The organism is Pseudoalteromonas sp. JC3 (assembly GCF_030291895.1).
In the GTDB taxonomy this organism is placed as follows: Bacteria; Pseudomonadota; Gammaproteobacteria; order Enterobacterales; family Alteromonadaceae; genus Pseudoalteromonas.
In genome coordinates, this window is record NZ_CP127855.1 from 4,293,356 (window position 1) to 4,348,314 (window position 54,959).

Here is a 54,959-nt window from a genome sequence, read left to right on the forward strand (position 1 = left end):
TTAAAGCAATATCGGCAATGCGGTCAAAATGTAGACCCAGCATTTTAAACTCTATGAGTTTCTCGATTAGGTTAGCGGTTTTATCCATAAATTGACGCTTGTAAGACATAAAAGCAAACAGCATCCCTGTGCTAAATCCACCAGCAATAACGAGATGTGCAGCTAAATAAACGACGATGATATTCTCAACACCAAACAGTGCTCGGTTAATCGCGTCATAACCAATTTTAAAATTGCCCAAGCGGATATTGTGGTTAATCGCACTAGCGTAGCGATTTTGCCACTGCCCTTCTCGCTTAACCTCTGAACCAAACAATTTAATCGTCTGAATTCCGCGTACCGTTTCCATAAAGTTGGAGTTTTCTTCAGCGCGCGCCATAATTTCCTGCTCACTGATATTGCGAAATGGTTTATACATAGCAATTCGGATAATCGCGTAAGCAATAACGGCGATAACTACGACGGCAGATAGCATGGGGCTATAGAAGAAGATCATCGCTAGAGTGATTATCGCCATTAAACCGTCAATGATGGCTTCGATTACTCCTGTTGTAAGTAGCTGCTTTACTTGCTGAAGAGAGCCAAACCGTGAAACAACATCCCCCATATGGCGCTTTTCAAAATAGGTAATGGGTAGACGTACTAAATGGTGAAAGAGATTAGCTCCCAACTGAATATTCATTTGATTGCCAAAATGCAGTAACGTAAAGCCCCGCAGTGCATTGGTAGCTATCTCAAACAATAGTACTAAAAAGAATCCAACCGCAAGCACAGTAAGTAATGAGGTATCCCCGGTTAGTATGACATCGTCTATCACCAATTGGATATAATATGGTGCAGCAAGCGTAAACACTTGCAGCAAAATAGAAAGCATAAAAATAAGCAGTAACGAACGTTTTAAGCCAGTGATACGGCTCCAGAAGTCAGCAAATCTAAGACTCGCTTTTTGCTCTTTCTTTTCGAACTCCTTTGTCGGAGTCAGCTCCAGTGCCACTCCTGTAAAGTGTTTAGAAGCCTCTTCCATCGTATAGGTTTTTTCACCACTGGCTGGATCATGGATCACAATACGTTTTTCGTTGGCCTTTTTCAGTACCACAAAGTGATTCATGTTCCAATGTAAAATAGCCGGAGTTTGCAGTGCATCAAGATCTTCAAGTTCAATCCGAAGTGGTCTTGAGGTTAAATGAAGTTTTTCAGCAAAGTGCATAATATCGAGCAGCGTACAGCCCTCGATTGAAATACTAAAGCGCTGTCTCAGACGCGTTAAGTCAGTATGGTAACCGTGATATCCAGCAACCATAGCAAGGCTCGCAAGACCACACTCAGCAGCCTCCGATTGAATGATCACAGGTAAAGATTTCCGTGACCAAAACTCTAACTTGCTGGCCGCGCCTTCGTGTTCCATTTCCATATCAACCCTTTTTACTTCTTATAACTGACCTTTAATGCTAAATACTGGGTCAAATAACCAGCGCAACAAGGACCTTTCTTCGACCACAATATCGGCATCCAAAGTCATACCAGCCCGCAAAGCGGTGTCTTTACCATATGCTTTGACAGCTTGTTCGTCTAACTCAACCACGACTCGATAAGCGGGCTCTTGAATAATACCAGGCATATTGGTTTCTTCGGGCAAAATAACGCTGTTACTAAGCTCCACAATTTTCCCTTTGTAAATACCAAACTTTTCGTAGGGAAACGCATGATAGCGCAATTTAGTTTCCTGACCTTCTTTGATAAAACCAAAAGCTGAAGTTGGTATATAAACAATAGCTTGCATATCACTATGCTCAGGGATAAGGGTCAGTAAATGCTGTCCCATGGAAACATTTTTACCAAGCTTAGCAAGCAATCCAGTGACTATACCTGATTGGGTAGCACGGACTTCACCAAGTCGTTCCTGCTCAATGGACGAGATTTGGATCAGTAGATCGGCTTGTTGTGATTGCAGCTGAGAAATTCGGTTTTGGTGTTCAATTGGCAATTTAGCTAATTGATTTTTGATGTTTTTAAGCTGCGATTCTAGCGCTATACGCTCTGAGCGAATTGAAGAAGCTTGCTGCTTTAGTGAAAGCAAAGTGTCTTTTTGGCGCTGTAATTCAAGTTCAGAAATATACCCAGTGCCTTTTAAGGTTGCAATTTGTGATACCAAATCTTGATTGAGTAGCAGCCGCTCTTGGAACGTGGCCGCTTGGCTCTCAAGCTCTTTTAGCTTTTCTCTTGCGGTGGTTTCTTGTTGCTGTAGCTCTTCTATATCAAGTTGGTACTGTCCACGCAGTTGCTCTATCTGCTGTAGTAAGTTCTTTTGTTGAAAGCGATATTGATTCAATAATGCTTGATTTAACTCAGTGGCTTCGGTGCTATGTTTTGCGGATGCAATACGCAGTAAAGGTTGTCCTGCAGCGACCTGCTCCCCTTCTTTGACCAACACTTCGGACACCACACCTTGTTGCATTGCAGCAACGCGCAGTAGCCCACCACTGGGTTCAATAACGCCAGATACTCTTTCCTTTCTGGTATAGCTACCACTTGATAGAAACACGATGCTTAAAATCACAACCGTTAAAATGAGTAACCCCAGTGTTTTAAATACAGGTGGTTGGATTAAGCTAATTGTGCCCTCTAAGCGATGCTGCTTATGCTCAAACACCTCACGGCGAAATAAATTTTCCATAGCACTTATTGGGTAATATTATTGTTAATATTTTTTTATTGAAAATACAATGTACCACGGGCGGTAACAGAAAGGAATGAAATAAGGCAAGTCATAACTTGCCCTACTAAAAGTTAGAGAAATTTAAACCTATCTCTATGAAAGTGATAATGAAATAACATTACTACTTTTTAATTGGGCGTTGCCAGCCATCTAAGTTGCGCTGCTTTCCACGCGCTACTGCTAGCTGCTCATCTTTTACAGTTGAGGTAATAACAGAGCCCGCACCAATCGTTGCCGTGCTACCGATCTCAACAGGTGCAACTAGTGATGAATTTGAGCCGATAAAAGCATTGTCTCCAATGATGGTTTTTGACTTATTAACGCCGTCGTAATTACAAGTAATGGTACCAGCACCAATATTCACTTTTTCACCTATTTCGGCATCACCGAGGTAAGTTAAGTGATTAGCTTTTGATCCTTTACCTAGGCGCGACTTCTTCATCTCTACAAAGTTACCAATATGAGAGTCTTCTTCCATGATCGCCCCAGGACGCAGGCGAGCAAATGGACCTAAAGTGCATTTATCAGCGACCAGTGCATCTTCGATAAGGGTATTGGCTTTAATTACAACACCATTACCGATTTTACAGTTTTTAAGTACGCAGTTTGGGCCAATGACGACATCATCGCCAATTTCAACATGACCTTCAAATATCACGTTAACATCAATCTGAACATCTTCGCCGGTCGTTACTTGACCACGGACATCAATACGAGCAGGATCCGCTAGACTTGCACCGTTAACCATCAAAGCTTCAGCTTGCCAAGCCTGATAGGCACGCTCTAAAGCAGCAAGCTGCACACGGTTGTTCGCACCTTCAACTTCCATTTCATCATCAGGCTGTGCAGAAGTAATCTCTATCCCTTCACTGTGCGCCATAGCAACGATGTCAGTGAGATAGTATTCACCTTGTGCATTATTATTAGATAACTGTCCAAGCCATTTCTTTAGTAGCCCACCATTTGCCGCCATTATGCCTGTATTGATTTCGGTAATAGCAAGTTGCTCAGCAGACGCGTCTTTTTGCTCCACAATACCAACTAATTTGCCGTTTTCACGTAACATACGGCCGTAGCCCGTTGGATTTGCTAAATCAACAGTGAGTACAGCAAGGCCATTATCTGGCGTCACATTTAGTAAACGCTGTAACGTGCTCTTTTTTGTCAGTGGAACATCACCATAGAGGATTAAAACTTTATCTTCATCTCCAATATGCTCTTTCGCAACCGCAACCGCGTGACCAGTACCTAATTGCTCAGCTTGATGAACCCAATTTACTTCGTTATGTGCCAAAGCAGTTTTTAATTGCTGCGCACCATGTCCGAATACTAAATTGGTCGATTGCGCCCCAAGAGACACCGCATTATCGATGACATGCTGCACCATTGGCTTTCCTGCAATAGGGTGAAGTACTTTTGGCAGTTTTGAGCGCATGCGGGTACCTTTACCCGCAGCCAGAATAATTGTATTTAATGGCATGAACACAGGATCCTTTTTCTTGTGTCAGTTAAACAGGTGTACTTTTCTATACTTACGCCTTTAACGCCATCACTTCTATGTGCATCGCGATACCTAAAATTAGCAGGCAGATAAGTACTTACTCAGTACAAATTTTGCAATATTGTAGCGGGGATTGTTCAGAAACGTAAGAGAGTATCCGGCTGAAAAAGAAACTATTGATAATGAGAGTGTTTATCCGCACACAGCTTTTTATCCGGTATCGAGAGCGTTCCTTTCAATGGGCAGCGAACAGCTCATCAACCTACACCAGCCACATATAGATGAATCTCAAACACTGTGCGCCAATTATAGTGATCCCATGATATGCATGACAACTAAGCTGACGGAAACACTGAAGATAATGAAAGAGCTCAAAAATAGCTATACAACGGTTTCGTAGGTAGAGTTACCAAAAGCATAGAGCTAATACATTGCCGGATAAGATAAACTTCACAACTCAACGGCAATTTTAGTTTTTGTAAATCTCAGGTTCGTTAAAAACAATTAACTCACTCATCTTCGGATGAAAAAACAAATATCGAGAATAGAATACCAAAACTGCCAAAAATTGAGACATAAAAGTCAAAGTCTCTTTCAAAGAAAAGAGTAAAAAGTAAGTAGAAAACATTAAAAGAGACCACAGAAAATAGAATCTTTAACAAATAACTCGAGTTCAATATCTAACCCCTCGTGTTATAAAGACAGCAAAACTATCGCTGCCCTTGTTGTTATCATTAGCTATTACATACAGGTTACTTGCTCAACTTCACCATCACCAGAGTTTGTATAAGCTGTATAACACTCCTGATCACCGCCATAGCCATCATCATGAGCATCTCCTAGGGATTTGTCGTCAGATGATTGCTGGTCTTGGTCACGGTCTCAATCACCAGAATTTCCACTTGTAGAATGACTTGGGTTTTTATTTTGCTGCGCCATAACAATAATTCATTGATTTATATAAACTTTACCATTTTTAGTCACGCTAACTACGGTTTCATTTAAAAATCCAAAAAATAATAGTTTTAAAGACTGCTTACTTAAAAAGTATAAAAAAGAGCCAAAGCGTACACTCTGGCTCTTTTTTAATTACATATCTTTAAAGAAATCAGGTGGAATGATACCGCCACCTTCAACACAACCAGCAGGCTGCGTCTCTTTCTTCAGATCTTTAATAGGTAAACCACCGTTTACTTTCTTTTGCTGCGCTTTATTTAATGAAAATGGATGCATAGTTTTCTCCTTATTACATCTACAAGTAAGTTTTGATACGAGAGGGCCGCCACCCGATTTATACCAAAACAGTTAAAATTATTTATTTTTACTTTCTGTCATCGCATCTATCAGCCATTTTGTGATTGGCACTTCAGTGCGCTCTTCTACACCGAGAAACATCGGTGAGGGATTAGCTTCAAGGAAATAGTACTCACCAGTCGCCGTTCGTCTCCAGTCAATCGCGGTCCAGTTAAGTTGCAACGCTTTCGTTACGGCGATCGCTTGGCTCTTTATACTTAAAGGCGTATTGACCAATCGCATACTTGCAAGATCATCTTCTCTAAAATCAACACTGTTGCTGTCAATTGCAACTGAAGCAACTCTGCCATCAACCACAAATGTACGTACATTTGTGCCTTCAATATACTCTTGCACAGTGATAGGTGACTTTTGCAGAGCAACGAGAGCATGCTCTGGGTCAATATGCTGAGCAGTTAGCCATTCCGTATATGCACCGCCATAAACTGGTTTGAATATCGCTTTATCAAAAGCCTTATATGCCGCTTGGATCGCTTGAAGCTCATTACCAATATAAGTACTAGGCACCAGGCAGCCGAGCTCTTTTACTCTGGCCAACTGCCTCGGTTTCTCCAAATGATATTGATATGCCGCCCAGCTATTAAACCAGCGAGTACTATTGTTTAACTGCATCCAAGTGCGGATAGTAGCCATGCTGTCCTGTGCTGCTAAGCTATCCAAACTGCCCACATTCTCACGTGTCGATTCATCACTCACCCCAGAAAAATTTCGCCAGTACACAGCCTCAATATCATCAAGAGAAATCTGTGTTCCACAGGCAAGGCTTATCGAATGTTTATTATCTACGAAATCAAAACTCAACTGACACTTTGACGGAAAATCATGTGATTGAAAATGGTATACCTCATCTCGACAGCGCTTTAACTGTTGAAACATATGCTGGGTATGACCATCTTCAACTTGTCCCATAACAATAATTGCCATTTTTACTCTAAGCCTCGCAATACTGACCTGCGTTACCGCAGAATTTATTCTTCAAATTCAAAGTATTCACTATTAGAATTCGGGCCTTTAATTTGAAGCAATTGCACTTCACCCTGATAGTCAATTAATAATTGCTGATAGGCTTGAATAATTTGTGACTTATTCACACGCTTCAGATAATGTATCAGCTCATCTCGAGAACTAAAATCGAGCCTACCACTCAACCAATCTTCGAAGTAACGCTGAGATTCAATAAATACATTTTCAGGCTGCTTTTCTAAACTGACAAGCAATCCATCTTTAACAACCTCAAACTCCTTCTCATCCATTTTTTCAAGTCCTTGATAAAATGACATAATGAAATTATCAAACTCGGACTTAATCTTTGGTAACGAGGTATTTGCACTTTCAATAAATAAACTGAAAGCTGGATAATCATGTACCTTAAACGCTTTACTCCCTACCGCATAAGCCATTTGCTTTTCAGTTCTCAAAGTATTGAATATTGAGCTATTAAAAAACTGGTTCAACACCATAAGCGCAGCATACGTGGGCGCGGATTTTTCGGCGTAAATATAACTCTCTCTATAATAAACGTTATCCAGTGAAGAGCGCTGTTTATCATTCGTCATATAACCTTTTTGAGGAGCATATTTGGTTGTAATCTGTGGCTTTTGGGTCTGGGATGTTGGACCAAAAGTTTCTCTTACTTTATACGCAAGACTTTGCACATCAGCTTGGTCATAACCACCAAATGCAAATATATCGATGTAAGTGTTACTTACTAACTTATTGTGAAAACTAGCTAATTCCTTGGTATTAACTTGCTTAAGTTGTGCGATAACCTGCTCTGTTGTCCACAACATCGCTTCAGTCTTAACTTGTCGACCAAAATGCAGTTCCGACTGGTACGCAAGCGGCAATTTATCTAGATTTTCTAAAGATTCTAAATACAACTTTTTCGCAGCTTCAAGTCTAGATTCCGAAATTTCCATGCCGGTAATTTCTTTAAAAAGCTGCTCAGCATAATAATCTTGCTTTCCTGTTTTCCCTGAGAGAGTGATCGCTAAATTTCCTTGCGCATTCTGCATCGCCATCAGGTTTATCTGATGCCTTTGTTGAGCACGAGTCCCCAACCTTTGCAGCTCTCTTATCATCATCACATTTAACAAGTTCAGCATTGTGTGATTTTTCACATCTTGATTAAGTACTGCACTTTCAATGGATATACCTAAAACGCCCTGACGCTGTGTAAAATGTTCACTATTTTTCAACCAAGCACTAATACCCTTTGATGCAACAACTTGGCTAGGTAGCTCGTTACTTTGCTTAACAAGCTGTGTAGCAACCTCTTCTTCTACAGAAGGCGAATGCAACTTAAAGTTCAACCCTGAATCTGCATAACTTTTTTTCGCCGAATCGGACAAAGGAGCAACATGGTAGCTACCTTGTGCATATTGCAAAGAAGTGCCCGTTTTTTCATCGTTGCTAATGTGCCATATTCTGGCTTTCTCTAAGGTGAGATTAGATAAACTTTCGCGAATGACTGCTGAATTAAAACCTTTAAAATAAGTATCAAAATGAAGGATATCGCGAGCAGGTACAGTTTGCATCATACGACTAAACTGCATTGCCAAATGAAGCGCGGGAGGCTTTTGGTAGCTCTCAAATTGACCACTAAGCATTTGTTTTAGCTCAGCGGCATATCCTTCAGTTATCCCAGTTTCCTTAATGAGTTCAACGTAATCAAAAAATGCTGCGACTATTTTTTCCTGATGCATCTTGCCTTTTTCAGTCAACATAAATTGTACCAGCGCAGTACCCTCAAGGCCGTAGCTATTGGGTATCAACATAGGTAGCATCATTTCAATTAACCCTTGCTCAGTCAGCGTAGCAGCCAAGGACCCCGGTTCTTGAGAAGCCAATAACATTTGAATGTACGCATTTGGCTTAAATTGCCAATTAGCAAAGTTTGAAGACAATGGAAACTGTAATAGTAATAGATCGGTAGCAACTTTGGTTTGGAGCTTGATTTCTTGGCCTAGTGTAGCTTCTGTAAATACCGGTGTTGAAATAATTGGGGGTTCAACCTGTAAGTTTTTTATTTTTGCAAAGTGCTTTTTTGCTAACGATTTTAATTCGCCAGTCGACTCCCCTCCCACTAGCGTCACTGTCATTAAGTTTGCAGAGTAATACTGCTTGTAAAAGTTAGCCATCGCTGCATAGAGGTCATTCTTATTTGATTTACTCTTTAATGAAGCTTTATTGCCTGCACCGAACTTTCTAATTGGATGCTCTGGATTAACGGTTACGGCGGCCGTACGGTTAATCACGAAGCTATCTTGTTGCCTCAATCGTTGCCACTCTTGATCTACTGCATTGATTTCATTATCAATATTTTCTTTATCAAAAAGAGGATTAACGATTGCATCACTAAGCATCGTCAATGCAGTATCAAATTTATCTTGCGGTAAACTAAAGAAGTAACTCGTCATTTGCAATTCAGTGGCGGCATTATATTGTCCGCCATGCTTGCTAATAAAATCCTTCAATGCATTTGGCTTAGGGTAAGCCTTAGATCCCTGAAAGATCATATGTTCCAGAAAGTGCGCCAGCCCTTGATAAGATTCAGGGTCATGATATTGGCCAACACCAACCGTCAGACTTACAGCAGCTTCTGAAATACTGGGGTCTGAGACAACCACAACTCGTAGGCCATTTTCCAATACGAGCTCATCATAACTTCTGTCATCTTGCACACTTTTGATAAATTGAGACTGTGCAATATCAGATGGTACAGCAGAAGTCAGTTGCGTTATCGTAGTATTTTTTTGTGCTGTAGCATTAAGAGAAAGTAATGCCAAAGCGACTAAAGACAATCTGTTGTTAAACATAACTCACATACCTCTAAAATTTATCGGTGTTATAATTACTTAGGCTGGCACAGCGCTAGACATCAGTGCTTCTCGTTGGGTTTTATCGAACCAAGGAGATTCCTCTTTAGGTACAATACCTGAGTCAACGTATTGCTTCATAACAAGGCCCCTTTCAGTAAACAAACGCCTGACCAAATTGGGGTCCGCTTCAAGCCAATTTTCAGGAAATTGCGCCTGTGCTAAGCTGAATACAGAAGTATCCTGTGGATCCAAAGGCTTGAAATCTTCAACAACTAAATCAAATACCCCATGATCAAATGGGTCTCCAGACGCTTTTTCTCGAATGAAAAACCTTTCTTGTTTACCTCTTACTGCCATCTTTACAGCTCGGTGGTGGCAATATGGGTTATTTCCACGCTTGCCAAAGAATACATGAGAGGTCCAGTTACAACCGCCACGACAAACCTTTGCAAATTCGCAGGTTGCACACTCTCCCCAAAGGTGTTTGGTCGCATCTTCAGGTTTATTAATATCGTTGAATCTAAGCTCATCAGTATTTTCATAGATATCGCGTAGTGAACGCTCTCTAATGTTACCGCCAGTGTATGCATTTGTTGGTAATGAAGGACAGCCCTTAATGCTCCCATCAGCTTCTATACCGAGTGTATTCTGGCCGGCTCCACAACCTCTATAAAAAGCCCATTCAGAATGAGTGGATTTATTATCTCGAAGCTGACGTTCATAAGGTCCAAAATAACCAATGTTATTGCCTGCTTGCACAGCTAAGCCATCACGCCTACCTCTAACAGATAGAAAGTTAATTAGAGGGAAAACGTCAAGTAATTCATTCGGCTGTAATAGCATTTCATCATTATCTGCAGCATTACCCATAGGTACTGTTAGCTGCAATTGCCATGCTCTAGCCCCCACATCTACAAGTTTCTGGTAAAGCAAAGGCAGTTGCTTTGCCGAATAACGATTTATCTGAGTATTACAACCAACATTAATTCCTACGTTGGTCAATCGTTCAATTGTCAGGAAGCATTGCTTCCAAGCTCCAACTTTTCCTCGGAGCAAATCATGTTCTTTTTCTAATCCATCAATAGAAACAGAAACTGTTGAAATACCAGCCTGCTTCATACGTTTAGCTGTTCCTTCAGAAATACCAAAGCCGCCAGTTGTCATTGATGCTTTCATACCCAAGCGGGTAATTTCAGCAGCTATCATCAACCAGTCTGGGCGCATAAAGGCTTCACCACCAATCAGTGAAACTTCCTTAATGCCTAGGTCAGCCATTTGATGGACCAAATCTAATGCTTCTGTTGTGGAGAGTTCATTTACTCTGCTGTCTCCTGCTCGCGAGCCACAATGACTACACGCTAAATTACATTTCAACGTAATTTCCCATACTGCATAAGTTTGGCGTGCTTCTTTTTTTATTTTTATTCCTGCACTATCCATATTGACTGACATATTTTTAACCCCTAGTAGCTCAAGTCTTATTGGTGGCGCATAACGCGCCACCAACACAATCACGATCTATTCGAAACGTTCTTAGAACTTTTCAAATGGAGGATCGATGATTACGCCGTATAACGGCTGAGGGCAAACCCACCAGTCACAAGGTGGTAATTTGTCATCACCAGGGAATTTGATAGGTGATAGACCACCTTCTACTTTTACAAGTAGTTCTTTTGCTTCGGTAACATCTTGCATATTTTGATGTAAGTCTTTCATTTTATTATCCTAATTTATTTTTAAAAAATAACATGTAGTTTGATTACCAAGTTTGAAGCTTCAAATGGAAGGCATCTCTAGATCTTCCAACCAACACAGAACCACTGTCCTTTTGTGGCGCTGAGATTGATACTATCTCGCTTTTTTTGGTAATCGATTTTCAGACAAAGTGGAGAAGTAGAGTTGAGTACAGCCACCTGCCAGACCGACTTAAAGTTGCAAAGTGTGAAAGGTAAATAACACATCTCTTCAATTCGGTATGGCTCAATATTGTTGCTAAAAAAGTTTTAAATCAAACAAAGGAAAAAAACAACTTAACTATAATTATCATAATCTTAAGCACCAACATTATGGCCAAATAAGAGTATATTATTGGTTTGATATTGATATTCAGCTAATGTAAAAATCAAACTAAACACTTTGACAGATGAGAGACAGTTGATGAGCCCCCATTAATCATTCAGTGTCTATAACATGAGCGTACGGCCTAGAGAGATAAAATGATGATGGCCATTCAAAAGTATGACCTACTAAGATCAACAGTCGTGTGATGCGAAAGGAGTTTGGAAAAGTTTATGAATAATCTCGTAAGAGTGATGCTTACTATGTTTGGTACACTTCAATCCCAAGGCGAAACTCCGAGATCTAATCGGTGTTTTTTAATCACTTGAAGAAATGCTGCCAATTGCGATTCTGCTAGTCTCCAACATATACCCTTACTTAGATATTTATCCCTGCGTTGGTCTTTGTCCTGGCAATGTAAGCCAAATAAAGATGGCTCATGTTCATCTTGAAACACCAATAAGCTATCAAGGCTTTCAAAATCGATCGTTTTGTCTCGCAAAAACAGATAAGAAATCACAATCGTGCAATTCTTGACATCTAAAACCAACTTATTTTGAATCGTAACCAACAAGTAAAATCCAGCCGAGACCATAAAAGTGACACAGTATAAGCTAAACCAAAAAAGTATTTTAGGGTTACTGAGAAGTTCAGACTTAAACGCCGACGCTGCGCTCTGCGGTGAGTATATCCCCTCCGACATCCAAGCAGATATGCCGAAAAAAACGGCTAATGCAAATAATAGACGAGATACTTTAATTGAAAAGTAAAATTGCGTAGTGTTTACTTCATCTACCAGTGTAGACTCCCCTCGGGGAGAGGTTTGTATGTGATCGTCCACGATTGATGTTCCCTTTACTGCTATTTTTAAGTTGATATTACTGCAAACTATGGAAAATATGCAGCCACAAAATAACTAGCATTCCATGGCTGCTTGCCGATTACTGCTTACTCTTAATTAGTCCTATCGGACCGCTATGAGTTGTCGCTGTAAATTGTAAGCTTGGAGTTTCTAAATGGATTACCAACCCTAAACTAGCGGCAGAGATAGATTCATCCGAATTGACTCGACCATCCGCGTTAAGATCTTGCCAAACCATTAGACGGTCAAAATTGCTATCTAATGCGTCTATCTTCAAGTCGCGATTGCTATCTAATAGCAATAAAGTATCCAACTGAGTATCTGCATGACCAAAATGCACTTCATTAACACTGTCGAGCTCGCCGCTTCCGTTAAAGTCTATGAATAACATTCCGTCACTTTGACCTAAGGAAATCTCTCTGTCTGCTTGCGCGGACTGCCAGCGAACACCATTGTTATCTAGATCAAGCATAACAATGTACGTGTTATCAAGCAGATCGATGCTTCTCAGATGCTCTCGACATAACATATCGGGTCTAGTTACCCGCTGATAACCGCAGCGCATGTCATTGAGTATTTCATTTCCTTTATTCACGACTTTTTGATAATAGCTAGCAGCAGTCATCGCATCCTTGACATACGTATCGTAAACAAAATTTTCAACAGCTGTTTCAACACTATTACCAGCCGCGTAGCTGAACCCAACAGAGACTGCAGCCTTGCCAACAGCAACTACAGGGTTTTTACCTAACATTCGACCAACAGCATCGATCGTTTTACCAGTTTTAACGGCAACCACAAATGCAAGTGCCTCAGCTAATGCTTCTTGACCCTCACCATTCCAAGCGTGACTAAAGCCTTGTACGCCACTGTTGAGCCTATCGGCGAGTTTACCTAAGTTTTGAAGCATTCCATTGACTTGTTTATAGGCTGAACTATTTGGGTCTAGGCCATTTAATATTTGCTTTAGCTTCAACTGGAATTGCGCGACAACGTTAGTAATATCGCCTGCATCTTCTTTAAATTGTTTAGCTTCTTTCTCTTTTTGACTATTTTGATTACTTGATGATGAGCCGCCTCCTCCGCCTCCGCCGTCAGAAAAACCTGAACCACCACCATAACCCCAGCTAATGAAGCCACCAAATCCGCCACCAGAATTACCTCCACCACAAGCTAGTGTGTAGCTTTCACATGAATAAACCACTGTGATTCGTTCTATTTCTGATAACTGGTAATCAGAACCGGCATAGTCACTATCGAAGTCTGCGGTATAACTAGGTTGAGTTTTATCGCACTCACCGATATAGCTCCACGCTTCATAATCACCATCGGAGAATAAAGGGTTTTGATTTTTTGACCAATAGCTCGCTTCATAAACAAAGCGGCCAAAAGCAACACGCTCCCCTTGTGTATACGCGCGATTACTATACCAAGAAGCAGGACAGTGATTTACACCTTGCTCCGGTAACTCAATCTCGCCATTTAATACTTGGTTTGCTTTATAAAAGTCGACTAATCCAAAACCAAATTTACCATCTCTGCCCTGTTGTCCCAGGTCTTCGGCACTGCCAAATAACGCTTGAATTAGCGTTTCTCTATCCACATTAGGGTTAGCTGATTTGAGCTTGGCTATACCAGCACTTACAATGGCTGCTGCTTGTGATGTGCCGGATAAAACAGCATGCTCAGACTGATTTACATCAACCTGTAAATCGAATGTCTCTGAACTTCCGTGTGTTAACGTCAAGTTTGGAATAAGTAGAGTCGGGAAGCTTGTACTAAAATCGATCTTGCTAATGGTAGTATCTGCAATACCAACATCATAAGTAAATACTATCCCACTACCGTTAGCATCAGCGCATGTGTCTGTAGCATCTTTTAACCACTGCTTGCTTTCAGGGGATAGAGCATATTGTGTATCATGCTCATCCAATAGCGTTTTAGGCAGCGCTACCAAGCAATTTTCCACTAAGCTCAATTCATTTGGAAAGTCCTGAGTACCATTATCAATCTGAACAAAGTGCAGTTTATTTCCTACATTATTGCTCACCGCAGTCACTCGATTACGATTCGTCATTGTCGAACGAATATTCACACCGGGCGCAACTAGATCAATACTGGCATTCTCAGCGGAAAAATATGCAAGATCCGTATTTTCATCGATCGCGCCAACGGCGATCACATTTCGATAAGCCGCTGGAAACGCTAGGTAGTCACCTTTATCTGATTGAGGTATCCCGTGATTTCCCGCAGCAGCAACAAAAATAATGTCTCTGTCATAGGCAAGTCTATCGATCACATCTCGAGTAGCAGATGAAAAGTATGGACTACTAAGCGACATATTAATCACTTGAGCACCTGAATTTGCACATTGCTCTATGGCACTAATTAGGTCTGAATCGCGGATAATAGAATTCTCACCATTAGCCGACCGTAGTAATTTTCGTACTTCAACGGATATTTCACCGTTCGCAAAAACAGGATCGGTAAGTAGTCCAGCGAGGTGAGTTCCGTGCCCAATCGCATCTTGATACCAGAAGCCTGCATACTCACTACTCAGCCCTGAAAATAACTGTGAGCTCAATTGGGAATGATTAAGTTGAACACCTGAATCGATCAGACACACTTTCGTTGTACCAACGGTCTGAACCTCCAGTTTAGAAAGCTTTGTTAACTGTTGCCAGTTAAGCTGATTTTGCGATTTATCACCCGCATTATGAGAAAGTAATTGAGGGAAATGATACCTATGATTTCCCTCAATCCGCAGTAAACCACCTTGATTAAGTGATTCTACAAGTAGAGAGTCAAGTTCATTCTGGGTAACGGTGAGAGAAGCATAAGTACGGATACCATCTGAAGATAACAGCGTTGACCGCGCAACAAATGCTGAGGGTAAATTTCCCTGAGTGTAGCTCACAACAATAGGTGTTGTATTCTCATCGGCTCCAGATGCATATATGTGCCCTACGGGCAAAAGTGCCAATAATAAACTTTGTGCAAGTTTACTAAATTTCATCTTCTATTCCTTTTTTTATTATCTTTTTCAAAGTATTGAAGGGTTTATTCTATTTCCTATTCCACCATATGAAGTATTCAGCTAATAATTGAGAGACGCTTATTGAACAGTCGCTTGTTAAGTAGTCGCTGTGATTAAGAGTGCACGATTTGTCCAGAGCACTATCAACTAGTTAAGAAAGCCTAATGCTATTGCTGATGAAAATTTGTGACCCTAGTAAACAGTTGGGGTATGAGGTAACAAAGAGGCAAAAGAAATCTCTTCCGCCCCTTAAGCATTGCTTATTTCAAAGAGTACTTAGCTAAATCATATGGTGGGATCCAGATACCGTAAGACATTTGAAACGGAGGCTTTACTGGGTCAATAGGGTCTGGAATAACACGAGGAAAATCCCAAGGAACAGGTGTTAAGCCATTATCATGCAGTGTGCCACCTTCGACTAACTCAAGTAACTCGGCTGCATTATTCAGCTCTTGCATATCGTAGTTTTTATTTCTCATTTTATTTTCCTTATTACATTTATTGATAGAGCTTGTACTCTCGAGAGTATACTTTGCGGTAAACCGCTAAGTTTTGGTGCCTCTATCATTTACACCTAGAAGTCTGCCGCCACAGACTTTTATTCACTCACACAGCTTTAGCTAAACCTAACGCTCTGTATTGATGAATTGCATTTAATTTCTCGCTATTTAATCGCTCTCTCAGATTAGAGTCTGTCGCCAACCAAGAAGGAGGAAAATTTATACCCTGAATAGTGAAGCGATTTACGTTGTCATTAGATGTCGCGGAGATTGATTCTTCATAGATTTCAAATACACCGTGATCAAACGGGATACCTGAAGCCGCAACGCGCTGCTGAAAGCGCTCACGTAAACCGCTGGCGGCTAAAGTTAATGCTCGATGATGGCAATAAGGATTATTTCCTCGCTTTCCAAAAAATACATGAGCAGTCCAATTGCAACCAGCTCGGCACAGTTTCGCGTATTTACATCCCTTACAATTACCCCACAAATGTGCAATCGACGCATCGTCCATTTCTTGACTATTAAAATTCAGTTCTGGTGCATTTTCATAAATATCCTTCAATGTACGTTCCCTGATGTTACCCCCTGTATATTCTTCGCTCGGCAATGATGGACATCCCTTGATCTTACCATCAGCTTCAATGCCGATAGCTCCTTGTCCCGCAACGCAACCGGTATAAAACGAGTACTTACTCTCTTGCATAAAAGTCCCTCTAAGCAAACGTTCATAAGGACCAAAATAACCAACATTATTACCAGGTTGAATTATGAGATCGTCTTTTCTGCCACGAACTGACAGCAACCCCAATAATGGATACAGATCGAGTAATTCATAAGGCTGCATCAACATCTCATTATTATCAGCCGCATTCCCCATTGGCACGGCCAATTGGATTCGCCAGTTTTTGACGCCGACATCAATTAATTTTTCGTACAATAAAGGAAGGTCCTTTGCGCTTTTTCTTGTTACTGTAGTATTTACTCCAGTATGTACTCCCAAATCTTTAAATTGAGATAATGTGGTGAAGCATTGGCTCCACGAATCAGACTTGCCACGAATACTGTTATGCTCATCTTCAAGACCATCAATAGAAACTGAGACTGCTTCAATGCCCGCTTGAGCCATGCGCTTTGCGGTTCCTCTGGAAATGCCGTAACCTCCAGTCGTCATGGTGACTCTCATACCTTTATTTTTTATTTCTGACGCAATCATCAACCAATCAGGACGTAGATAAGCTTCGCCACCTATTAAGGTCACTTCCTTTACGCCTAGATCAGCCATCTGTTTGATTAAATCAAACGCTTCCGTAGTCGACAGCTCATCAGCTCGTTTATCACCCGCACGAGAACCACAATGACTACAGGCTAAGTTACACTTTAAGGTAATTTCCCACACAGCATAGGTGCTCCGATCATACTCTCGAACCTTCACACCAGCGTTTTCTAATGTATTTGTCATGCCTTATGCCCCATTTCAAACACGCCAAATGTCATAGCGTCTCAAACTTAGGTCCAATCATGTCAGTCAAAAATTTGTAAGGCAAATTACAATAAATAAATTTATTGTTTAAAAACAAAAAGATAAAAATAGCTTCTCAAAAAATAAGAGTTTGATAAAAATTAGCGGGATTTTTAGCTCTGTTTTCATTAAGTAATAATGAAGCAGGTTAACGCTTGAGAGATTAAGCACTCGAATTCAGATGATGGTATACGACCTCTGATGAAGCGGTTAAAAAGCAAACTGCTTACAGGTAATCCCACGGTGGGATCACATCATCTTTCAACAATGCATTGAGTAAAAGCGATTTGTCAGAAAGCAAGCAACAAAATAATGGGTGCAGCCGTGAATAAGTGCATATTACTTATGCATTAAGCGCTGATAAATTACTAAAGAAACCAAACAGAAATGGCCAGAGCTTGCTGACTTAGTTGCAATTGATGGGCAAACAACAAGAATTGATACACACTTTTATCTATCCCCGTCCCTGAAGATGCGCAAATAATGCAACAAGAAGAAATTCTCCACCATTGGTACATAGAAAGTCAGCAACATTAGGTGCTAGGCTTGACGACGAATTCAGAGAGAAACTCTTCTAGAGTTAGTTTTGTTAAAAAATATGCTCTCACCTCAAGTAATCAATGCTAGAGAAGCGTTCTAACAATGTATCAACTTGCATAAATAGTCTGTCTACCTCAAGAACATCCTAAAAATCAAAACCTTACATGAAGACAGGTTCTTAATCTTGTCCAGTGTCTAAATAAAACTCTTTGCTTATGCGCCATTCCTCTTTTTTGTTTATTCTAATGAAACGACACAGATTGCTAAACAACATCTTACTAGATGCTTATAGAATATTACTTTTTGATATTTTTTCCTCTAAACCAATGAATTTATTACTTTCATTTAATTTCTTAAAATTTGATTTTTTATTGTTTTTATAATTTTCAGAGGCGAGCTGAACTCCCTCTAGAACAAGTCATCTTCTTTGGCGGAAGTGATGACTAATTATAATATCAATAAAAGGTAATGAAATGGAAAACATGATTGAGCTAAATGCAGCAGAAATGGCAGAGGTAAATGGTGGGGTAGCGTTTATAATTCCTCCAATGGTTGGTTTTGCTTTTAAAGTAACTGGAATTAGTCTGGGTACTATCGGCGGCTCTCTTGCGGTTTACTCTGCATATCGTACAATTTTCTATTAATTAAGGAATTAAAAATGCAAGAATTAAGCATTCAAAGTATTCAAAGCATTCAAAGTATTCAAAGTATTCAAAGTATTCAAAGTATTCAAAGTATTCAAAGTATTCAAAGTATTCAAAGTATTCAAAGTATTCAAAGTATTCAAAGTATTCAAAGTATTCAAAGTATTCAAAGTATTCAAAGTATTCAAAGTATTCAAAGTATTCAAAGTATTCAAAGTATTCAAAGTATTCAAAGTATTCAAGAAGTGAATGGTGGCTCGAGCTACCGTTATGCAAGAGCGTTCGGAAGAATCGCAGGTAGAAATCTAGCCAGAGGTATACTGATTGGTGGTCATGTTGGTCTTGTTTTGGGCCTTGGTATGATTGCATATGATCTGTATCATATGGAATAACCTTTGATGAGGCTGAATTCAGCCTCATTTTTCTAGATAACGTAGTAGAGAGAATAGAATGAATAACATCCTAGAAAAGCCATATAAGTTTTCATTATCTATATTATTACTTATATTAATCCCTTTTTTATTTCATCTTAAATTAGATGCTGCCAGCATCCTAGCATTACTTAGCTTCATATCAAGCTTTCTCATTATAAATTCAATATTTATGAACCGCATTGTGCATTTTAAGATCGCAGAATGGATAATTTACATCATGATCTCGTTATTTTATTTGCCTATGATGGATAAGTTTCCTGCATTTTTTATTTTTTGCATGGTTGTTTCTATCTATATCCTAAAAGTAGCTATATCAAAAATAAATGACGAAGAAGGGTGAACCTCTAACTTTATAATGATCAATTCCAACTACGCACTTTCCATTTATAATTTTCAAACTTGTTGGACTGATAATGTACCCATACGACCTCACAGCGAGATTATGAAAGTTTTATTATGTTCATCCTTAAACCAATTGAATTACTTGAAGATCTAAACGATCTTACTACCCTCAAATTGCAGATTTTTTGAATCACACAACCAAAACATCGCAATTTAAGTGTAAAAATGACACCAGAATCAACTAGGCACACACCACAAAAACACCCGTTTTAATTCAAGCTTCTTGATATCGTTTCATCGCATCATGAGCTGGCAAAACTCATTGATTAGCAGCGCTTAGAGAGCGGATTTAAACAGCGCTATGGCGATAAAGGCGCTGACGCCAAGCCTGTCCCCCTTCTAGCGGGCCTCGAATACCTGAAACAAATTCACAAATTGTCTGACGAAAACACGGTGGTCATGTGGTGCGAAAACCCGTATTGGCAATATTTTTGTGGCATGCAATTTTTCACTCATGAGCGCCTTGCTGCCCAAGTTCAATGACACACTTTCGCAAGCGAATTGGCGAAGATGGGGTTGAATTGAGCTTTCGTTAACTGTTGATACTGGTCTTAAAAGTAATACCATCAAGCCTGTAAGCTTACGAAAGGTGGTTGTAGACAGCACCGTCATGGAGAAAAATATAGCCCACCCAACGGACAGTAAACTACTAGAAAAATGCCGTGATAAACTGGTTGGTTTCGCTAAGCAAGCCGGTATTCGGCTTAGGCAAAGTTATGAACGAATTGGCCCTAGGACCGCGCAAAAAGTAGCGGGCTATGCCCATGCTAAGCAATTTAAACGCATGATGAAAAAACAGAAAAACTATCTCATACGGGTGATGAAAGACATCTTGAGGAAAATCACCGGGCAGCCAAGTCAGGAGTTTATCCATACTCTACAACAGGCCGATCGGCTGTTAAAGCAAGAAAAACGAGTAAAAACAAACTCTATAGCCTACATGGGCCGGGTGTTGAATGTGTCGCCAAGAAAAATTAATGAGGAGTTGAAGCGATCTAAGTAGATGTATGAAAATATTATGCCTGCTAAGATAAATAGCCAGCTAGAGCGATATCATAGTTCCAAAGAGGTAATCGTTATTTTTTACAATTATTGAATAAAAAAACCTCCACCCACAACCAATATAAAAAGTTCAACTAAAACTAATAGTCACAAAAAACCCTTTTTCAACTAAGGTATTATCCAACTCACTATTTTTAACTTCACTTTTAATACCAAAAAAGTAATCAACATAAATATCTGCAACCGCACCTTTAAATTCTATATTAACTTTTCTATCAGAAACATCTAAAGATTTTATTTCTCTACACTTAAACTTCCTAACAAAAGGAAATGTATAACAATATAGCTCCTTATTTTTTACTTTCATAGGGACTCTCCCCCTATAAAATACAAACAAGAATATAAAAATGAAAAGAAACAATTGAACAGAGTAATTGATGATACTACTATCCGAAACTGAAAGCCTCAAAATTGGTATTAAGAAAATTGTTAATGTTATTAATAAATTACACAAGAAAAAGCTCAAATTTCTACCCCTACATAAATTTATAAACGTTGGGGCTTATTAAGCCCCAACACTCAGCTTTTTAGTAGCAAGCATAAGCACCGACGATCATGCCAAATGAACCGCCTAGCGTGCTACCACCAACAACACCTGGACCAGCTCCAAAACCAAAACCGCCAAAGAATCCAGCAGCACCACCAACAGCACCACCAAGAAGCGCGCCACCAGTAGCAAATCTACCCATGCAGTCGCCGCCTGAAACTTCTTTACACTCGTTAAGTTTAATTTCTAACATTATCATTTTCCCTATTATTTAAGACAAACAGCAGTGCCAAAAGTTACACCGATATTGAATCCCCACATAGCTCCGCCGGCCATACCAACTGGGCCTGAGATACCACCGCCAATAAAGCCACCAAGAGTACCTAAGGCACCAAAGCCAGTAACACATGCAGCCTCAGCAAACCCAGCACCTTTAACTTCAATGATCTGATTTTTATTAATTTCTTTCATCTTTCTTCTCGCATTAATTAAAACTTAAATTTCCAGCTACCAATTCCGCCAAAGCAGGTAGCCCTTAAAAAGGAGAGAATTAAATATTCAACTCAAATCGAACTTTAGACATAAAAAATAAACAAGTCAAATTATAAAAATATAATTTAACCTTTAAAAACATAAACATAGGTTAAAACTGTAAATTGGTAACATTTAAATAATAAAAAATCAGTAATAAGATACCAGCCGTACCTATAAAGGGTTAGAAAAATCTCCTAAGAACTCTTTGAAACTCTAGATATTCAACTTTTGGAATTTTTCACGATGACCTTTATTACAGTGACACACTGTCGGAATATTAAAAATTCATAGACAAAGTGTCTGATATAGAAATTTGAGGTAAACGAAAATAAGGTGACATAAATATGGTGAGTTGTATCTTATATCTATTAAAATTTAAGATAGAGTCATACATCGGGCAGCCAATGAGGTTTAAGTCATTTTAAAGTAAAACCTGAGTTGCAAACAGGATCGAGGAACCTCCGAAACAGCTAAGGAATTGTAGGAATAATAAGATATTTAATATCAGTTACTGAAAACTCGTGGGGAAATATTAAGGTAAAAGTAAATAGGTGAGCGCTTAGTTATGACTGGGAGTTCTAAAATTTCCCAACGATCTACGATGGCATTCAATGTATAGAACGCTTGCTCAGGTGCTATTTATTTTTTCATTGTATGAGTGAAAATTTACGGTCCAACAGAAAAGCCAATTATTAACCAATACAACTTCAACACTGAATAAGAAAGCTAAGAACATAAATAGCTAAATAATCAATAAATTTTTTAAAGCCACGGCTAGAAAAATTAAAAAATTGTCACGTCCATAAAACATGGACATGACAAATAAAAAGATATTTTTATAGCAATGGATCTGAACCATCGTTTTCACGAACTAGAACAGGAGTCGGATTTTTTGAATAGTCGATGAAAGCATCGATCGCTTTCCCACCTAAGTATCCAACTACAAAATTCCAGTAACCACCATTAACTTCCTGAATTTGTTTTTTATTAATTTCTTTCATTTTCATCTCACTTTTAAATTTTAAATTATTTCGCCACCATGAAACCTAAGTAGCATTTCGATATAAGAGCAAATCAAAAAATTACCCTGCAACAAAATTTAATTTAAAATAAAACGACAGTCAAACATAGGGTTGAAAAATAAAACCTTATAAAACAACAAGAAGTAGAAATATAATAAATACATAACCTTTAACACCTCTACTTAACAAATAAAACCATTAAAAAACACAAAAAAGCATAAGAACCGTAATTTTATTATTGTAAACATTAAGAAAAAATAAAAAGACAACAAAGACATTGGAAATCTAATAGCAAAATAAAATCACAACCATTAAAAGATTAACAACTTATAAAACAGTCAACCCAATTTTTTTTCATTAAACAAAAACTTCAAAACAAAAAAAGAAACAGCATAACAAAACGAATAAAGAGAAACATCTAAAAACAACAACCAGAAATTAAAATCATCACTAAAAAAAGAAACCTCCCAATTAAAATATGACACAACTAAAACATACATAATCGCTGATACCACTATCAACATTTCAAACTCCAAAAGTTCATCAATAGTAAATAAAACCCCATAAAAGGGGTTTTTAGTTTCATCTTAAAAATAAGTCGTGATATCGATAGGCCCTAAGCATGGGTCTGAAGGATAAAACGGCCCTTGATACCTTGGCGCTGTTGTAGGCAGGGAAGTACTGCCGCCATAAATTTTTTCTAATTGATATGTTAATTCAATCATTTCTCGTACCTTTTGATTAGTTTTGTTCATTTTATTTTCCTTATTACCTCAAGCTCCCGAGTGAGAGTGATTACTCGAAATCGTTTACTAGCTCAGAACAAATTCTCCACCAGCAGAAGTATCTGTATAAGGCTCATTTTCAATATTTAACTTACACACAGGTGCTTGTGTTGATTCACCCATAGGCATTTTCCTAGCCTCATAAATATCCTTATCCACCTCAACAGCTTCACCATATCGAAGCTCGATCACACGATCAGCACTGGCTATGGTTTCAGGGCGGTGAGCGATAATGATACGAGTTATATCTAAAGACTTAACTGCAGTATTAACTGCATATTCAAGCTTGGTATCAAGATTACTCGTAGCCTCATCCATAAATAAAATTTTAGGTTTGCGATATAACGCACGAGCTAATAGTAGGCGCTGAATTTGACCACCAGATAGTGCAGCTCCCATGTCACCAACCAGCGTGTTATAACCCATAGTCATATTAGCAATATCTTTATCTATAGCTGCAACCTGAGCAGCCCACTCTACTTGCTTCATATCTAACTGCGGATCAAAAAATGAGATGTTATCGGCTATTGATCCAGATAGTAGCTGATCATCTTGCATAACTCCGGCTATTTGAGAGCGATAGCTACCTAAACCTAATTGACGAATATCTTGATTATCAACCAATACCTTTCCATCATCAGGCTCAAAAAGTCCAAGCATAATTTTTGCGAGCGTTGTTTTACCACAACCAGAAGGGCCTATTATTGCAACAGATTCACCAGCTTCAATTTGCAAATTAAGTGATTTAAAAATAGGTGCGTCTTTTTGATTATATTTATAGGCAATATTTTGTAGCTCAATCTTTCCCGTTAATGGAGAGCCTGATATTTTTCGCTCAATATCTTGTTCTTTATCTGTGAGTGTAATATCACCTAAGCGATTGAAGTGCAGGTTCAGCATTTTAAATTCAATGGCTTTCTCAACAAGACCTGCCATTTTTTCTACGAACTGTCTTTTATATGCCATAAAGGCAAATAACATCCCTACCGTTAGGTCGCCATCCATCACTAATAAAGCAGCAAAATAGATAACCAGTACGTTTTCAACGCCAAAAATAACTTTATTTACTGCTTCATACCCGATATTTAAATGTCCAACGCGTATACCTGCGTTCAGACTATCCGCATATTTATTATGCCAAACACTTTGTCTTTGTACTTCACGACCAAATAGCTTTATCGTTTGTATTCCGCGAATGGTTTCCATGAAGTTAGATTGCTCTTTTGCAGAATTCACAATGACTTCTTCCGACATTTGCCTCAATGGTCGGTACATTGCAATTCTGAAAATGGCATATAACACAATGGCAACTAGCACTACGAAGCTCAATTTGGGGCTGTAAATAAAAATCATCACTAGTGTGGCAATTGCCATAATACCATCGATGATAACTTCAATTACTCCCTGAGTTAGTAGGTCTTTCACTTGTTGTAATGAGCCAAAACGCGAAACCACATCACCAATATGGCGCTTTTCAAAGTACTTTAAAGGTAAGCGTATTAAATGATAAAACAGGTTGGAGCCAAGCTGTATACTCATCAAGTTTCCAAAGTGTAATAGCAAAACACTCCGAACGGCACCAGTTATCATTTCAATTAGCATAAGAAGGCCAAAGCCTATCGCCAATATCGCGAGTAAGTTCTTGTCGTAGCTGAGCACAACTTCGTCGACAACTAACTGCATATAGTAAGGACTTGCAATCGCGAACGCCTGGAGTAATACCGATAAAATAAACACTTTACCAAGTGTTGATTTCATCCCAGTCACCTTGCTCCAAAAGTCAGATAACTTCAAGTTTACTCTCGTATCCTCAGAGCGAAACTCCTCTGTTGGATTTAGCTCTAAAGCAACACCAGTAAAATGCTTAGAAAACTCGCTTAATGTATATTTTCGTAAACCAACTCCAGGGTCATGTATTTCGACTCCGCGACTTGAAACTTTTTTTAATACCACAAAGTGGTTCATATCCCAATGTAAAATGCAGGGGGTCTTGAGCTTAGGTAGATGCTCTAAGTCTAGCCGTAGTGCTCTTGTGCTAAACTTTAACTTATCAGCAATCTGCATCAACTCTTCTAAATTTGCTCCTTTGAGCGATATTTCGTGTTCACGTCTAAGCGAAGTAAGATCGGTTTTATGACCATGGTATGCCGCTACCATAGCTAAGCTAGCTAAACCACATTCAGCGGCTTCAGTTTGCAAGATCACAGGTAGACGCTTATTGCCACTAAATCTCAATAAATGCATAGGATTTTCCATTACAACGCTCCTTTGATGCTGTAAATTGGTTCAAATAACCACTCAAATAATGAGCGACTATCAACCATAATGTCGGCTTCTAGTAACATTCCAGCTTGGAGCGGAACTGTCGCGCCATAGGCATTAGCAGACTGAGATTTAAGACTTACAACTACTTGATATACCGGTTCTCGCAAAGATACAGGGGCATTTGCTTCATTAGGTAATAAAATTGATTTAGAAACTGTATTAATATGCCCTTCATATATGCCAAAGCGCTGATATGGAAATGCTTGGTAACGGATCCGAGTAAGCTGCTCGGGTTTTACAAAGCCATAAGCTCTCGTTGGCACAAACAAAATAGCCTCCAACTCCGCATTATGCGGCAAGACAGTCATTATGGGAGTTTGTCCATTTGCAACCATCCCCGGTTTAACAAGTAGATTGCTAACTTTGCCATCCATTTGGCTCAGTATATTGTAGCTCTGCTGGCCTTGTGCTTGTCTGATTTGTTGGTTGATACTTGCGAGTTGTGACTGAAGGCTTACTTGTTTTTCTCGATGATCTATAGGTAACTGCGCTAGCTCATATTGAAGTTGACTCATCTGTTCTCTTTGACTGGATAGCCGCGACAACAGCTCTTCTTGCTGCTGAGTAATTGCTAATAAGTTGTCTTTTTGAGTCTTTAAGTCATTACCTGAGGCAAACCCCTTTGTGATAAGTGCTTCTGTATTTTTGACTCGTTCATCGCTAAGCGCTACTCGCTCGGATAGTAGTCGTAACTGGTTTTTAGCCTTTTCTAGCTGAATTGATAAACTTGCGATCTGAGACTCAAGTTTATCCTGATTCATATCTCTCAATTTTATTTGATTCGCAAGATTTTCTTGCAATAGCTGCTTTTGCTTTTCCAACTCAGTGACAATCGCGGCATTCATGTCTGCACCAGAAGTCAGTACCCGCTCCATACGAATCGTTGCGAGCACTTCACCTTTCTTAACAGACTGACCTTCTTCTACCAGAACCCTATCAACTACCCCTGTGCCGAGCGGATAAATTTTGCTAACCCCCTGAGTTGGTCTCAGGTAACCAGAAACCACTTCTTTTCTGTGGTACTCTCCTAGGAATAAATAAGCGCAACCTATAACTACGATAAGTACAATTACACCTAGTATCCAGTTGAATGACATATGAGTCGCGAGGGTAACTTCACCATCTAGTTTATGCCCTTGATGTAATAACGCTTCTTTTCTGAATAAGTCAGACATTATGCCACCTTATTGTCAGGCAACGCTGCAGAGTTAAAAATTCTCCATTCGTCGTTATCACGCGTCATCATGTGAACGTTGCTTGATACCTGAACAACTTCATTACCTTCAATTGTCGCTTCAAACCTTAAGCTATCTCGCACAATTAATAGGTCAGGTTGCTTTGAGATAAGCTCTACACCTTGTAATGAAAGTTTGAACTTAAATTGCTGTCTCATACCAGAAAACTGCTGATAATTTGCTTCAATAAGTGGAGAGTTACTACAATAAAATTGCGCTAAGTTATCTAACTCACCATTACATATTAGTTCGTAGTAATTATTAAAGTATTCTTCTAACGTCATTTTTAGTGCCTATTCAAACTAATAAAGTGGTTTGATAATGCCTATAGTTCACTTACATTTCAAACAAGCAAAAAAATAAAAATAACCATAACTAACAACAAGTTGAATCAAAGCATTATGAAAGGATATGGATATTATTTGATAATATTAGGGTTGTTTTGAAGGCTAGTCGGCAGACGTATTACATGGTGTAAGCGCTAAATAAACCGGTTTTCCACTTAAGCTTGAGTGCATGTTTATTTCATCTTCACTTGATTTCCAAAAAAATATATTCGATCGAGTGTGATAAAACTGAACCGCAAAACCAGTACTTTCATCATCTGTACAAATAAAATAATCTACAGAGATGTCAGGGTACGTATTGGACTGTTCAAATATCATGTACCCGTAACTTGCATTGGGTGTGATCTTGAGTATTCTCTTGCCAGTAGTGAGTTGAGGCGTATCTTTAAGCGCGTACTGTATGATTCCGCTGGAGTGTGAAAAGAAAGGCTTAAAATGGCTATCAGTCGAGAGGTACTCAAATAGTACCTCTTCCTTATGAACGGGTCCTTGTTCAATTTGATTGCGTATTGACTTCACTCCCCCTCCGGCCAAAATGTATTCCACTGGCTGAGGGATAAAAGTTAACTCTTTAATAAGTATAACATTGGTTAAAAGCCAAACAGCACGCATCAATCGAGCGACCCTTTTAGCTTACATAAAATGCTTTGTGGTTTTATCGTCCATACCACAGGCCATGCTATCCTGATTACACATCACGCTGTAGGTCAATAGCTCCTTTACTATTTCATTAGTACCAGCACCATTAACGCTAGATGCTTGTGATTTAGTTAGTTGCTTTAGTTGCTTTTTTTTAATTGAAAGTTTCATTTTTTTATTCCGTTTTATTGTAGAGCAAGGTCTAGCATAGCGATAAATCAAAAACTTGCTATTAGCAAAACCTTAGGAAAGCTAATTTGAATATTAGGATAAGTATCTCAATAAGTTTGACTGGATAAATTAGATCCCCTAGACTAAGTTTTCCTTATTACATCTGCATTTCTCGCATATGTACCAGCCCGAGGCACCGCCATGCTCTCGGGCTTTTTTATTTGTTCTCAAAGACCGTGATTGCATTTTGCTTACGTGTGATAGCAAAAGTTAGATAACTGCCATCATTATCGATTAGCCTCATATTTAACAGATTTCCTTGTTCACTAGGATCGTAGGACTTTAGTTCATTTTGCGATAAAGCTTCGGGGTCAAACTCCATTAGCTTTTTACCGTCAAAGTAAATTAACTCTGCTCCAAATAATGTAAAGTTGGGGAAAAATGGTTCAACGTAGGTGCTTTGCCCAGTAAATGCTCCCTCTTCGAGATCGTATAGCCGTACCTCTCTGAAAAAATTCTGCGTAATACACTTTGACTCTGTAAAGCAGGTAAACCAAAGAACATCTCTTATCGGCAGTAGGCGTTGCTTTCCAGTCATACTGTCTATAAGAAGCGCTCTATTTATCTTGCCCTTTTGTACCACTACAGCTATCTGAGAATCATTAGACGCTTCAATCTCAACCACTTTCTCATCAAATGAGAATTCATTGACTAACTTACCAGTGAGGTCAAACACCTTGATATCTTTATCTAATCTTATATAAATCAATGAATTACTTTTATTCACCTTAACCCGATAAGCAAACTCATCTAACTGTACTTGGCGAATAACACGGCCTTGCTTGTCTAAAAAACTAAGTAAATGCTCATTAATATGATCAACATTGGAAATAACAACAAATTGATCCATATTTTCCAATGCAGCGGCATCTCTGGCCCCTGTAATATCCAGCTGCTTGACAAGATCTTTTGAATACAGTGTAGTTACCACTTCAAAGTCTTTTTGTTGCGCCAAATATTTATCTTTTGCTACACGCCAAATATTCCTATACTCGACTGATGAGTTATTTTTGATGTTCTCAACTTCAACTCCCTGATCGATGTCAAATGCTTTGACACTTTGGGACAGTAAATCAAACCAATATAACTGGTTATCAACAATCGTAAAGTTGTTTACGACTCCTGTAATGGTTGCTACCTGGACTAGGTTACTGCCTTCAACATCGGTATAAAAAACTTCTGTAAACTCACTTTGCATCCGTTTGAAATACACTCGTCCGTTACTGGAGTCATAATGCAGTAATTGATCGCCAAATGAACTTGCGTTTGGAGAAGATATTCTAAACTCAAGCTCTCTTTTTCTATCGAAAATATAAAGTGCAGCAGTATGGCTCTTTTCACGAAAGCCTAGCTTGTCGTAGAGTAGATAACGATTATCAACTTCTAATAGGTTGCGAATTTGCTTATCACATCCCATTACTTTTTGCGCATCAGTTTCCTTCAAATAATCAATACGCCATATGGCACAAGCACCATCTGCAGTGTTCTCTCTGTAGAATAGGTGCGAAAGAGAAGTAGAAAAACCTAAAGGCTCTACACTGCTGTCAGGAAAAGTAAATTTCTTTGCATCATCGTGTTTCATCGAACGAACAACAATAGATTTACTCGTGTCAGATTCCGACAAATAAGCATAATAATTGCTGTCAGGGTGCAATATTAAATAACTGTAATATGCCTCTTGCCAAGTGATAGCTCGCTCCTCAAAACTATCAAATGAATGCTCTTTAAAAGCGCTGAGCGCTTGATTCTCATTTTTTTTAGCGGGGAGGAAATAAAGCATTGATAGCGTGATTGCTACAACAAGAAGCATTAAGCCAATTAGTATTGTGGAGTAATTTTTTTTAGATTTTTTAGTGGGTGGTGGGGTTACTTCTGGATTACTAGATTGGCCGCCATCTTCAAAAAGAACAATTTCTCTATCTACCGCTAAGCTATAACCTTTACGGTAGTGAGTCTTAATAATAACGCCTTTGAACTTTTCTGACTTTAGCAGTTTTCTGAGTTCAGAGATCGCTCTATTTATTGCGTTATCATCAACATAATGCTGACACCAAACGTCATCAATTAAGTCTTGTCTAGTTATAATTTGATCGATGTTAAGTAACAAATAGCAAAGAATCTTATAAAGCAGTGGCTCTAATTCTCTACTTTCGTCACCATCAGTGATTGTTTGCTTTTTGGGATCTAAAGTCCATTGAGCAAACTTAACAAATTGGACTGTTCTAGTGAAATTTACTTCTTTCATCACTTTTCCGTGCTTTACCTCATCCATGAAGCCTGCGAGTTTCCATTATCGAGAAGACAATACCTATTCTAAGATAACAAAGTTATTTTTCAATAAATACGAACAATTAAAGTAGCATAAAATATAACTTTACCAACCACATTTAACCTAAAACTTAACGTTAAAAACAATAAGTTCAAGGAAATACGCTCACTTATACCCATTACAAATACAAAAGACAATATCGAACCATTATTTCTTTTTTATCATGTAAAAAATGTTATTTTTCCTGGATATTTCAAAGTTCAGAGTACCAATAAAAAATAGAATATAAAAACAGAAAGTTACAGCCCATTCTATATAAAAAGAAGCAAGTGATGCTGTTCAATGCTTGAACAACTCTCGATACCTATTTGCATCGATGCATGCATAACAAATCTTCCTAGTATGGGAATGTCTATAAAGCTTTACACGTTGTCAGCTAGAAATAGTGTGAAGAAATAACTTAGCAGATCCGCTCTCACACCCGACTACTACCTCAGTATCTACGTACCGCAAGGCAAAATTAAGCCATTTAATTGATTTAAATGGCATGGTATATCCGCCCTAAAATTTAATGCAATGGCTCTAATAGCTAGATAGCAAGCCCTTAGCTCTTTACCTGTACGCATAAAAAAACCCACGCGATGCGTGGGTTTCCAATAACCAGATAGGTGGTTGCTTATTTGCGCAGCTGGCGAATAACGCGTAGTTGAGCAAGGGCTTCTTCTAGTTGTACTGCAGCTTGTTGGTAATCCAACTCACCGCTAGTACCAGAAGCCATTTGCGCTTGCGCTTCACGTTTAGCTTCTTCAGCAGCTTGCTCGTCAAGCTCTTCCGCACGAATAGCAACGTCCGCTAGAACAGTTACTGTTTGTGGTTGAACTTCAAGCGTACCGCCTGCAACGTAGATAACTTCTTCTGAGCTATCCGCTTTAACCAAACGTACCATACCAGGTTTTAGGCCAGTCAGTAGTGGCGCGTGGCCTGGATGAATACCAAGCTCGCCTTCACTACCTGTCACTTGGATAGTAGTCACAGCGCCAGAGAACAAGCTCTGCTCTGCACTTACTACATCAAGGTGTACTGTCATTGCCATAACAACCTCCTAATTACATGTTTTTAGCTTTATCAACTGCTTCGTCGATTGAGCCAACCATGTAGAATGCCTGCTCAGGCATATCATCGAAATCACCGTTTAGGATGCCCTTAAAGCCAGAGATTGTGTCTTTAAGAGATACGTATTTACCAGGTGCACCTGTAAATACCTCAGCAACGAAGAACGGCTGAGATAGGAAACGCTGGATCTTACGTGCACGAGATACAACTTGCTTATCTTCGTCAGATAGCTCGTCCATACCTAGAATTGCGATGATGTCTTTCAGCTCTTTATAACGCTGTAAAACTGTTTGAACGCCACGTGCAGTGTCGTAGTGCTCTTGACCGATAACTTGTGGGTCAAGCTGACGTGAAGTTGAATCTAGAGGGTCTACCGCAGGGTAGATACCTAGAGACGCGATATCACGAGAAAGTACTACTGTCGCATCTAAGTGAGCAAACGTTGTTGCTGGAGATGGGTCAGTCAAGTCATCCGCAGGTACGTATACCGCTTGGATTGAAGTGATTGAACCTGTCTTAGTTGATGCGATACGCTCCTGTAGAACACCCATTTCTTCAGCTAGTGTAGGCTGGTAACCTACTGCTGAAGGCATACGACCTAGAAGTGCTGATACTTCAGTACCTGCTAGTGTATAACGGTAGATGTTATCTACGAAGAATAGTACGTCACGACCTTCGTCACGGAACTTCTCAGCCATTGTTAGACCAGTTAGTGCAACACGTAGACGGTTACCCGGTGGCTCGTTCATCTGACCATATACTAGTGATACTTTGTCTAGTACGTTTGAGTCATTCATCTCATGGTAGAAGTCATTACCCTCACGAGTACGCTCACCAACACCTGCGAATACTGAGTAACCGCTGTGCTCGATTGCGATGTTACGGATAAGTTCCATCATGTTTACGGTTTTACCTACACCCGCACCACCGAATAGACCAACTTTACCACCTTTAGCGAATGGACATACAAGGTCGATAACCTTGATACCAGTCTCTAGAAGTTCAACTGAGTTGCTCTGCTCTTCGTATGATGGTGCTGCACGGTGAATAGACCAACGCTCTTCTTCACCGATAGGACCCGCTTCGTCAATCGCGTCACCAAGTACGTTCATGATACGACCAAGTGTTGCTGTACCAACTGGAACCTTAATTGGCTCAGCTGTACCTTGTACTGGAGTACCACGACGTAGACCGTCAGTACTACCTAGTGCGATACCACGTACCACACCGCCACCTAGCTGCTGTTGCACTTCTAGTGTCAAACCAGCTAAGTCGCCTTCTGTAACTTTTAGTGCGTCATATACGGCTGGCACGTTGTCTTGTGGAAACTCGATGTCCACAACGGCGCCGATAATTTGGACGACCTTACCTAAACTCATGTCTATTCCTCTTATTAAACTTTGCCGAAGCGTTACACGGCAGCCGAACCGCTCACAATCTCACTGATTTCTTGTGTGATTGCGGCTTGACGTGCCTTGTTGTATACCAGCTGTAGCTCATCAATCAGGCCACCTGCGTTATCAGTTGCGGCTTTCATCGCAACCATACGGGCAGCTTGCTCAGAGGCAGCATTCTCAACTACGCCTTGGTAAACCTGAGACTCAATAAAGCGCACAATTAGTGTCTCTAAAATCGCCTCTGGGCTTGGCTCATATAAGTAATCCCAAGCGTGAGCTGATACTTCTTCTTCAGCTTTTGGCAAAGGTAATAACTGATCGATAACAGGCTCTTGTTTCATTGTGTTGACAAACTTGTTGTACACAACGAATAAGCGGTCAATTTTGCCTTCTTCGTATGCATCTAGCATTACTTTTACAGGACCAATTACGTCCTGTATTGAAGGTGTATCTCCCAGCCCTGCCTTTTTGGCTTCAAGCGAACCACCAAAACGTTTAAAGAAACCAGCAGCTTTGCTACCTAGTGTTGCGAACGACGCCTCAACACCCTTTTCTTTCCACGTTTTCACGTCTTTCGCTACACGCTTAAACTCGTTTGAGTTTAAGCCACCACAAAGACCACGGTCTGTAGAGATAACGATATAACCAACTCGTTTCACATCACGTTCTTCTAGGAACGGGTGATGGAAATCAAGATTAGCCTGAGCAACACGACCGATCACTTTGCGTAAGTTTTCAGCGTATGGACGACTAGACGCTACGCGTTCTTGTGCCTTCTTCATTTTAGAAGCGGCAACCATCTCCATTGCGCTGGTGATCTTTTGAGTATTCTTGATACTCCCGATCTTGCTTTTTATCTCTTTTCCGCTGGCCATGACTCTCTCTCCGAATCTCGGTGAGTAGTTACCTACTCACCTTAATAACACATTACCAAGTTTGCGTAGACTTGAACTTCTCAAGAAGCTCTTTAAGCTGCGCTTCGATCTCGGCGTTGTAGTTACCAGTTTCATTGATTTGAGCCATTAGCTCTGCGTACTCGCTCTTAGCAAACGCGATTAGGCTTGCTTCGAAATCAAGGATCTTGTTGATTTCGATATCTTTTAGGAAGCCTTTCTCTACTGCAAATAGCGATAATGACATATCAGCAACAGACATCGGTGCGTACTGTTTCTGCTTCATTAGCTCTGTTACACGCTCACCGTGTTCAAGCTGTGCACGTGTTGCATCATCAAGGTCAGAAGCGAACTGAGAGAACGCCGCTAGTTCACGGTACTGAGCTAGCGCTAGACGGATACCACCACCTAGTTTCTTAACAATCTTAGTTTGAGCTGCACCACCTACACGAGATACCGAGATACCAGCGTTAACCGCTGGACGGATACCTGCGTTGAACAAGTCAGTTTCTAAGAAGATCTGACCGTCAGTGATTGAGATAACGTTGGTAGGTACGAATGCAGAAACGTCACCACCTTGAGTTTCAATGATTGGCAATGCCGTCAATGAACCTGTTTTACCTTTCACTTCACCATTTGTGAACTTCTCAACGTAGTCAGCGTTTACACGAGACGCACGCTCTAGAAGACGTGAGTGAAGATAGAAAACGTCACCAGGGTATGCTTCACGGCCTGGTGGACGCTTAAGTAGTAGTGAGATTTGACGGTAAGCAACAGCTTGCTTAGACAAATCATCATATACGATTAGTGCATCTTCACCGCGGTCACGGAAGTATTCACCCATAGTACAACCAGAGAACGGCGCTAGGAATTGTAGCGCTGCAGATTCTGATGCAGAAGCAACTACTACGATAGTGTTTGCAAGCGCACCGTGCTCTTCTAGTTTACGTACTACGTTAGCAATTGTTGACGCTTTTTGACCAACCGCTACGTACACACACTTAACGCCTGTGTCTTTTTGGTTGATGATAGCATCGATTGCTAGTGCTGTTTTACCAGTCTGACGGTCACCGATCACAAGCTCACGCTGACCACGACCAACTGGGATCATCGCATCGATAGACTTATAACCAGTTTGTACTGGCTCATCTACTGATTGACGCTCGATTACGCCAGGTGCGATTTTTTCAACTGGTTCAAAACCATCGTTATCAACAGCGCCTTTACCGTCGATTGGCTCACCTAGCGTGTTAACAACACGACCTAGTAGACCACGGCCTACTGGTACTTCAAGGATACGACCAGTTGATTTAACTTTTACGCCTTCTTTAAGGTCAGCGTATGGACCCATTACTACAGCACCTACTGAGTCACGCTCAAGGTTTAGTGCGATAGCATAACGGTTGCCAGGAAGCTCGATCATCTCACCCTGCATACAGTCAGCAAGACCGTGGATACGGATGATACCGTCGGTAACAGATACGATAGTACCTTCGTTACGCGCTTCACTTACAACTTCAAACTGCTCAATGCGTTGCTTGATCAGTGCAGAAATTTCTGTGGAATTAAGTTGCATGCTCTTTTTCCCAATTACGATTGTAGCGACGTCGCAAGACGATCTAACTTGCCGCGAACAGAACCGTCGATTACGGTGTCACCGGCTTTAATCACTAGGCCACTTACAATGGCTTCGTCGATGCTACAATTCAGCTTAACTTTGCGTGCGAAACGTTTCTCAAGTGCCGCGACCAATTTTGCTTGCGTATCATCTGCAAGCACTGTTGCTGAAACCACATCTACTTCGATTTCTTTGTCATAGTCTGCTTTTAATTCTGCAAACAATTCTGCAACAGCTGGGATGGCGGCTAAACGCTCATTTTCGGCCATCAGCTTGATAAGATTTTGACCTTGTTCGTTGAGTTGCTCAGCACATAACTTGATAATGATTTCAGACTGCTGTGATTCAGTAGCGATGCTACCAAGTAGCGCCTGAACCTGTTCGTCGCTGGTAACTTGACCAGCGAAGAACAGCATTTCATTCCAAGCTTCAACTGTGCCTTTTTCAACGGCAAGTTCAAAAGCTGCTTTAGCGTATGGGCGAGCGATAGTAGTCAATTCAGACATGCTCATACCCTCCTACTTAAAGCTCAGCGACAAGTTTTTCAACGATGTCACTGTGTGTGGCTTGATTGATTTCACGCTCTAAAATCTTCTCAGCACCTGCGATAGAAAGTGCAGCGACTTGTGAACGCAGCTCTTCTTTCACACGGTTGCGCTCAGACTCAATTTCAGAGTGTCCCTGAGCAATGATTTTTTCACGCTCTTGCTGACCACGAGTAGTCTCTTCGTCAACAATTAGCGCAGCACGCTTCTTAGCTTGTTCGATGATTTCAGCCGCTTGTGCTTTCGCTTCTTTCAACTGTTCAGCACCTTGTGCACGTACGCGCCCAAGTTCTTTCTCAGCTTCATCAGATGCCGCTAAACCATCTTCAATTTTCTTCTGGCGAGCTTCAATTGCATCATTTAGCGGTGGCCATACATATTTCATACAGAAAAGTACGAATACCGTAAACGCAATTAATTCACCGATTAGAGTGAGGTTAATATCCACAACCACTCCTCCTTAAAATAGTAAACTGTTCAAAAATTAGAATTAAAGTACGAACAGGATTACCATTGCGATACCAACACCGATCATTGCTACAGCATCGATTAGACCAGCAAGGATGAACATTTTAACCTGTAGTGAAGGCGCAAGCTCAGGTTGACGAGCACAAGCTTCAAGGAATTTACCACCCATGTTACCGAAACCGATAGCTGTACCGATTGCACCAAAGCCGATTAGTAGAGCAACAGCGATAAACTTAAGGCCTAATACTAGTTCCATTTTTTTCTCCAAAGTTTCAATTGTAAATTAAAGTTAAAGTTAATTTTTTAAAAAATCTGTTAGTGGTTGTCTGAGCTTGCCATGCTTAGGTATACGATTGTCAGCATCATAAATACGAACGCTTGCAATACGATGACCAAAATATGGAATACCGCCCAAATAAAGTGCAGTGGTAACTGCATTAAACCAATCGTACCGATCAAGATGAAAATCAATTCACCCGCGTATAAGTTACCGAACAAACGCAGTGCCAATGAGAATGGCTTTGCAACAAGAGCAATGGTTTCAAGTAACAAGTTACACGGAATCAAGAACAACATACCAATCTTGTTCTTAGTACTAAACGGATGAAGTGTTAGCTCAGCAATAAAGCCACCGATACCTTTGATTTTGATTGAATAACCGATCATCAAAATAAACACACCGATAGCTAGTGCTGCGGTCATGTTCACGTCAGTGGTTGGTACAATTTTCATGTACACATCGTGTGAATCCATACCAAACGCTTGCTCACCAACAAAGCCGGCAAAAGCAGGTAAGAAATCAACAGGAATTAAGTCCATTAAGTTCATTAAGAACACCCAAACAAAGATAGTTAGGGCTAAAGGAGCGATCAGTGCGCTTTTGCCATGATACGTATCACGTACGTTGTTACCAACGAATTCAACGATCATCTCGATAAAGCACTGGAACTTACCAGGAACGCCTATAGTGGATTTTTTAGCGGCACTTCGGAAGATCCATAAGAAAATAAGACCTAAACCGATTGACCATGCGAGGGTATCTATATTCCATGCCCAGAAACCACTGTCCGCACATGCTTTATTGAAGGCAAGACCGGCATCGGTCGAGCACATCTTGGCATTGGTCAAGTGGTGCTGAATATGGCTCGATATAGTAACTTCTTCTGCAGCCATGTTTTATCCCAAAAGTTAATGATTAAAAAAAATCAGGACCAACCATTGTGTCAGCATCACGAGCATATACGCGCCAAAGAAAGGCAGCATCATTACTGAAAAATGCTTAAAAATCAGTGCAAAGAGCACAACAGTTAGCAAAAATTTTAATCCATTTCCTCGTTTTATCGAGGAATATACTTGATTTGCTTTGCTTGCACCCATAAATCGAAAGGCGTAAGCAGCAAATACAAAATTAGGGAGTACCAACACAGCGCCGCCAGCTAATGCTGAAACTCCGGCTTGTACTCCCCAACCTATAAAAACGATTACTGCAGCGACTAATGCTACGATACCCTGAATCAAAACACCTTGTAATGCGGCTCGCCTGTATGGACGGGCTAACGAATGAGTCACTTTATATTAACCTTAATGACGTTAAATTTTATCAGGGTATGAAAACTGGCGAAATTATACTTGTTTCTGCTTAATTTGCAACTTGACGAGGCGAAATGTGACGTTTTTTGGACGCCAAATAGGTCAAAATTTGTTAGGGAGGAAGGCTTAAATTAAAGCCTGTACAAGAGTGGCTATTTTTCCATCAAAGTTCTTAGTATTCTCGCTATTTCGCAGCATATCGGTGAGGAAATAGCGGCGCAAAATAAAGCACCGCATTCACGTATTAGTCAATTAGTTAAGTTTACCGTTATTCAGCTTCACTCATTTCAGAGTTAATACGCCCCAAAATACCATCAAGCTCATCCAAACTAGCATAGGAAATAACCAGTTTACCTTTGCCTTTTTGGTTATAGTTGATCTCAACTTTTGCGCCTAAGTTTTCCTGCAATTGCTGTTCAAGCAGCTTCACATCAGGATCTTTTTGCTTCGCTTCTTTTTTCTCAACAGGCTCTAAAATGGTGCGAACCAGTTTTTCGGTTTCTCTTACGGTTAATCCTTTGGCCACAGCAGTTCTTGCTGCTTCAGATTGCGCTTCACCAGTTAGGGCAAGTAAACAACGAGCATGACCCATTTCTATGTCGCCATGTTCCAACAAGATTTTTACATCATCGTTGAGATTGTTGAGACGAAGTAAATTGGTGACCGTTGTACGCGATTTACCCACCGCATCAGCAACCTGCTGATGCGTGAGTTCAAATTCATTAAGCAATCGATCTAGAGCAATTGCTTCTTCCATCGCATTGAGGTCTTCACGCTGAATGTTTTCAATAAGGGCAATAGCAACAGCCGCTTCATCCGGCACATCTTTGATTAAACAAGGAACGGTATCTTGCTTTGCCAGTTGTGCCGCACGCCAACGTCTCTCACCGGCAATAATTTCAAAGCTTTGCGTGGTAACTTTACGCACCACAATAGGCTGTAAAATCCCCTGTGAACGGATCGAACTCGCCAGTTCCTCAAGTGCCTGTTCAGACATATCTTTACGCGGCTGATATTTACCCGGCTTTAGCCACTCAATAGGTAATTGTTGTAACTCTTGTTCAACCACCGATTCGGCAGGTGCTTCACTGACTGTTGCAACCGCTTCTTGTTGATTAGGCACAGGTGCCGCAGCACTTGGATTAGGTTTAGCTGAGCTGAGTAGGGCATCCAACCCTCGGCCTAAACCACGTTTTTTAACCGACATGTTCTTTTTATCCTCTTAGGCAACCGCAGCTGCTTGCTTTTCTTTGCGTCTTAGCATTTCACCCGCTAGCGCTAGATAAGCTTTCGCACCGCTTGATGCTCTATCATAATACATCGCAGGCGCTCCAAAACTTGGCGCCTCCGCTAATCGCACATTACGAGGGATCACAGTCCGGTACACTTTATCGCCAAAGTGTTGTTTTAACTGCTCAGATACGTCGTTAGCTAGACGATTACGCGGGTCGTACATAGTGCGCAAAATGCCTTCAATTTGCAATCCTGGATTCACCAACTTACCGAGTTGGGTAATGGTGTCCATTAAAGCTGTTAATCCCTCCAGTGCATAATATTCACACTGCATCGGAACTAAAACCGCATCGGCGGCAGCCATGGCATTTACCGTTAGCATATTTAATGAAGGTGGACAGTCGATGAATATATACTCATATTTATCTTTTATCGTCTCAAGGGCGTTGCGTAGTCTCACTTCGCGCGCAAACAACTCCATCAGTTTGACTTCTGCCGCGGTTACATCCCCATTGGCTGCGATCAAATGATACTCACCACTGGTTTCTGTGGTGATCACTTGATCCATTGGCGCTTCTTCGATCAACAGATCATAAACCGTTGCGACATCGGCGTATTTATCGACGCCACTGCCCATGGTTGCATTACCTTGGGGATCGAGATCGATCAACAATACTTTACGTTTAGTCGCCGCCATGGACGCGGCTAAATTCACCGCAGTGGTTGTTTTACCAACACCACCTTTTTGGTTTGCTATTGCAATGACTCTTGCCACATTGTCCTCGACAATTAATCTTTAGAAAGAATGATTAAATGGCGCTCACCTTCAAGCTTGGGCACCACTAAACTAATATCTTGCGATAAACTCACGCCGTTTGGTAGTTGTTCTAGCTCATCCGCAGGGTATTGACCCTTTAGTGCTAAGAATACACCTTGGTTATCGATTAAATGTGAACACCACTGGATCATATCTTGTAGTGATGCAAAAGCACGGCTGAGTACACCGTCTAATTTAACACTTGGCTGATATTCTTCAACTCGAGACTGCACTGGGGTAACATTCTCAATGCCAAGCCCATGTTTTACCTGCATTAAAAATCGAACTCTTTTACCAAGGCTATCAAGAAGAACAAAATTGATGTCCGGTCTAGCTATCGCTAAAACCATACCCGGTAAACCCGGTCCGGTGCCAACATCAATATAGTTACTGCCCGTTAAGTGTGGCGCAACAACCAAAGAATCCATGATGTGTTTTACCATCATTTCTTTTGGGTCACGAACGGAAGTGAGGTTGTAGGCTTTGTTCCATTTATCCAGCAGCTGGACATATTCGACCAACTGCTGCTTTTGTTGTTCGCTGAGCTCGATAGAGGTATCAGCGAGTAATTCATTCAATTGTTCTAGTAACACAGTGTTCCACTGCTATTACGCCGACTTACGTAATAGCCCTTGCTTTTTCAGATACACTAATAATAGCGAAATAGCAGCAGGGGTGATACCAGAAATACGTGAAGCTTGGCCAATCGTTTGTGGACGAGCATCACTCAGCTTTGCCACAACCTCATTTGACAGGCCGCTTACCAGGCTATAATCAAACTCAGCAGGCAGTAATGCCTCTTCATGACGAAGCTGTTTATTAATCTCATCTTGTTGACGCGCAATGTAACCGGCGTACTTAGTTTGGATCTCAACCTGTTCAAGGGCTGGAATATTATCAAACTCAGATCCTAATCCTTCGATTGCCATCAGGTCGTGATAATTAACCTCTGGACGGCGGATCAGATCTTCAAGACTGGCTTCGCGTACCAGTGGTTTTTTCAATAATCCATTTACCGCTTCAAGTGCAGGGTGATCTTTATGGATCCAAGTATTGCGCAGACGCTGTGCTTCTTGTTCCATAACTTCAAGCTTGTCGTTGTATGCAGCCCAGCGTTCATCGTCAACTAAACCTAATTCGCGACCTTTTTCCGTTAGACGTAAATCCGCATTGTCTTCACGTAGTAACAAACGGTATTCAGCACGAGAGGTAAACATACGATAAGGTTCTTTTGTACCAAGCGTTGCTAAGTCGTCAATCAACACACCGGCATAAGCTTCATCACGGCGCGGTGTCCATGCTTCACGGCCTTGAACTTGAAGAGCTGCGTTCATACCCGCAATCAAACCTTGGGCCCCAGCTTCTTCATAACCGGTTGTACCGTTTATTTGACCTGCAAAGAATAAGCCATTGATAAACTTAGTTTCTAATGATTGCTTTAGGTCTCTAGGATCGAAGAAGTCGTACTCAATTGCATAACCAGGACGACAAATATGCGCATTCTCAAAGCCTTTAATAGAACGCACGATCTCCAGTTGGATATCAAATGGTAAGCTGGTGGAAATACCATTTGGATACAGCTCGTATGACGTTAAGCCTTCAGGTTCTACGAAGATCTGATGCTTTTCTTTATCAGCAAAACGCACAATTTTATCTTCGATGGAAGGACAGTAACGCGGACCAATCCCCTCAATCACGCCAGCATACATCGGCGAGCGATGTAAGTTATTACGGATCACATCATGGGTTTTTTCATTGGTATAGGTGATATAACAAGGGATCTGTTTTGGATGATCAGACACTTTGCCCATAAACGAGAAAACCGGAGTAGGGGTATCGCCTGGTTGCTCTTGCATCACTGAAAAATCAACCGTTCTTGCATCGATACGTGGTGGTGTACCCGTTTTTAGTCGATCAACTCTAAAAGGCATTTCACGTAAACGCTCAGCCAAAGCGATAGAAGGAGGATCGCCAGCACGGCCGCCTTTGAAGTTTTCTAAACCAATATGGATCTGGCCACCCAAGAAAGTACCAACCGTTAGCACCACTGAAGAAGCGCTAAAGCGTAAACCCATTTGAGTTACGACACCTTTGACCTGATCACTTTCAACAATCAGATCATCACAAGATTGTTGGAAGATCTTTAAGTTTTCTTGATGTTGCAAAATGTCTTGGATCGCCGCTTTATACAATGCGCGATCTGCCTGAGCACGAGTCGCTCGTACCGCAGGGCCTTTCGATGAATTAAGCGTTCGAAATTGGATCCCACCTTTATCGATTGCTTTGGCCATTGCACCACCAAGCGCATCGATCTCTTTAACCAAATGACCTTTACCAATCCCACCAATAGCTGGGTTACACGACATTTGGCCTAAGGTATCCATATTGTGTGTTAACAATAAGGTATTCATACCCATACGTGCAGCTGCAAGTGCAGCTTCAGTGCCTGCGTGTCCACCACCAACAACGATGACATCAAAATGTTCATGATAAATCATTTACGGGATCCTACTTAAAACAACCGAGCAAATTTAGAAAGGATGCGTATTCTACCTAGAATTAACCAGAAGTGAAATGGTTAAACTTTGCACAACGCAAAAAAAGAGATCACTTAAAATATATAAGGATCTTTTTAAAGATCTTTATTGATCTTACTACTACTGATCCTTTGATCTGTGAATAGTTTTGTATTCCTGTTTAGATCCAACTGCTTAACTAAGATCAATTGGTGTGAATTAGATCGGATCAATGGGCTTAAAACCTTTGATCAACTTGCCACTTTATTCACAGGGCTAGATCTGAATTATTTTATCCAATGGATAAGTAAGCGTAGATCAGCAGTTAGATCATAGGTTATCCACAATACGATCTAAAATAGACTGAATTTGTGAATAACTTCTGTGTATTTCAGTGTCGCGCCGTTAAGCGACACATTCAACAAACTTAGGTAACCAAGCAATAGCGGTATCTTCTGGTAGATCTGGGTGTAAAACATCGATCTTTTCTATGTCTAACAGCTGTGTTGCACCTTTTTCTTTAAGTAGATCAGCAAGATTAATAGCTGCATGATTAAAGGTGTCATAACTTGAATCACCAATTCCTACTACCGCAAAGCGTAACTGGCTTAGATCCGAGCTCGCTTTTAATGCTGATATAAAAGGTAATAAGTTTTCTGGATAATCACCGGCCCCATAAGTTGATGTCACCACCAGCCAAAGTGCTTGCTGACAAGCTTCAAGCTCGGGTTTTTCATGCAAATTCACGGTATAACCTTGAGATTCAAGCGATTCCATTAGCTGTTCAGCAACGTATTCTGCTGATCCCATTTGGCTGCCTACAATAAGATCTAAAGTTTGCATTGTTACCCTTACCTAAGTCGTATTGCGCGCCATCTTAGCGTTTAACGTGAATATGTAAAGAGGGCTTTGAGGTTATTGGATAAAAATATTTGCACAAATAGTGTGTAATTTTTAGTGTTTTTACTTATCTATATGAAATAAAAACAGAAAATAAAATATTCCCAAGCTTAACTCGGTGATTTATTTGTGGATAATCTATGGGATAGCTGAGCCTAAAAATACTTTTTTAAGCCAAAGCGCATGCTTGAAACGGTAAGATCTCCGCTGTTTTTGAACAAATTTTGAGGTTGTGGATGAGGTGTTGTGGATAACGATCTAAAAGCTGGAAGTCGATCCAGTCTTTTAGATCTATATAGTTAGATCCATATAATAAAAGAATCTAAAAAAGCGGTCAGATCTTGTGATTTATTTAGTTTGACAGCCAAGTTGTGCGGACTGATTGCTCAAATAAGAAGTCTACAGCATGTTCTTCGAGCAGCCTTCTGGTGACTGATTCTTGTAGTGCTATCACATGATCGCTGAGTGCATTACCCGATGAGATACGTTTGACTCCTAACCCTACTAACGCCTGTTTATCACTAAACCCGGGCAACAGCATCACATTGACTGGAATTAAAAGCAGGGCTGTTAGGCGTTTTATCATCGTGGTGTTGGTTAAACCGGGAATAATTTACGAGAAGTAGTCATAGACAGATTGTCATGGAGAAAAATATTGCCCATCCAACGGACAGTAAACTACTAGAAAAATGCCGTGGCAAACTGGTTGGTTTCGCTAAGCAAGCCAGTATTCGGCTTAGGCAAAGTTATGAACGAATTGGCCTAAGACCGCGCAAAAAGTAGCGCTGTGCCCATGCTAAACAATTTAAACGCATGATGAAAACACTGGGAAACTATCTCAGACGGGTGATGAAAGGTATCTTGAGGAAAAGCACCGAGCAGCCAAGTTGGGAGTTTATCCATGCCCTACAACAACACAAGCGGCTGTTAAAGCAAGAAAAACGAGTAAAAACAAACTCTATAACCTGCATGAGCCGGGTGTTCAATGTATCGCCAAGGGAAAAAGCGCAAAGCCATATGAGTTGAGTATCGCGACAATATTGAAAGAGCAGTTTGTAGTTTGCTTGGATGCATGCATGCAATGCATGGCAGCCCCTATGACGGCGACACGTTATGAGAAACGTTGAGAATAGTAGAAAACGTCACAGATAAAAGGCGATACAGCTGTTTTGTAGATAGGGGTTATCGAGGAATGCGTTATGATGTGTATATTGCAGGGCAAAAGCGTAGGTAGGCCAAAGCTGCCGTAAAATTCTAGCCCAACTGCGGCTTTTTTATGCCTAGATTTAATATTAGTTATTAGCAGCGAAAAGCGCTGCGTAATAACAGAATTGTCGATAAAATTAATGCCCAGTCTGGATTGATTGAATTCGGCTAGTCTAAGCATTAAAACGTCAATATTCAGGAGCGACGAAGTAACTCATGCTAATAGCTTGATTTCACAGTCACTCTAGCTGAAGTTATAACAGTTGATAAGGGGTATGACAGTAATGATTTTAGAAACCAACTTGAAAAGTTAAGCTGCCAAGAAAAGGAAGCAGCAAGGTGGGCAATGAGGGTATAGATTGATGTATATCCAAATATCACCATTTTCTTGGGTGATTTATGGTCAAAGGTTAATAGGCTCTAGGATTAAAGAAATGAAAATCATAGAAGTTCGTTTTTATCTATGGCCTTTAAATCAGAAAAAGGTTCGAGTAATCGATTAAAAATATATACTAACATAAGGATAATTAAGATTGCGGCTGTTGAACCAAATTTGTCAGCGATAACAGAGTGAAATGTGGTTTTAAACAAGAAAGAAAGCAAAAAACAGATGACTACAGTCCATAATATACTTGGTTGAAGTGTAAAACCGCAGCTGGGACAATAAATGAACTTCTCAGAAATTAACTTCATCCTTATTACCATTGAAATTTCAGTTTTGCAGTTTGAACAACTTCGGACAAATATTTTCATGATATTCACATTTTATATAATTTAAATTATATGATTGAAGCGAAATGCTTCAATCATATAGTACGAAATGGCCCTGAATTCAGATAATAAGTGCACCAATCAAGGTTTAATAGTGGTAAGAGATCAACTACTTGTTGGTTATAGCTTGTTTGACTTATTACTTCCCAATACAAAATGAGCTAAAGATCTTGCCAAGCAAGTCGTCGGAGGTGAATTCACCGGTGATCTCATTGAGGTATTGCTGGGTAAGGCGCAGCTCTTCTGCCAAAATTTCACCGGCAATATGCATTTCTAGCTGAGTCTGACCTATTTCTAGATGCTCAGCAGCGTGCTCTAGGGCGTCTAAGTGACGACGGCGAGCCATAAAGCCACCTTCAGTTGCACCAGTAAATCCAATACAGGCTTTTAGGTGTTCCCTCAATAAATCAATGCCTTGAATATCTTTGGCACTTAGGCGAATAAGAGTATGGCCATCACTCGTTGTTGCGCCAACCGCTTCACCGCTTAAATCGACTTTATTGCGGATCACGGTAATTTCCATGCCTTGTGGTAATTGCTCGATAAAATCAGGCCAGATCTTCGCAGGATCGGTTTCGTGGGTTTCGGTGCCATCCACCATAAATAGTACGTGATCGGCACCGCGGATCTCTTCCCAAGCACGCTCAATACCTATTTGTTCTACTTTGTCTGGACTATCACGAAGTCCTGCCGTGTCGATAATATGAAGCGGCATGCCATCAATATGAATATGTTCACGTAGTACGTCTCTTGTGGTACCTGCGATGTCTGTAACAATCGCGGCTTCACGGCCTGCTAAGGCATTGAGTAGTGAAGATTTTCCGGCGTTAGGGCGGCCTGCAATCACCACGCGCATGCCTTCACGCATGATGCTGCCTTGCTTGGCTTGCTTACGCACTTCCGCGAGTTGCTGAATAATGGCTTCTAGGTCACCCGAGACTTTACCATCGGAAAGAAAATCGATTTCTTCGTCAGGGAAGTCTATTGCGGCTTCTACGTACATGCGCAGATGAATTACTTTCTCAACCAACGTATTGATATGTTTAGAAAAGTCACCTTGTAGTGAATGTAGCGCACTCTTTGCAGCTTGCTCGCTGGTGGCGTTGATCAAGTCTGCGATAGCTTCTGCTTGCGTTAAGTCTAGCTTGTCGTTCATAAAAGCACGTTCTGAGAACTCACCAGGCTTTGCCAAGCGCACTTGCTCAATTTGGCTGATTTCCTTTAACAGCATATCAAGTACCACGGGGCCACCGTGGCCTTGTAACTCAAGGACATCTTCACCGGTGAATGAGTTCGGCCCTTGGAAGAACAATGCAATACCTTGGTCTAGTTGTTCACCTGCTAGGGTATTGAATGGCAGGTATTCGGCATAGCGAGTTTTTGGGCATTTACCTAAGATTTGCTCGGCAACTGCTCGGGCTTTACACCCTGAAACTCGAATAATACCAACGCCACCGCGACCCGGTGCGGTAGCCTGTGCTGCTATGGTGTCTTGTGCGATCATGATGACTCTTTAGACTGTCTGGTTAATAGACATAATTGTACAGCAATTGATATATCTCAGGTATAGCTGGTGGGTAATATCTGAGTATGCTCATTGTGTTTTGGGTGGTTGATGACCTTAATGATACGGTTATGCGCTTTTGTCAGGTATAATTATGGTCACAGTTTTTACTGTTCTTACTAGCAAAGGTTGTATAAGGGAAACTAACGCTGTGCTGCATTTTCTTCAATTCCGCTTCGATCCAAATGTCTCGTGTTTATATCGTGATGCTGAGCAAGTGCCACTGAGGCCGAGAGTCGCGCAGTTGTTGGCTTATTTTTTAGCCCATCCAAATCAGATTGTTACACGTGAAACATTGCTCAGCACGTTGTGGCAACACGGTGAGTTTAGAGAAGCTGCACTAACACAAAGTATCACTGAGCTAAGACAAGCCCTCAAAGATAACGCCCAGCACCCCACTTTTATTAAAACCATACCACAGCAAGGTTATCAGTGGATTTGTCCTGTTGAGAGCCGCACATTTACCACATTCAAACTCACTACAACAATGAAAGCAATGCTTGTCGTTGGCGCTATTGCGTTAAGTGGAGTCGCAGCGAGTGTTTACCTCGTTTCTAGCTCAGTTCCCGTTGTCACTCGTGTACAAGCTGAGCAAGACTCGTTAATCATTGTGCCTATGGTGAATGAGACGGGTGTGCAAGCCAATGCGTGGTGGGGTTATGCGCTTGAAGCAGCATTGAGACAACATTTACAGTTTCATTATCAATTAGTACCACGAAGCCAATATCCTGAGCTTGCAGAGGATAGTGCGATTAATCAGCTCACGCTTTCACTAAAGCCGATACAACAGCGTTTTTTACTCAGTGTTACTTATGGAGATAAGCAAAGCGAGATAATTGTTGAACAGTTAGATGAGAGCTTTGAAGCGATTGCAACAGAGGTTATTGCGCAGTTAGCGCTAGATATTGACACTAAAACCGCCAAAAAATCATCCTTAAATCTAGCAATGAATGACTATTACCGCGGCGTGCAAGCATTGAATGAACAGGGACCTCAACTAGCAAAGGCATATTTTGAGGCGGCTGTGGCACAAATGCCGGAACATCTAGAAAGTCAGATGGAGCTTGCGCAAATTTGTTGGCAGCTCGGTGATATTGATTCTGCCACCCGTCGATTCGAACAGATTTCACTAAGTACAGCTTCAATCGCGACTCGTGCTCGCTACCACCTCTATTACGGAGAGTTTTTCAAGGCACAAGGCTTACATCAGCAAGCGTTGCAGCAAGCTCAGCTTGCCCTCGATGCTGCTGAGCAAAGCCAGCAAGTTGAGTTGATTGCGATGGCATATCAACTCAAAGCAGATGCTTTTTGGGTGTTACAACGTTGGGATGAATACCAGCAAGCGATGAGTTCAGCGCATGTTTTGATAGGCAGTCGATCGTTTGCCTATAGCGAAGCACAGCGGAGTTTCTATCTTGCCAATCCACCAGCGGCTGGTCCCGCTGAAAAAACGTTACTGAACTTAGAGAAGAGTAAACCTGTACTCGCGCAAGCCATTGCCTATTATGAGCAAACAGAGCAGACCATGAATCTAATAAAAGCTTTGTTTGCTTATGGTCAAAATTACTTAGTGCCAGTGGTTGAAAGTGAGCCTAGTTTATTAAAAGCCCTCGCTTTAGCTCAGAAAAATGGATATCACTATTTAGAAAAGCAAATACTCACTTACCTAGGATTCTACTATATTCAGCTACATCAGGGAGAGAAGGCGCTACGGTATTTAAAAGACATTAACGGCGAGCCGCGTTTTATTCCAAGCTATGAGCAACAGCAATTACTGATTGGCATGGCGCATATGGATATCGCATTGCAAACGGGTGATACGGATGCAATGCAAAGTGCAATTACGCAATATCAAATGCTGTTAGAAAGCGATTATATTTCTTCGGTGACGCGTGCCAACGTTAAATTGTTACTGGGTTGGACCTGGATCAAAGCGGGCAAGCTCGAATTAGCAGAGCCGTTGACGATTGAAGCAATGCAAGACTATCAAACGTTACAGCTACAAGAAGTTGAGACCTATGCGCTCTATACGCAAATGTATATCCACCTTTTGAGAAACGAGCCTCAACAAGCGCTTGAGATCATTACTGCACATCAACATACCAATTCACATCTTTTGTTGCTTTACGGTGTTGTTGCGGCTGATATGTTAAATGAAGAAGCGCTGCAAAAGCGCTTTTCAGATAAATTGGCCGGACTCGAAAACAGCCAATTATTACAGCAACAGTTGCTGCAAATACGCCAGCAAAGCAGCATCGATAAGCGCTTTATTGCTGAGCTTATCGATGCCCCTTACAGCGTCTATTGTCAGAGTAAATGGACGATAAATTAGGCTCTAATCTATGTTGGGTGGCTGATTACCGCGATAAACGACTTCACCGTGTTTGTCTTGTACCACCCAGTAAGGTAGCTCTCTAATCTCAAACTGGCTAAATACTTCGTTGTGGTGATCGAACACAATATCGTGTTTGACCTCAAAGCGTTGTTGGTAGTCTCGAGCACTTTGTTCTTCCACATAAAAGGGCTTAATCACAGTAACGACCGGATACGCACTCGAGTCAGCGAGTTGATTGTTTTGCTTTATTCTCATTTCACAGGCAGGAATATGCTGAAACGGACACAAGCTATCGCTGAAAAATAACACTCTGTATTGGCTGTTTATCGTCGCTATCGAAAATGGCGCACCGGTGAGTGTTTGCAATGGGATCTGTGTTTCTTTCTCTGTGCTTGGTGCACTGTTAGTCGTCAACAACTCTCGTTTGATAACTTTGTCGTCTTTAACGACAACACGAGCAGGTGTTTGCCTTACTGCAAACCGTTGCATCAACTGGTTTTGCTTATCAATAGCTAACTCAGCATAGCTTGGATAGGCCGTTTTAAATTGCGCTAAGCTTGCCTCATCAATATTGATATCGGGCTGTAGCAATCTCCTTGGTGCTAGTGGCGTTGGTAGAGTCGTGGGTTGTACATACTCATCCCAAATATTAATAAACACATACTCTTGCGTGTTGGCGTGCGCAAACACGCTGAAACACACAGCGGCGAACATAAGTAAGGCTTTAATTGATGACATTAGTTTGCTCCTTGGAGTGTGCTCAGATGTTGTTGCAGCTCATCTGTAAACAATGCGCTGCGATAGATTTCTTTGCCGTTTTCATCAATGAGGATGTGTTGTGGCGTGCCTAACACTTGAAACTGCTGAGTTATCTTGCCACTACCATCAAATACCGTTGGAAACTGGTAATCATGTTTATCAAGGTAAGTTTGCACGCGTTTTTTCGACTGATTGAAGCCAATATTGACGGCGATAACCTGATAGTGGTTATTGGCTTGCTGAAAGCTTTGCTCAAGCAGTGGCATTTCTTCCACACAGTAGGAGCACCACGTTGCCCAAAACTTCAAGTAAGTGACTTTGCCTTGACTGGTTACGGTATTGTTTGCAAGCGTATTGGCGGTCAGTACGGGATAGTCCTTTGCTGCAGACATTGTGCTGAGTAACATAAAGAGTGAAGAAAAAATGATTTTTTTCATGGTGGTTCCTTTGCGTTTTATAGCCAACTTTTGCCAGCTTGAATAAGAAAATATTGCGCCATCGCGACTAAGATAAGTGCGGTTGCTGTAGTGATGTGATTTAGCCAAGCTCCAGATCTTGGTAATGTATGCAAAAAGCGCGTGCTTAGCCCTGCTAGCAGTAATAGGGTGCTCATACCGAGCGCAAAACTAAACAGCAGCGCGCCTCCTAATAGAGGTTGCTGGGCATTAGCAACGAAGAGCAATAAGCCGCCTAGAATTGGAGACGTACAAGGAGCCGCAACAAGAGCGCTGGCCATGCCCATTAGAAGAGGTGCTGGTGAGCCTGTTGCAATCGTATTTGGCAAGCGTGGCAGCGAGATTAAGCCTTTTGATACCGCAGCAAAGTAGAGTAATAGATTAGCAAAAATAAGCAGCACCCAAGGGTTTGTTGCTACTTGGCCAAAAAAGCTACCCGTTAGTGCTGCAATAAATCCAAGCGCGGCGTACACAGCTGCAAAGCCTAGCGCATACAAAATAGGGGCAAGGCGAATATGGCGTTGTTGGCTAAGAGTCGCAACAGTTATGGGAAGTATGGGATATACGCAGGGCGTGAAGCTGGTGAGTACACCTACTAAGAGTGCAATAGGCACTAACCACCAATCAGTTTCGGCACTGGAGAGTGCCTGTAGTAACGTAGATTCAAGCATCGTCTTCTCTTTGCATTTTTTAACTGCAAAAGAGCATGACGGATAGCCCAGATTTGACCTATCAAATCGTCATAAAATCGCTATCAAATTTTATCAAGCGTTTGCTTTTATTTGATATTTTAATTGTTATGAGTTTAAAAGAAAAAGTGCTTGTTGCTCGTTGTGTTTATAAGATAAGGTAAGTTACCTAGTTTAGGTAACTTAAAATTATGCGTAAAGGGAGATATTATGAATAGACTAACACTAGCGGTTGTATCTGCAGCATTTGCAGTATCTGGTTCTGCACTAAGTGGTGAGAATGTAAAACCAGACTACGACCCTACAAAATATTGTTATTTTGCCGATCAGGCATATTCTAAGGGATCGGTAGAAAAGCAAAATAACAAATGGAAAGTCTGTGTTGACGGCGGTCCAAATGGTGAGCTCCAGTGGATTGATCAATAACGACAACTTCATATGATACGCAAATAAAAAACGCCAGCTGTGAAGCTGGCGTTTTTTATTCAAGGTGTACGAGCGTTAACTGCGTACTTTCATGCCTTTTTTCTCCATGCCACGGTAGATGATAAGCATCTGAGCGATAGAGATAAGGTTTGAAACCAACCAGTAAAGTACCAGACCTGATGGGAACCAAATAAAGAAGATTGAGAACACGACTGGCATGTAAGTCATCATCTTTTGTTGCATTGGATCTGTAACTGTCATTGGCTGTAGTTTTTGGGTTAGGAACATACTTGCGCCAAATAGCACTGGTAGTACGTAGTACGGGTCCATTGATGATAGATCCGTTAGCCACAACATAAACTCAGCATGACGTAGTTCCGTTGATTCAAGGAATACGTAGAACAAGGCTAGGAAGATTGGCATTTGTAGTAGTAGTGGGAAACAGCCACCCATTGGGTTCACTTTTTCCTTACGGTACATTTCCATCATCGCTTGGCCGAACTTCTGGCGGTCATCGCCATAACGCTCTTTTAGTGCCTGCATCTTAGGCTGTAGCATGCGCATTTTAGCCATTGAGGTGTATTGCGCTTTAGTTAGTGGGTATAACGCTGTTTTCACAATCAAAGTGATAGCAATAATCGCCAGACCCCAGTTACCTAAAATACCGTAAAGGAACTTAAGCAGTATCAGTAGCGGTTGTGAAATAAACCATAACCAGCCGTAGTCTACAGTGAGATCTAGATCTTCTTGAATTGCTTCAAGCGCTTCTGTGTCTTTAGGACCCATGTAGTACACCGCATGGATAGTTGCCGTGCTGTTTGCTTGCACATTGGTTGGCTCGCTCTTCATACCAACAATACCATTACCATTTCTAAGCGCGGTATAAATCGTATTATTGGTTTGCTGATCTGGCACCCATGCACTAACAAAATACTTTTGTAGGAAAGCAACGTAGCCGCCTTGGGTATTTTTATTCAGGTTTGCATCCGCCATATCAGAGAAGCTGTATTTCTCGTAAGGTTCTTCAGCGGTACCATAGGCTGGGCCTAAGTAGGTCTGATCAACCATGCTGCTTTTATCTTGGCGTGTACGTTTGATTTGCGTGTACAGTTGTACTTGAACAGGTGATGAGGTGGTGTTGTTAACTTGATATTCTAAGTCAACGTCATATTTACCTGCTTTAAATACATAAGTTTTTGTGTACTGTACGCCTTTCTCATCAGTGAAAGTCAGTGGTACACGTAACGTATCGCCATTGAGCTCATATTGCTGTTGTGCCGACTCATAGACTGGGCGACCAGCTTTGTTCGCGTCAGGGCCGTTTAAACCAATTAAACCACTCTGTGAAACATACTGTTTGCCTTCAAATTCACCAAGTAACATGAAAGGCGTGTCGCTGCCATGGGTTTCTGCGTGTTGTAGTAAGCTGGCTTCAACGATGTCACCGCCTTTAGTATCAATTTTTACCGAAAGTACATCGGTAGTGATACTAATGACAGAACGTGTTGCCTGAGTTGCTACAACTGGGACATCGGATTGGCTTGATGCTGGTACATCAGCTTGCTCTTCTGTTGGGGTTGAGTTCGCCACTTGTTGTGTGACGGCACTGGTATCAGCTTGTGGCGGGTTTTGTTCTTGTGTCCACTCTTGGAACAGTAGGAACGAAACCAGCAACAAACCGATAAATAAAAACGTGCGTTGCGATTCCATAACAGCTCTTATTTCTCGTGTTGTTTAACTTTAGTCGACTTCACAGGTACAGGATCATCTCCACCTGCGCTCAAAGGGTGACATTTTAATATGCGTTTAACCGCTAACCAACTCCCTTTTGCAATTCCATGTAAATTAATTGCTTGAATTGCATAACTAGAACAGGTCGGGTTAAAACGACAATGAGGCCCGAGTAGGGGGCTAATCCATTGTTGATAACCGCGGATCAGCAATATAAGCAGGTGCTTGGGAAGCGAACAAACTGCTTTGAACTGATTTCTGATCTTGCTACGCCCTGAAGTTGAATTCATGGCTTTGTAGATATCAATTTCCTCAATTTACTGCTTCAACCTAAGTAGGCAAAAACAGACTATTTTTCCATTGATATAGCTGATTAAAAGGTGAGCTAACCTTACCTTAATTGGCGTAAAATTACTATGCTAGCAAGGGTAAATGCGCCGTAAAAAGGAAAGGCTAAAGCAGATTATTGCTTTTTCGCGTTAGCTTGAGGATTTTTTGAACGCTTGTGTTGAGGTTTTGGCTTAAAAGGTGGTTTGGGTGCACCTGGCTTACAACGTTCATTTATTTTGCGCCACATCTTAGTGAGCTGTTTAGTTAGCTCTTCATTAGATTGCTCGTCAACACCGGTTTTGACCATCAACACAATATCGATGTTATCAAGTTTATGACGATTTAATCGAAAGCTTTCTCTAGCAAGTCGTTTGATACGGTTTCGTTGACATGCTTTTTTGCAGCGCTTTTTAGCTACAGTTAAGCCGAGTCTTGGATGACCAACATCATTTGGTTTTGCAAGTAGAGTAAAATAAGGCGTAGCTGCGCGAGCTGGCTCTTGAAATATGCGGGAGTAATGCGAGGGAGTTAACAGACGTAACTCCCTGCTAAAGCTAAAGTCTTCCACTAAATATTAAGCAGAAAGTACTTTACGGCCTTTAGCACGACGACGTGCTAATACTTTACGACCGTTCTTAGTCGCCATGCGAGCACGGAAACCGTGAGAGCGCTTGCGCTTAAGTACGCTAGGTTGAAAAGTTCTTTTCATAACAATTCCATCCGATCGGTTAAAAGTTAAAACATCCTATGCAGGTCGCGATCCTGGCACAGGTGCCATTGCGAGCGCGAGATATTAAAGCTGGGCGCGTCTAAAGTCAATCAAAATCTGTTCTCTGTGGCTAAATAATCCACAGTAGAATTTCTTTATCCTTATATATAGACAAAACTTGGCAAAGCTATCGAGCAAACATAGACGATCTACATAAAGTAGGATCAATACGAAATCGATCTGCATAGATCTGATCCGATGGGCGGCATTATAGCATTTAGTAAGAATAGGAAAAGCTCTGGAAAACTAAATTTGATCTTAATTTTGGGGTGAGATCGGGTGAGTTTTTTGCTATGATCTTACTTGTGGGTAAAAAATAAAAACCTTTAAATTTCATGTGTTTATTTTTTTGCTAGGGTGAGATCTTGCTTTTTCTAAATGTCAATATTGAACTTGTGGATAAGATCACTTCATAATACCCCGCTTCCACCAGTGATTTTGTAATAAAAACTAAGTATTTCCGGCGATCCTTTCATTTAGATCTGATTTTTTAGATCTGAATGCTCTATTTCTTATTCCCGGGAATCAAAACCTATTGGAGTTCAGA

General features: G+C 40.9%; 53 protein-coding genes and 1 pseudogene (1 of these 54 cut by a window edge). 8 read left to right on the plus strand and 46 right to left on the minus strand.

Translation table 11 applies throughout. The features are described 5' to 3' along the window. The 12 genes from QSH61_RS18655 to QSH61_RS18710 form a co-directional block, all read right to left on the minus strand. Positions 1-1,411, minus strand: partial view of a peptidase domain-containing ABC transporter gene (locus QSH61_RS18655; RefSeq protein ID WP_206473566.1) — the 5' portion only. Its footprint begins 728 nt before the window's first position; the window shows 1,411 of its 2,139 coding nt (coding positions 1-1,411); its start codon is at positions 1,409-1,411; its stop codon lies beyond the left edge, outside the window. Between the two features lie 18 nt (positions 1,412-1,429). After that, positions 1,430-2,674: an HlyD family secretion protein gene (locus QSH61_RS18660; protein WP_010607022.1), complete on the minus strand. Its 1,245-nt coding sequence runs from the start codon at positions 2,672-2,674 to the stop codon at positions 1,430-1,432. Positions 2,675-2,837: 163 nt separating this feature from the next. Next, positions 2,838-4,196, minus strand: coding sequence for a bifunctional UDP-N-acetylglucosamine diphosphorylase/glucosamine-1-phosphate N-acetyltransferase GlmU (gene glmU / locus QSH61_RS18665; protein ID WP_010607024.1), 1,359 nt, complete (start codon positions 4,194-4,196; stop codon positions 2,838-2,840). Positions 4,197-5,306: 1,110 nt separating this feature from the next. Then, entirely contained in the window at positions 5,307-5,450 is a 144-nt protein-coding gene (locus QSH61_RS18670) for a hypothetical protein (protein WP_157757260.1), read from the minus strand. A 78-nt stretch (positions 5,451-5,528) separates the two neighbouring features. Further along, a complete protein-coding gene (locus QSH61_RS18675; protein WP_206473567.1) occupies positions 5,529-6,455 on the minus strand; it encodes an ATP-grasp domain-containing protein in 927 nt (308 codons plus the stop codon). Between the two features lie 44 nt (positions 6,456-6,499). Further along, entirely contained in the window at positions 6,500-9,349 is a 2,850-nt protein-coding gene (locus QSH61_RS18680; protein WP_206473568.1) for an insulinase family protein, read from the minus strand. A 39-nt stretch (positions 9,350-9,388) separates the two neighbouring features. Further along, positions 9,389-10,804, minus strand: a complete 1,416-nt coding sequence (locus QSH61_RS18685; protein WP_100215558.1) for a radical SAM/SPASM domain-containing protein — start codon at positions 10,802-10,804, stop codon at positions 9,389-9,391. Positions 10,805-10,885: 81 nt separating this feature from the next. Next, on the minus strand, positions 10,886-11,068 hold the full coding sequence (locus QSH61_RS18690) for a hypothetical protein (RefSeq protein ID WP_010607028.1): 183 nt from the start codon (positions 11,066-11,068) through the stop codon (positions 10,886-10,888). Positions 11,069-11,687: 619 nt separating this feature from the next. Next, complete coding sequence (locus tag QSH61_RS18695) at positions 11,688-12,251, minus strand: hypothetical protein (RefSeq protein WP_010607029.1); 564 nt, start codon at positions 12,249-12,251, stop codon at positions 11,688-11,690. Between the two features lie 100 nt (positions 12,252-12,351). Beyond that, complete coding sequence (locus tag QSH61_RS18700; protein ID WP_206473569.1) at positions 12,352-15,288, minus strand: S8 family peptidase; 2,937 nt, start codon at positions 15,286-15,288, stop codon at positions 12,352-12,354. 281 nt (positions 15,289-15,569) lie between these two features. Next, positions 15,570-15,788, minus strand: a complete 219-nt coding sequence (locus QSH61_RS18705; RefSeq protein WP_010607031.1) for a hypothetical protein — start codon at positions 15,786-15,788, stop codon at positions 15,570-15,572. 127 nt (positions 15,789-15,915) lie between these two features. Beyond that, the gene (locus QSH61_RS18710) at positions 15,916-17,271 is read right to left on the minus strand and encodes a radical SAM/SPASM domain-containing protein (protein ID WP_010607032.1); all 1,356 of its coding nucleotides are present in this window, start codon (positions 17,269-17,271) and stop codon (positions 15,916-15,918) included. 1,073 nt (positions 17,272-18,344) lie between these two features. Here QSH61_RS18710 and QSH61_RS18715 point away from each other — a divergent pair. From QSH61_RS18715 to QSH61_RS18725, 4 genes and pseudogenes are all read left to right on the plus strand, one after another. Continuing rightward, positions 18,345-18,515, plus strand: coding sequence for a hypothetical protein (locus QSH61_RS18715; RefSeq protein WP_206473570.1), 171 nt, complete (start codon positions 18,345-18,347; stop codon positions 18,513-18,515). A gap of 14 nt (positions 18,516-18,529) precedes the next feature. Then, positions 18,530-18,907: a hypothetical protein gene (locus QSH61_RS18720; protein ID WP_206473572.1), complete on the plus strand. Its 378-nt coding sequence runs from the start codon at positions 18,530-18,532 to the stop codon at positions 18,905-18,907. A 777-nt stretch (positions 18,908-19,684) separates the two neighbouring features. Continuing rightward, positions 19,685-19,834: pseudogene (locus QSH61_RS24355) on the plus strand (transposase); the annotation flags it as partial. Between the two features lie 127 nt (positions 19,835-19,961). Continuing rightward, positions 19,962-20,354, plus strand: a complete 393-nt coding sequence (locus QSH61_RS18725) for a hypothetical protein (protein WP_206473574.1) — start codon at positions 19,962-19,964, stop codon at positions 20,352-20,354. A gap of 129 nt (positions 20,355-20,483) precedes the next feature. Here QSH61_RS18725 and QSH61_RS18730 read toward each other — a convergent pair whose 3' ends face one another. From QSH61_RS18730 to QSH61_RS18855, 26 genes are all read right to left on the minus strand, one after another. Next, positions 20,484-20,720: a hypothetical protein gene (locus tag QSH61_RS18730; RefSeq protein ID WP_206473576.1), complete on the minus strand. Its 237-nt coding sequence runs from the start codon at positions 20,718-20,720 to the stop codon at positions 20,484-20,486. A gap of 220 nt (positions 20,721-20,940) precedes the next feature. Then, positions 20,941-21,153 carry a hypothetical protein gene (locus tag QSH61_RS18735; protein ID WP_088532201.1) on the minus strand — a complete coding sequence of 71 codons (213 nt, stop codon included), beginning with the start codon at positions 21,151-21,153 and terminating at the stop codon, positions 20,941-20,943. Positions 21,154-21,167: 14 nt separating this feature from the next. Continuing rightward, positions 21,168-21,371, minus strand: a complete 204-nt coding sequence (locus tag QSH61_RS18740) for a bacteriocin-like peptide (protein ID WP_088532202.1) — start codon at positions 21,369-21,371, stop codon at positions 21,168-21,170. 899 nt (positions 21,372-22,270) lie between these two features. After that, positions 22,271-22,435: a hypothetical protein gene (locus QSH61_RS18745; RefSeq protein WP_206473578.1), complete on the minus strand. Its 165-nt coding sequence runs from the start codon at positions 22,433-22,435 to the stop codon at positions 22,271-22,273. Between the two features lie 608 nt (positions 22,436-23,043). Continuing rightward, positions 23,044-23,211, minus strand: a complete 168-nt coding sequence (locus QSH61_RS18750; protein ID WP_167310196.1) for a hypothetical protein — start codon at positions 23,209-23,211, stop codon at positions 23,044-23,046. Between the two features lie 57 nt (positions 23,212-23,268). Next, positions 23,269-25,497, minus strand: a complete 2,229-nt coding sequence (locus tag QSH61_RS18755; RefSeq protein ID WP_010604133.1) for a peptidase domain-containing ABC transporter — start codon at positions 25,495-25,497, stop codon at positions 23,269-23,271. Continuing rightward, positions 25,497-26,741, minus strand: a complete 1,245-nt coding sequence (locus QSH61_RS18760) for an HlyD family secretion protein (protein WP_010604134.1) — start codon at positions 26,739-26,741, stop codon at positions 25,497-25,499. The genes QSH61_RS18755 and QSH61_RS18760 overlap by 1 nt, the downstream gene beginning before the upstream one ends. Next, positions 26,741-27,085 (minus strand): hypothetical protein, encoded by a 345-nt coding sequence (locus QSH61_RS18765; RefSeq protein WP_010604135.1) that lies wholly within the window; start codon positions 27,083-27,085, stop codon positions 26,741-26,743. The genes QSH61_RS18760 and QSH61_RS18765 overlap by 1 nt, the downstream gene beginning before the upstream one ends. Before the next feature lie 165 nt (positions 27,086-27,250). Continuing rightward, entirely contained in the window at positions 27,251-27,763 is a 513-nt protein-coding gene (locus QSH61_RS18770) for a hypothetical protein (RefSeq protein ID WP_211867378.1), read from the minus strand. 18 nt (positions 27,764-27,781) lie between these two features. Further along, a complete protein-coding gene (locus tag QSH61_RS18775) occupies positions 27,782-27,958 on the minus strand; it encodes a hypothetical protein (protein WP_157782774.1) in 177 nt (58 codons plus the stop codon). 217 nt (positions 27,959-28,175) lie between these two features. Further along, a complete protein-coding gene (locus QSH61_RS18780; protein ID WP_206473581.1) occupies positions 28,176-30,263 on the minus strand; it encodes a winged helix-turn-helix domain-containing protein in 2,088 nt (695 codons plus the stop codon). A gap of 700 nt (positions 30,264-30,963) precedes the next feature. Beyond that, the gene (locus QSH61_RS18785; RefSeq protein ID WP_010604138.1) at positions 30,964-31,380 is read right to left on the minus strand and encodes a F0F1 ATP synthase subunit epsilon; all 417 of its coding nucleotides are present in this window, start codon (positions 31,378-31,380) and stop codon (positions 30,964-30,966) included. A 13-nt stretch (positions 31,381-31,393) separates the two neighbouring features. Next, positions 31,394-32,779, minus strand: a complete 1,386-nt coding sequence (gene atpD / locus QSH61_RS18790; RefSeq protein ID WP_206473583.1) for a F0F1 ATP synthase subunit beta — start codon at positions 32,777-32,779, stop codon at positions 31,394-31,396. 32 nt (positions 32,780-32,811) lie between these two features. Next, a complete protein-coding gene (gene atpG, locus QSH61_RS18795; protein ID WP_095729402.1) occupies positions 32,812-33,672 on the minus strand; it encodes a F0F1 ATP synthase subunit gamma in 861 nt (286 codons plus the stop codon). Positions 33,673-33,724: 52 nt separating this feature from the next. Next, positions 33,725-35,266 (minus strand): F0F1 ATP synthase subunit alpha, encoded by a 1,542-nt coding sequence (gene atpA / locus QSH61_RS18800; RefSeq protein ID WP_010376884.1) that lies wholly within the window; start codon positions 35,264-35,266, stop codon positions 33,725-33,727. 14 nt (positions 35,267-35,280) lie between these two features. After that, positions 35,281-35,814 carry a F0F1 ATP synthase subunit delta gene (gene atpH / locus QSH61_RS18805; RefSeq protein WP_010604141.1) on the minus strand — a complete coding sequence of 178 codons (534 nt, stop codon included), beginning with the start codon at positions 35,812-35,814 and terminating at the stop codon, positions 35,281-35,283. Positions 35,815-35,830: 16 nt separating this feature from the next. Then, entirely contained in the window at positions 35,831-36,301 is a 471-nt protein-coding gene (atpF, locus tag QSH61_RS18810; protein WP_010604142.1) for a F0F1 ATP synthase subunit B, read from the minus strand. 42 nt (positions 36,302-36,343) lie between these two features. Next, the gene (gene atpE, locus QSH61_RS18815) at positions 36,344-36,577 is read right to left on the minus strand and encodes a F0F1 ATP synthase subunit C (protein ID WP_010604143.1); all 234 of its coding nucleotides are present in this window, start codon (positions 36,575-36,577) and stop codon (positions 36,344-36,346) included. A gap of 59 nt (positions 36,578-36,636) precedes the next feature. Then, positions 36,637-37,494 (minus strand): F0F1 ATP synthase subunit A, encoded by an 858-nt coding sequence (gene atpB / locus QSH61_RS18820; RefSeq protein ID WP_010604144.1) that lies wholly within the window; start codon positions 37,492-37,494, stop codon positions 36,637-36,639. A 15-nt stretch (positions 37,495-37,509) separates the two neighbouring features. Beyond that, complete coding sequence (locus QSH61_RS18825) at positions 37,510-37,890, minus strand: ATP synthase subunit I (protein ID WP_010604145.1); 381 nt, start codon at positions 37,888-37,890, stop codon at positions 37,510-37,512. A 289-nt stretch (positions 37,891-38,179) separates the two neighbouring features. Next, positions 38,180-39,118: a ParB/RepB/Spo0J family partition protein gene (locus QSH61_RS18830; protein ID WP_206473585.1), complete on the minus strand. Its 939-nt coding sequence runs from the start codon at positions 39,116-39,118 to the stop codon at positions 38,180-38,182. A gap of 15 nt (positions 39,119-39,133) precedes the next feature. After that, positions 39,134-39,919, minus strand: a complete 786-nt coding sequence (locus QSH61_RS18835; RefSeq protein WP_010376876.1) for a ParA family protein — start codon at positions 39,917-39,919, stop codon at positions 39,134-39,136. Between the two features lie 14 nt (positions 39,920-39,933). Next, on the minus strand, positions 39,934-40,554 hold the full coding sequence (rsmG, locus tag QSH61_RS18840) for a 16S rRNA (guanine(527)-N(7))-methyltransferase RsmG (RefSeq protein WP_010376874.1): 621 nt from the start codon (positions 40,552-40,554) through the stop codon (positions 39,934-39,936). A 15-nt stretch (positions 40,555-40,569) separates the two neighbouring features. Continuing rightward, entirely contained in the window at positions 40,570-42,459 is a 1,890-nt protein-coding gene (mnmG, locus tag QSH61_RS18845) for a tRNA uridine-5-carboxymethylaminomethyl(34) synthesis enzyme MnmG (protein WP_206473587.1), read from the minus strand. Positions 42,460-42,882: 423 nt separating this feature from the next. Further along, positions 42,883-43,320 carry an FMN-binding protein MioC gene (gene mioC, locus QSH61_RS18850; RefSeq protein WP_010604148.1) on the minus strand — a complete coding sequence of 146 codons (438 nt, stop codon included), beginning with the start codon at positions 43,318-43,320 and terminating at the stop codon, positions 42,883-42,885. 409 nt (positions 43,321-43,729) lie between these two features. Then, a complete protein-coding gene (locus tag QSH61_RS18855) occupies positions 43,730-43,963 on the minus strand; it encodes a beta/alpha barrel domain-containing protein (protein ID WP_248298752.1) in 234 nt (77 codons plus the stop codon). Positions 43,964-44,019: 56 nt separating this feature from the next. Between QSH61_RS18855 and QSH61_RS18860 the strand changes: the two genes are divergently transcribed. Further along, on the plus strand, positions 44,020-44,160 hold the full coding sequence (locus QSH61_RS18860) for a hypothetical protein (protein ID WP_157757268.1): 141 nt from the start codon (positions 44,020-44,022) through the stop codon (positions 44,158-44,160). A gap of 30 nt (positions 44,161-44,190) precedes the next feature. After that, positions 44,191-44,403, plus strand: a complete 213-nt coding sequence (locus tag QSH61_RS18865) for a hypothetical protein (protein ID WP_206473589.1) — start codon at positions 44,191-44,193, stop codon at positions 44,401-44,403. 1,090 nt (positions 44,404-45,493) lie between these two features. On the opposite strand, the gene mnmE is transcribed toward QSH61_RS18865, so the two are convergent. Next, the gene (mnmE, locus tag QSH61_RS18870) at positions 45,494-46,858 is read right to left on the minus strand and encodes a tRNA uridine-5-carboxymethylaminomethyl(34) synthesis GTPase MnmE (protein WP_206473591.1); all 1,365 of its coding nucleotides are present in this window, start codon (positions 46,856-46,858) and stop codon (positions 45,494-45,496) included. 211 nt (positions 46,859-47,069) lie between these two features. Here mnmE and QSH61_RS18875 point away from each other — a divergent pair, with 211 nt between their 5' ends. Beyond that, positions 47,070-49,250 (plus strand): winged helix-turn-helix domain-containing protein, encoded by a 2,181-nt coding sequence (locus QSH61_RS18875; protein WP_286122811.1) that lies wholly within the window; start codon positions 47,070-47,072, stop codon positions 49,248-49,250. 3 nt (positions 49,251-49,253) lie between these two features. Here the strand turns inward: QSH61_RS18875 and QSH61_RS18880 are convergent, their stop codons facing one another. Genes QSH61_RS18880 through QSH61_RS18890 form a run of 3 tightly spaced genes read right to left on the minus strand, consistent with a single transcriptional unit; the run spans position 49,254 to position 51,138 of the window. After that, the gene (locus QSH61_RS18880; protein ID WP_010604152.1) at positions 49,254-49,991 is read right to left on the minus strand and encodes a TlpA family protein disulfide reductase; all 738 of its coding nucleotides are present in this window, start codon (positions 49,989-49,991) and stop codon (positions 49,254-49,256) included. Further along, positions 49,991-50,449, minus strand: coding sequence for a TlpA family protein disulfide reductase (locus QSH61_RS18885; RefSeq protein WP_010604153.1), 459 nt, complete (start codon positions 50,447-50,449; stop codon positions 49,991-49,993). Before QSH61_RS18885 ends, QSH61_RS18880 begins: the two co-directional genes overlap by 1 nt. 17 nt (positions 50,450-50,466) lie before the next feature. Further along, the gene (locus QSH61_RS18890) at positions 50,467-51,138 is read right to left on the minus strand and encodes a cytochrome c biogenesis protein CcdA (protein WP_206473595.1); all 672 of its coding nucleotides are present in this window, start codon (positions 51,136-51,138) and stop codon (positions 50,467-50,469) included. Positions 51,139-51,366: 228 nt separating this feature from the next. Here QSH61_RS18890 and QSH61_RS18895 point away from each other — a divergent pair, with 228 nt between their 5' ends. Next, a complete protein-coding gene (locus QSH61_RS18895) occupies positions 51,367-51,582 on the plus strand; it encodes a DUF1496 domain-containing protein (protein WP_010604156.1) in 216 nt (71 codons plus the stop codon). 75 nt (positions 51,583-51,657) lie between these two features. On the opposite strand, the gene yidC is transcribed toward QSH61_RS18895, so the two are convergent. The 4 genes from yidC to rpmH form a co-directional block, all read right to left on the minus strand. Next, complete coding sequence (gene yidC, locus QSH61_RS18900; protein WP_206473597.1) at positions 51,658-53,292, minus strand: membrane protein insertase YidC; 1,635 nt, start codon at positions 53,290-53,292, stop codon at positions 51,658-51,660. Positions 53,293-53,300: 8 nt separating this feature from the next. Beyond that, complete coding sequence (gene yidD, locus QSH61_RS18905) at positions 53,301-53,603, minus strand: membrane protein insertion efficiency factor YidD (RefSeq protein WP_010604158.1); 303 nt, start codon at positions 53,601-53,603, stop codon at positions 53,301-53,303. 173 nt (positions 53,604-53,776) lie between these two features. After that, a complete protein-coding gene (gene rnpA / locus QSH61_RS18910) occupies positions 53,777-54,211 on the minus strand; it encodes a ribonuclease P protein component (protein ID WP_010376847.1) in 435 nt (144 codons plus the stop codon). 6 nt (positions 54,212-54,217) lie between these two features. Then, the gene (rpmH, locus tag QSH61_RS18915; protein ID WP_010604159.1) at positions 54,218-54,352 is read right to left on the minus strand and encodes a 50S ribosomal protein L34; all 135 of its coding nucleotides are present in this window, start codon (positions 54,350-54,352) and stop codon (positions 54,218-54,220) included. Positions 54,353-54,959: the final 607 nt, after the last annotated feature.

What these genes read in the sequence shown, in the direction of transcription:
- QSH61_RS18660 (WP_010607022.1), bottom strand. Translation starts at nt 2,674, where the DNA reads ATGGAAAATTTATTTCGCCGTGAGGTGTTTGAGCATAAGCAGCATCGC.
- glmU (WP_010607024.1), bottom strand. Translation starts at nt 4,196, where the DNA reads ATGCCATTAAATACAATTATTCTGGCTGCGGGTAAAGGTACCCGCATG.
- QSH61_RS18670 (WP_157757260.1), bottom strand. Translation starts at nt 5,450, where the DNA reads ATGCATCCATTTTCATTAAATAAAGCGCAGCAAAAGAAAGTAAACGGT.
- QSH61_RS18675 (WP_206473567.1), bottom strand. Translation starts at nt 6,455, where the DNA reads ATGGCAATTATTGTTATGGGACAAGTTGAAGATGGTCATACCCAGCAT.
- QSH61_RS18680 (WP_206473568.1), bottom strand. Translation starts at nt 9,349, where the DNA reads ATGTTTAACAACAGATTGTCTTTAGTCGCTTTGGCATTACTTTCTCTT.
- QSH61_RS18685 (WP_100215558.1), bottom strand. Translation starts at nt 10,804, where the DNA reads ATGTCAGTCAATATGGATAGTGCAGGAATAAAAATAAAAAAAGAAGCA.
- QSH61_RS18690 (WP_010607028.1), bottom strand. Translation starts at nt 11,068, where the DNA reads ATGAAAGACTTACATCAAAATATGCAAGATGTTACCGAAGCAAAAGAA.
- QSH61_RS18700 (WP_206473569.1), bottom strand. Translation starts at nt 15,288, where the DNA reads ATGAAATTTAGTAAACTTGCACAAAGTTTATTATTGGCACTTTTGCCC.
- QSH61_RS18705 (WP_010607031.1), bottom strand. Translation starts at nt 15,788, where the DNA reads ATGAGAAATAAAAACTACGATATGCAAGAGCTGAATAATGCAGCCGAG.
- QSH61_RS18710 (WP_010607032.1), bottom strand. Translation starts at nt 17,271, where the DNA reads ATGACAAATACATTAGAAAACGCTGGTGTGAAGGTTCGAGAGTATGAT.
- QSH61_RS18715 (WP_206473570.1), top strand. Translation starts at nt 18,345, where the DNA reads ATGGAAAACATGATTGAGCTAAATGCAGCAGAAATGGCAGAGGTAAAT.
- QSH61_RS18720 (WP_206473572.1), top strand. Translation starts at nt 18,530, where the DNA reads ATGCAAGAATTAAGCATTCAAAGTATTCAAAGCATTCAAAGTATTCAA.
- QSH61_RS18725 (WP_206473574.1), top strand. Translation starts at nt 19,962, where the DNA reads ATGGAGAAAAATATAGCCCACCCAACGGACAGTAAACTACTAGAAAAA.
- QSH61_RS18730 (WP_206473576.1), bottom strand. Translation starts at nt 20,720, where the DNA reads ATGAAAGTAAAAAATAAGGAGCTATATTGTTATACATTTCCTTTTGTT.
- QSH61_RS18735 (WP_088532201.1), bottom strand. Translation starts at nt 21,153, where the DNA reads ATGTTAGAAATTAAACTTAACGAGTGTAAAGAAGTTTCAGGCGGCGAC.
- QSH61_RS18740 (WP_088532202.1), bottom strand. Translation starts at nt 21,371, where the DNA reads ATGAAAGAAATTAATAAAAATCAGATCATTGAAGTTAAAGGTGCTGGG.
- QSH61_RS18745 (WP_206473578.1), bottom strand. Translation starts at nt 22,435, where the DNA reads ATGAAAGAAATTAATAAAAAACAAATTCAGGAAGTTAATGGTGGTTAC.
- QSH61_RS18750 (WP_167310196.1), bottom strand. Translation starts at nt 23,211, where the DNA reads ATGAACAAAACTAATCAAAAGGTACGAGAAATGATTGAATTAACATAT.
- QSH61_RS18755 (WP_010604133.1), bottom strand. Translation starts at nt 25,497, where the DNA reads ATGGAAAATCCTATGCATTTATTGAGATTTAGTGGCAATAAGCGTCTA.
- QSH61_RS18760 (WP_010604134.1), bottom strand. Translation starts at nt 26,741, where the DNA reads ATGTCTGACTTATTCAGAAAAGAAGCGTTATTACATCAAGGGCATAAA.
- QSH61_RS18765 (WP_010604135.1), bottom strand. Translation starts at nt 27,085, where the DNA reads ATGACGTTAGAAGAATACTTTAATAATTACTACGAACTAATATGTAAT.
- QSH61_RS18775 (WP_157782774.1), bottom strand. Translation starts at nt 27,958, where the DNA reads ATGAAACTTTCAATTAAAAAAAAGCAACTAAAGCAACTAACTAAATCA.
- QSH61_RS18780 (WP_206473581.1), bottom strand. Translation starts at nt 30,263, where the DNA reads ATGAAAGAAGTAAATTTCACTAGAACAGTCCAATTTGTTAAGTTTGCT.
- QSH61_RS18785 (WP_010604138.1), bottom strand. Translation starts at nt 31,380, where the DNA reads ATGGCAATGACAGTACACCTTGATGTAGTAAGTGCAGAGCAGAGCTTG.
- atpD (WP_206473583.1), bottom strand. Translation starts at nt 32,779, where the DNA reads ATGAGTTTAGGTAAGGTCGTCCAAATTATCGGCGCCGTTGTGGACATC.
- atpG (WP_095729402.1), bottom strand. Translation starts at nt 33,672, where the DNA reads ATGGCCAGCGGAAAAGAGATAAAAAGCAAGATCGGGAGTATCAAGAAT.
- atpA (WP_010376884.1), bottom strand. Translation starts at nt 35,266, where the DNA reads ATGCAACTTAATTCCACAGAAATTTCTGCACTGATCAAGCAACGCATT.
- atpH (WP_010604141.1), bottom strand. Translation starts at nt 35,814, where the DNA reads ATGTCTGAATTGACTACTATCGCTCGCCCATACGCTAAAGCAGCTTTT.
- atpE (WP_010604143.1), bottom strand. Translation starts at nt 36,577, where the DNA reads ATGGAACTAGTATTAGGCCTTAAGTTTATCGCTGTTGCTCTACTAATC.
- atpB (WP_010604144.1), bottom strand. Translation starts at nt 37,494, where the DNA reads ATGGCTGCAGAAGAAGTTACTATATCGAGCCATATTCAGCACCACTTG.
- QSH61_RS18830 (WP_206473585.1), bottom strand. Translation starts at nt 39,118, where the DNA reads ATGTCGGTTAAAAAACGTGGTTTAGGCCGAGGGTTGGATGCCCTACTC.
- mnmG (WP_206473587.1), bottom strand. Translation starts at nt 42,459, where the DNA reads ATGATTTATCATGAACATTTTGATGTCATCGTTGTTGGTGGTGGACAC.
- mioC (WP_010604148.1), bottom strand. Translation starts at nt 43,320, where the DNA reads ATGCAAACTTTAGATCTTATTGTAGGCAGCCAAATGGGATCAGCAGAA.
- QSH61_RS18855 (WP_248298752.1), bottom strand. Translation starts at nt 43,963, where the DNA reads ATGATAAAACGCCTAACAGCCCTGCTTTTAATTCCAGTCAATGTGATG.
- QSH61_RS18860 (WP_157757268.1), top strand. Translation starts at nt 44,020, where the DNA reads ATGGAGAAAAATATTGCCCATCCAACGGACAGTAAACTACTAGAAAAA.
- QSH61_RS18865 (WP_206473589.1), top strand. Translation starts at nt 44,191, where the DNA reads ATGATGAAAACACTGGGAAACTATCTCAGACGGGTGATGAAAGGTATC.
- mnmE (WP_206473591.1), bottom strand. Translation starts at nt 46,858, where the DNA reads ATGATCGCACAAGACACCATAGCAGCACAGGCTACCGCACCGGGTCGC.
- QSH61_RS18880 (WP_010604152.1), bottom strand. Translation starts at nt 49,991, where the DNA reads ATGTCATCAATTAAAGCCTTACTTATGTTCGCCGCTGTGTGTTTCAGC.
- QSH61_RS18885 (WP_010604153.1), bottom strand. Translation starts at nt 50,449, where the DNA reads ATGAAAAAAATCATTTTTTCTTCACTCTTTATGTTACTCAGCACAATG.
- QSH61_RS18890 (WP_206473595.1), bottom strand. Translation starts at nt 51,138, where the DNA reads ATGCTTGAATCTACGTTACTACAGGCACTCTCCAGTGCCGAAACTGAT.
- QSH61_RS18895 (WP_010604156.1), top strand. Translation starts at nt 51,367, where the DNA reads ATGAATAGACTAACACTAGCGGTTGTATCTGCAGCATTTGCAGTATCT.
- yidC (WP_206473597.1), bottom strand. Translation starts at nt 53,292, where the DNA reads ATGGAATCGCAACGCACGTTTTTATTTATCGGTTTGTTGCTGGTTTCG.
- yidD (WP_010604158.1), bottom strand. Translation starts at nt 53,603, where the DNA reads ATGAATTCAACTTCAGGGCGTAGCAAGATCAGAAATCAGTTCAAAGCA.
- rpmH (WP_010604159.1), bottom strand. Translation starts at nt 54,352, where the DNA reads ATGAAAAGAACTTTTCAACCTAGCGTACTTAAGCGCAAGCGCTCTCAC.